The following is a 56,492-nucleotide window of genomic DNA, read 5'->3' as shown; positions in this document are numbered from 1 at the left end:
CAGGCGATGGACGCGCGCACCGCGTTTCAGGTGATGCATATGCTGCGCGGCGCGGTCAGCCGGGGCACGGCGACGGTGCTCAATCCGCTCAATCTGCCGCTGTTCGGCAAGACCGGCACCACCACCGGGCCAAAGGACGTGTGGTTCATCGGCGGCACTCAGCAATATGTCGCGGGTGCCTATGTCGGCTTTGACCAGCCGCGCAATATGGGCGGCTATGCCTATGGCGGCACGATCGCCGCTCCGATCATCAAAAGCCTGATCGAAAAAACCCGCCAGAAGTGGTCTGACCTTCCTCCGGTTGCGCCGCAGGGCGTGCGGATGGTGCGGGTGGATCGCCGCTCGGGCAAGCAGGTCTATGAAGGCTGGCCGACCGATGACCCCAGATCGGCGATCATCTGGGAAGCGTTCAAACCCGATACTGAGCCAGAACGTTTCACCCGGCAGGACGAAATCGCGGCCCGGCGCAACGAGATTCTTCAACTGATCCGCGCTGGCCGAGAAACTGCCGAAAGCATAGTGGTCGATGCGCCCGATGGACGGCCAGCCAATTTTGTCGAGGAACAGGGCGGGATTTACTGAACTGCCTTGGCGCGCGGTGCGTTGAAGGAAATGCACCGCGCGTTGCGCAGCGCCGGGTGCTTTACAATCGCGCCGCCAGCGTTAAGCGGGGCCGACTTTTTGCGTGACCAAAGGATCAACCATGCGGGCCGAGGCCCAAGCCTTTATCAACCGGATCGAAGCGGCGCTGTCATTGGTGCGTCTGTCGCTTGACTGGGAACGTGCGCTGCGGCGGCTCGATGAACTCAACGCGCGGGTGCAAGACCCCGCGCTGTGGGACAATCCCAAGCAGGCGCAGGCGATCAGCCGCGAACAAAAGACGCTTGAAAATGCGGTGAACACCGTCAACGAAATCGCCGCTGAAATGGCTGACGCGATCGAGTTCATCGAAATGGGAGAGGCAGAGGGCGAGGATAGCATCGTCGCTGATGGCCTAGCCACGCTCGAACGGCTCGCCGACCGCGCCGATGCGGATAAGGTGCAGGCGCTGCTTTCGGGTGAGGCGGACGCCAACGACACCTATATCGAAATTCACGCAGGCGCAGGCGGCACCGAAAGCCAGGACTGGGCCGAAATGCTGTTTCGGATGTATGGCCGCTGGGCCGAACGGCGCGGCTACAAGGTCGAAACGGTCGAATATCAGGCGGGCGATCAGGCCGGGATCAAATCGGCCACGCTGCTGATCAAGGGCGAAAATGCCTATGGCTATGCCAAGACCGAAAGCGGCGTCCACCGGCTGGTGCGCATCAGCCCCTATGATAGCAGCGCGCGGCGGCACACCTCGTTCAGTTCGGTTTGGGTCTATCCCGTGATTGACGACTCTTTTGAAATCGAGGTCAATCCGGCAGACCTCAAGATCGATACCTATCGCGCATCGGGTTCGGGCGGGCAGCACGTCAACACCACCGATTCGGCGGTGCGCTTTACCCACATCCCGACCGGGATCGTGGTGGCGTGCCAGAATGATCGCAGCCAGCACAAGAACCGCGAAACCGCGATGAATATGCTCAAGGCACGGCTGTTCGAACGCGAAATGGCGATGCGCGAAGCGGCTGCCAGCGGCGAATATCAGGAAAAAAGCGAAATTGGCTGGGGCCACCAGATCCGGTCATACGTGTTGCAGCCCTATCAGATGGTCAAAGACCTGCGCACCGGGGTCGTTTCTACTGCGCCTGACAGCGTGCTTGATGGCGCAATCGATCTGTTCATTTCAGCCGCGCTCGCCCAGCGGGTGACGGGCGAGACAGTCGAAATCGAGGATGTGGAATAATGATGGCGATGGGGCGTCCGCTTGCGGTGGCCGTGGCGGCTGCGGCCATGCTGCTGCTGTCGGCCTGCGATCAGATCATGCCCGTTGTGGTGGATCAGCCCGAAAGCACGGCCCAATTTCCCAAACCGGATCGCCCGGTAGCGAAGGTAATTTCGAACCAGTTTTCCAACGAAGATGCGCGTGATGAGCGAAATGAAGCGCAGGTCGTGATGGACCTCGCCAATATCCGCGCCGGAATGACAGTGGCGGATATCGGCGCGGGCGAAGGCTACTATACCGTGCGCCTCGCCGAGCGTGTGGGGGCAGACGGACGCGTGTTGGCGCAGGATATCAGCCGCGATGCGCTGGAACGGCTGGGCCGCCGGGTTGAGCGCGAGCGGCTTGAAAACATCTCGATCAAGCTGGGCGAAGCCGCCGATCCGCAGCTGCCTCCTGACAGTTTCGACCGCATCTTCATGGTTCATATGTATCACGAAGTGACCGAGCCCTACGCCTTTTTGTGGCATATGTGGCCTGCGCTTAACGCCGGCGGGCAGATCATTGTTGTGGAAAGCAACAGCCCGATCGGCACGCACGGGATGCCGCACCGGCTGCTGTTCTGCGAATTCGAGGCGGTCGGCTATGTGCTGGTAGAATATGTCGAGCGGCCAGACATCAAAGGATATTTTGCACGGTTTGAACGCGGTAAAGCCCGCACCAGACCAGAGGCGATCCGCGCCTGCAGCGCGGGCTAGCAAAAGCGCCGCCTCAAGCGTTGCGGCGCGCGTATCGGATCACTATGTCACAATAAAGGAATGCGCGTCAGGAACGGCGCGAAGGGGAGTTTTCATTGTTCAAGGGATTGAGCCCGATCGTCTATGGCGGGCGAGAAGTGTGGCCGCTGGTCGAAGGCGGCAAAGGCGTATCGGCAACCAACCATGCGAGTTCAGGCGCGTGGGCGGCGGCGGGCGGAATTGGCACGGTCAGCGCAGTCAACGCCGATAGCTATGATGCAGACGGCAACCCGATTCCGCAGATATATCACGGCGCAACGCGCGGCGAACGCCATCAGGAATTGATCCGTTACGCCGTTGATGGCGCGACCACGCAGGTCAAACAGGCCTATGAAATCGCAGGCGGCAAGGGCGCGATCAACATCAACGTGTTGTGGGAAATGGGCGGGGCGCAGGCCGTGCTCGAAGGCGTGCTGGAAAACACCCGCGGCATGGTGACCGGCGTCACCTGCGGGGCAGGGATGCCTTACAAGCTGGCGGAAATCGCGGCGCGGTTCAATGTGTCCTACCTGCCGATCATCAGTTCGGGCCGGGCGTTCCGCGCGTTGTGGAAACGCAGCTATCACAAGGTGCCTGAACTGATGGCGGCGGTGGTCTATGAAGACCCATGGCTGGCGGGCGGGCATAATGGCCTTTCCAACGCCGAAGACCCGACCATGCCGCAAGACCCCTATCCGCGCGTCAAGGAGCTGCGCGCGATGATGCGCGCCGAGGGTGTGAGCGAGGATGTGGCGATCGTGATGGCGGGCGGGGTGTGGTACCTGCGCGAATGGAACGACTGGATCGACAATCCCGAACTCGGCAAGATCGCATTCCAGTTCGGCACGCGCCCCTTGCTCACCCGCGAAAGTCCGATCCCGCAGATCTGGAAGGATATGCTCCGCACGGTCGAGCCGGGCGATGTGCTGCTGCACAAGTTCTCGCCCACCGGGTTTTATTCGAGCGCGGTCAAGACCCCGTTCCTGTATGAATTGATGCACCGGTCAGAACGCCAGATTGCGTTTTTCAAGCGCGGCGCGGAAGAAGGCACGGTGCAACTCGGCGAAGACGGCAAGGCGCGCAGTTTCTGGGTGCGGCCAGAGGATAAGGCCAAGGCGGAAATCTGGATGCGCGCCGGGCATACCGAGCCGCTCAAGACTCCCGACGGCACCATCGTATTTGTCACGCCCGATGCGCGCGATACCATCCGCGACGATCAGCAGGCCTGCATGGGCTGCCTGTCGCATTGCGGGTTTTCCAGCTGGAAAGACCACGATGATTACACCACCGGGCGCCTCGCCGACCCGCGCAGCTTCTGCATTCAGAAGACCTTGCAAGACATCGCCCACGGCGATCATCCCGACAACAACCTCGCCTTTGCAGGCCACGCGGCCTACCGTTTCAAGACCGATCCGTTCTTCTCCAACGGCTACACGCCGAGCGTTGGCGAGTTGGTCGAGCGGATTTTGACGGGGGATTAGAGGCAGTCGCCGAAAGTCGGCGGTCCATCGCGGGCTAGAAGCTCGTCGATGGACTGCATAACCTTCTCGCGATTGGCGTCACGATAGTATTCGTAGAACCTATAGTCTTCGCCGAGTTCACAAATGCGTTTGTCGGGTGGGGATGCAACGCCTTGATCTGCCTTGAATTGTTCGAGTTGAGCATCACCGCCGGGCAAGTTCCGAACGAGATAATCATCGAAGCGGTCGGTCCATGATTGAAGCTGGGACTGAAACGCCAGGTCGTCCTCGGGGAAGCATGCCTCCCCCTGATTTCGGGCGAAGTGGAGCAGGACGGCAGAGCAAAGCACACCTTCTCCCGGTGGTACGATGCGCTTCGCAGGAGGCGCAACTCCGAGCAGAGCGGTTGCCGATAAGGCGAGAAAAAATCTCCTCACCGCACCAGCGCCGTCAGCACCTGATCGGGCGGCCTGTGCCCGTCGGCCCATATGCGGATGTTGGCGATCACCTTGTGGCCCGAATCCTCGCGGCCTTCCGCAGTGGCGCTGCCGATGTGGGGGAGGGTCATTACGTTGGGGTGCTCGATCAAGCGGTGGTCGACGTTGGGCTCGTCCGGGTAAACATCCAGCCCCGCGCCCGCCAGATGGCCCGATTGCAGCGCCGCGATCAGTGCTTCCTGATCGATCAACTCGCCGCGCGCGGTGTTGATGATGCTGCTGCCCGGCTTCATCAGCGCAATCCGCCGCGCGTCGACAAGGTGGCGCGTGTCGTCGGTCAAAGGGCAGTGCAGCGTGAGAATGTCCGCCTCGGCCATCAGTGCATCGATATCGGCGACGTATCGCGCGCCGAGCATCCGTTCAAGCGCTTCGGGCAGCGGCTTGCGGTTGGTATAGGCGATCTCCAGACCGAAGGCGCGGGCGCGGTGGGCGACCGCTTGGCCGATCCGCCCCATGCCGACGATGCCCAGCACCTTGCCCGCCAGCTTACGCCCCAGCAGGCCCGAAGGTGCCCAACCTGTCCATTCGCCGCGCCGAACGAGGCCGATACCTTCACGTATCCGGCGCGGCACGCCAATGATCCCGGCCATAGTCAAATCGGCGGTGTCATCGGTGAACACACCGGGGGTGTTGGTGACGAGGATGCGTCGCGCGGCGGCGGCGGCCAGATCAATATGTTCCGTCCCCGCGCCGAAATTGGCGATCAGGCCCAGGCGATCACCCGCGCCTGCGATCAGATCGGCGTCGATCCGGTCAGTCACGGTCGGCACCAGCACGTCGCAATCGCGCATCGCGGCGGCAAGCTGTTCGCGGGTCAGCGGCACGTCGCCCTCGTTCAGCGCCACATCAAACAGCTCGCGCATCCGCGCCTCGACTGCGGGCATCAGGTGGCGGGTGACGATCACGCGCGGGCGTTCAAGGGGTAGGTGGGCAATCGGGGTGCGGGTTTCTGGCATAGGTATCGGCTAATACCGCAGGGGCCGCGCGGTCAAGCTGCGATCCGGCATGTGCGGCTTGAACAGGACGGGGCAGTGCGGCTATCGCAGCGGATGATGTGGGGATTCCGTAACTTTATCGCATTTTGTCTTGCCCTCGCGGCAGGGCTGACCGTGTTCACCGCGCCGCTGCGGGCGCAGGATCGGGCGCTGCCCTATTGGGCGTCGCTGCGTTATGACGAGGTGCGGATGCGGGTCGGGCCGAGCGAGGAGTACCCGATCGAGTGGGTATACAAGCGCAAGGGCCTGCCGGTGAAGGTTGTGCGGGTGCGCGAAGGCTGGCGTCTGGTCGAAGATCCCGAAGGCGCGCGCGGCTGGATTGCGCGCAGCCAGCTTGACCCTGCGCGCGGGGTGATGGTGGTGGGGACAGGGCTGGCTGATGTGCGGGCCGAGGCATCGCCCACGTCGGCGCTCAATTGGCGGGCGCAGCCCGGTGTGGTCGCTACCCTGCTGCGCTGCCGTGAAAGCTGGTGCGAAGTCGATATTGCCGGGCGCAAGGGCTGGACGCTGCGCGAACGCCTGTGGGGCGCAGAGGATTTGCCGGGCGACGAATAGGCCGGGCGACCGCCAAGCCGCCCGGCGTTTCGCCTTAGATCAACTCCACCGCAACCGCGGTCGCTTCCCCGCCGCCGATGCACAAGGACGCTACGCCGCGCGTCTTGCCCTGCGCCTTCAATGCGCCAAGCAGGGTGACGATGATCCGCGCACCGCTCGCGCCGATGGGGTGGCCCAATGCCGTGCCGCCGCCGTTGACGTTGATCTTGTCGTGCGGGATGCCAAGATCGCGCATCGCAAACATCGCCACGCAGGCGAAGGCTTCGTTGACTTCAAACAGATCGACATCATCGACGCTCCACCCGGCGCGGTCGAGCACTTTCTGGATCGCGGGGATCGGCGCGGTGGTGAAATCCGCCGGGGCCTGCGCGTGCGCTGCGGTGGCGACGATCCGTGCGACGGGGGTGTAGCCCTTGTCAGCGGCCACACTTGCGCGGGTCAGCACCAATGCGGCGGCACCATCCGAAATAGAACTGGACGTCGCGGCGGTGATCGTCCCGTCCTTGGCGAAGGCGGGGCGCAGTTGCGGGATCTTGTCAGGGCGGCCTTTACTGGGGGATTCGTCGTGTTCCACCACAACATCGCCTGCGCGGGTTTTCACCGTCACCGGCACGACTTCGTCGGCAAACGCGCCGCTGGCAATCGCACGGTTGGCGCGGGCGAGCGATTCGATGGTGTAGGCATCCATCTCGTCGCGGGTCATCTGATAGGCGTTGGCGGTATCCTGAGCAAAAGTGCCCATCGCGCGGCCCGGTTCATAGGCATCTTCCAGCCCATCAAGGAACATGTGGTCATAGGCCGTATCATGCCCCAACCGCGCGCCCGAGCGGTGCTTTTTGAGCAGGTAAGGCGCGTTGGTCATGCTCTCCATCCCGCCGGCAACCACCACGTCGATGGTGCCACTGGCGAGCGCTTCGGCCCCCATGATCACGGTCTGCATTCCGCTGCCGCACACCTTGTTGACGGTGGTGGCCTGAACGGAAAGCGGCAGGCCCGCCTTGATCGCGGCCTGGCGCGCCGGGGCCTGGCCAAGCCCAGCGGGCAGCACGCAGCCGATATAGGCACGGTCGATATCCTCACCCGCCACGCCGGCGCGCTCAACCGCCGCCTTGACCGCCACCGCGCCAAGATCGGTCGCGGCAACATCGGCCAGCGCGCCCTGCATCGCGCCCATCGGGGTGCGGGCGTAAGAAAGGATCACGATCGGGTCGGCGGCGGAAAACTGGGTCATGGCAAAGTCCTTGCGTCACGTAGGGGGTGGTGATCCCCCAATGTAATGCTGCGTCGCAGTATTGGCAATCATAGTCGCGTGGCTGCAACCGCCTTGTCAGCGGGCGGGCTTTGCGCGAAGATGCGTCGCAAATGAAAACGCATCACTGCGAATGGGAGAATGACATGGCCGATGATCGCCGCGAAGAACTCGAAGCCCTGCTGACGCGCCAACGCGCTGCCTTCACCGCTTCGCGCCCGGAACCAATGTCGCAGCGCAAAGACCGCATCCGGCGCGCGATTGCTCTGGTGAAGGATCACGGTGATGATTTCGCCAAGGCGATGAGCGCGGATTTCGGTAACCGTTCCTACGCGCAATCGATGCTGACCGATGTTGCGGCGACCGTGGCTGCGGGCAATGATGCCCTGAAACACATGGACAAGTGGGCCAAGCCCGACAAGCGCAAGGTGCAGTTCCCGCTCGGCCTGCTGGGCGCGCGGGCCGAGGTGCGGTATGAACCCAAGGGCGTGATCGGCATCCTATCCCCGTGGAATTTCCCGCTTCAGCTTGCCTTTGGCCCGTTGATGCAGGTGTTTGCAGCGGGCAATCGTGCGATGATCAAACCGTCCGAATTTACCGAGCGCACCAGCGAGTTGATGGCGCAGTTGACGGCCGAATATTTCGCACCCGAAGAAGTCGCGGTTGTTACCGGTGGGCCGGAAGTCGCCGCCGCGTTTTCCTCGCTGCCGTTCGATCATCTGGTGTTCACCGGGTCGACCGCGACGGGCCGCCGGGTGATGCAGGCCGCCGCCGCGAACCTCGTTCCGGTAACGCTTGAACTCGGCGGAAAATCGCCCGTCATCATGGGCCGCAGCGCCGATTTCGCCAAGGCAGGCGAACGGATTGCGATTGGCAAAATGCTCAACGCCGGGCAAATCTGCCTCGCGCCCGATTACATGATCGTGCCCGAAGACAAGCAGGACGAAGCGGTGGCGGGCGTCGTCGGCGCGGCGAGCGCGATGTATCCGCGCCTGCTCGATAATGATGACTACGCTTCGATCGTGTCCGACCGCCACTTTGAGCGGCTGCAAGGCCTGATCGAAGACGCGCGCGGCAAGGGCGCCGAGGTGATCGAGGTCAATCCCGCTGGCGAGGATTTCACAAACGCCAACCAACGCAAGATGCCGCTCACCATCCTGAAAAACGTCACCGAAGATATGGCGGCGATGCAAGAGGAAATCTTCGGCCCGGTATTGCCGGTGATGACCTACAAGGCGCTCGATCAGGCGGTGGATTACGTCAACGATCATGATCGCCCGCTCGGCCTGTATTATTTCGGTGAGGACAAAGGCGAACAGGAACGTGTGCTGACCCGAACGATTTCAGGCGGGGTGACGACCAATGACGTGATTTTCCACGTTTCGATGGAAGACCTGCCGTTCGGCGGGGTCGGCCCGTCGGGGATGGGGTCTTACCACGCCATCGAAGGCTTCCGCGAATTCAGCCACGCCCGCGCGGTTTATCACCAGCCCAAGATCGACATCGCCAAGCTTGCCGGATTGAAGCCGCCCTATGGCAAGGCGACCGACAAGGCGGCGGCGAACATGATGAAGTAAGGGGCGGGCGCAACAGGTGTTCGATTTCCCGCAACACCAATAAGGGAATTTGTCGGAGTCACAGGCTTGCGCCTGCCGTTCGACGGGCTTAGGGCGGCCATCGGAATTAACAGCTTGGACAACGCCGTGGTCGATCTCAGCCAGTATCTTCCGATACTGTTATTCGTGCTCGTTGCCTTCGGGCTCTCGCTCCTGTTCGTGGTGGCGCCGATGGCGGTGTCTCGGCTGACCGGCACGCACAACCCGGATGCCGAAAAACTCAGCGAGTATGAATGCGGTTTCCCCGCGTTTGAGGACGCACGCAGCCAGTTTGATGTGCGGTTCTACCTCGTGGCGATCAGCTTTATCGTGTTCGATCTTGAAGCCGCATTCCTGTTCCCTTGGGCGGTCAGCCTTGGCGAAACGGGCTGGGTTGGCTGGGGCGGCATGATGGTGTTCCTGTTCATCCTTGCGGTTGGGCTGGCTTATGAATGGAAGAAAGGGGCGTTGGATTGGGAATGAATACGACCATTACTCCTCCCCAAGGACTTCCTGACATTTCGGCGCTCACCACCGCCAAGGGCGGCGAGTTGCGTCAGCCCGATGCGTCCTATTTCACCGCGTTGCAGACAGAGGTGAATGACAAGGGCTTCCTCGTGACTTCGACCGAGGATCTGTTCCAGTGGGCGCGCACCGGCAGCTTGTGGTGGATGACCTTCGGCCTCGCCTGCTGCGCGGTCGAGATGATCCACGTCAATATGCCGCGTTACGACATGGAGCGTTTCGGCGCTGCCCCGCGTGCGTCCCCGCGTCAGTCGGACGTGATGATCGTGGCGGGCACGCTTTGCAATAAGATGGCCCCGGCGCTGCGCAAGGTTTACGACCAGATGTCCGATCCCAAATACGTGATCAGCATGGGCAGCTGCGCCAATGGCGGTGGCTATTATCATTACAGCTATTCGGTGGTGCGCGGCTGTGACCGGATTGTGCCGGTGGATATTTACGTGCCCGGATGCCCGCCGACGGCCGAGGCGCTGCTGTACGGCGTCATGCAGCTCCAGCGCAAAATCCGCCGCGTCGGCACGATTGAGAGGTAAGGGCGATGGCCGTTCTCCACTCCGCCCCGAAATTCGCCTCGAACGAAGGCGTGATTGACGCGATCAGCGAAAGCATCAGCGTGTGGCTGATCGATGCGCAAGAAGCGCATGGCGAGGTATCGTTCCGCGTCCAGCGCGATGGCATCGAACAGGTGCTGCGCAGCTTGCGTGACGATCACCAATATCAGCAGTTGATGGAAATCGCCGGGGTTGATTACCTCGACCGCGCGGAGCGGTTCGAGGTGGTCTATATGCTCCTGAGCCTGACCAAAAACCACCGCGTGATGGTGAAATGTTCGGCTGACGAGGACACCCCGGTTCCGACCGTCACGAGGCTGTGGCCCAACGCGGGCTGGCTGGAACGCGAAGTGTTCGACATGTTCGGCGTCACTTTCGCGGGCAACCCCGATCTGCGCCGCATCCTCACCGATTACGGGTTTGAAGGTCACCCGTTCCGCAAGGACTTCCCACTCACCGGCTACACCGAACTACGCTATTCCGAAGAGGAAAAGCGGGTGGTGTATGAACCGGTCGAACTGGCGCAGGAAATGCGCGAGTTTGATTTCCTCTCCCCATGGGAAGGAGCAGATTACGTGCTGCCCGGAGACGAGAAGGCCCCTGCGGTGCCGCCTGCCGGGGAGGCGAAGAAATGACCATGCAGCGCGAAGAATCGCCGACCACCGATGGCGCGGTCATCAACAATTACACCATCAATTTCGGCCCCCAGCATCCGGCGGCGCATGGCGTGCTGCGGATGGTGATGGAGCTGGATGGTGAGGTGATCGAACGGATCGACCCGCACGTCGGCCTGCTCCACCGCGGCACCGAAAAGCTGATCGAACACAAGACGTATTTGCAGGCGCTGCCCTATTTCGACCGGCTCGATTACGTTTCGCCGCTGTGTCAGGAACATTCCTATGTGCTGGCGATTGAAAAGCTGCTCAATCTCGAAGTGCCGATCAGGGCGCAATATCTGCGGGTGCTGTTTGCGGAATTGACGCGCATTTCCAATCACATGCTCAACATGGGCGCGCACATCCTCGATGTTGGCGCGTTCACGCCGAACCTGTGGATCATGGATCTGCGCGAAGATTGCATGAACTTCTTTGAACGCGCCAGCGGCGCGCGGATGCACTCGGCGTGGTTCCGTCCCGGCGGCGTGCATCAGGACGTGCCGGAAAAGCTGCTGGTCGATATCGGCGACTGGCTCGACAACCGTTTCTTCCAGCTGTTCGAAGACGCGATGAGCCTCGTGATCGACAACCGCATTTTCAAACAGCGCAATGTCGATATTGCGGTTGTGGGCCGCGATGATGCGATTGCGTGGGGCTTTTCCGGCCCGATGATCCGCGCCGCTGGCATCCCGTGGGATCTGCGCAAGAGCCAGCCCTATGACGTCTATGACCGCATGGAATTCGACATTCCGGTGGGCACAAATTCGGACTGCTATGATCGCTTCATGGTGCGCGTGAAGGAAGTTTACGAAAGCGCCAAAATCATCCGCCAGTGCTTGCGCGAGATACCGACTGGCCCGATTGCCAGCAGCGACAGCAAGGTCGTGCCGCCGAAGCGCGGCGAAATGAAGCAGTCGATGGAAGCGCTGATCCACCACTTCAAACTCTACACCGAAGGCTTCCACGTGCCTGCTGGCGAAGTTTACGTGGCGACCGAAAGCCCCAAGGGCGAATTCGGCGTCTATCTCGTCAGCGACGGCACCAACAAGCCCTACCGCTGCAAGATCCGCCCCACGGCCTTCTCGCACCTTCAGGCAATGGACTTCATGTGCAAAGGCCACATGCTGCCCGACGCGACCGCCATCCTGGGCGCGATCGACGTGGTGTTCGGGGAGTGTGACCGGTGATCGAGATGAGCCGCTTCGACTTCGCGCTCCTGTCGCTTGCGATCCTGATCTTGGGGGTCTCGATTGGATTGTTGATAGCGGGCCACAATCAATTCATGTCTGTAATGCTTGGGTCGCTCGTTTTGTCGACGTGGTTCGAACTGCGAGGAAACAAGCGCCGCCGCGAGAACTCAAATGGCTGACCGTACCCCCGCACCCGATACCCCCGAACTGCGCTCCCGTTGGAGCGCGTTCGCATGGACCCCGGAGAACAAGACAACCGCCGATTGGCACATCGCCAAGTATCCCGAGGGGCGTCAGCGCTCGGCGGTGATGCCGCTGCTCGATCTCGCCCAGCGGCAGGTCGGCGCCGAGACCGATACGCAGGGCTGGCTGCCGCTTCCGGTGATCGAATATGTGGCGCAATATCTCGGGATGCCGGTGATCCGCGTGCTCGAGGTCGCCAGCTTCTACTTCATGTATAACCTGAAGCCCGTCGGCAAATTCCACGTGCAGGTGTGCGGTACTACGCCCTGCATGCTGCGCGGGAGCGACGACATCATCGCCGCCTGCAAAAAGCGCGGCATGAAGAAGGGCGAGGTTTCGGCAGATGGGCTGTGGACCCTCACCGAAGTCGAATGCATGGGCAATTGCGCCACCGCGCCGATGGTGCAGATCAACGATGACAATTACGAGGATCTGACGCTGGAACGCCTCGACGCGGTGCTCGATGCGCTCGCAGCGGGTGAGCAACCCAAAGCGGGCACGCAGGAGCCGGGGCGGCATACCTCGGAACCCTCGGGCGGGCCGACTACCTTGCAGGACATGGTCAACGCCAACCACGATTATCGGGGGGAGTGGTGATGCGTTCCGGCCATCCCATTCTCGTCATCCCAGCGAAAGCTGGGACCCAGGGCGACACGCACTGTGCTTTGTTGCCTGAGGCCCCAGCTTTCGCTGGGGTGACGGGAGAGGTTGCAAAGTGACCGAAGCCGTCTCCATACTTGGCGCGCTGATCCTCGCCTTCATCGCCTACAAGGTGCTGATGGGTCTGGTGCGCGTGGGGGTGATCATCCTCATCCTCGCGGTGCTGGCAGGGCTGTGGCAGCAGGGAGTGATCGGATGAATTCGCTCACGCTCGCCTTTGTCGTCCTCGGGCTGACCGGCTTTGCGCTGGGTGCGGTGTTGAGCGCGACCGGCAAGATGGAAATGGGCGTGATCCTGATGGGTCTCGGACTTGCCTTCCAAGTGATTTCGCTGGTGCGGCTGAAACGCGCCAAAACTCAAGGGAAGCAGTGATGCTTGGCGATAAGGATCGCATCTTTACCAACGTTTACGGCTTTCAGGATTGGGGCCTGAAGGCAGCGCAGGCGCGCGGCGATTGGGACGACACCAAGGCGCTGCTCGCACGCGGGCCGGACGCGATCATCGAGGAAATGAAGGCTTCGGGCCTGCGCGGACGCGGAGGGGCGGGTTTTCCCACGGGGCTCAAGTGGTCCTTCATGCCCAAGGAATCGCGCGACGGTCGCCCCAGCTTCCTCGTCATCAACGCCGACGAATCCGAACCGGGTAGCTGCAAGGACCGCGAAATCCTGCGCCACGATCCGCACAAGCTGGTCGAAGGCGCGCTGGTCGCAGGCTTCGCGATGCGGGCGCGGGCGGCCTATATCTACGTGCGGGGTGAGTATATCCGTGAGGCCGAGACGCTCCAGAAGGCGATTCACGAAGCCTATGACGCGGGGCTGATCGGCAAGAACGCCTGCGGTTCGGGCTACGACTTCGACGTGTTCATGCACCGCGGCGCGGGCGCCTATATCTGCGGCGAAGAAACCGCGATGATCGAAAGCCTCGAAGGCAAAAAGGGCCAGCCGCGCCTCAAGCCTCCGTTCCCGGCGGGCGCGGGGCTCTATGGCTGCCCGACAACGGTCAACAACGTCGAAAGCATCGCGGTCGCGCCGACGATCCTGCGGCGCGGGGCCTCGTGGTTCAGCTCCTTCGGGCGCGAGAACAACAAGGGCACCAAATTGTTCCAGATTTCCGGCCACGTGGAAAAGCCCTGCGTCGTCGAGGAAGCGATGAGCATCCCCTTCGAGGAGCTGATCGAAAAGCACTGCGGCGGCATTCGCGGCGGGTGGGACAATCTGCTGGCGGTGATCCCCGGCGGCTCGTCCGTGCCGCTCGTCCCCGCCGCGCAAATCCGCCACGCGCCGATGGACTTTGACGGGCTGAAGGAACTGGGCTCGGGCCTCGGCACGGCAGCGGTGATCGTCATGGACAAGTCCACCGACATCGTCCGCGCGATCAGCCGCCTCAGCTATTTCTACAAGCACGAAAGCTGCGGCCAGTGCACCCCCTGCCGCGAAGGCACAGGCTGGATGTGGCGGATGATGGAACGCCTGCGCACCGGCGATGCTGCGATCGAGGAAATCGACATGCTGCACGAAGTCACCAAGCAGGTCGAAGGCCACACGATCTGCGCGCTGGGCGATGCGGCGGCGTGGCCGATCCAGGGGCTGATCCGGCATTTCCGGCCGGAACTTGAGCGACGGATCAACGAACATAACGCGCAGTTTGCGGAAGCGGCGGAGTGACTGAGCCGCTCATCTATAAAGACCACGAGTTTAAGGTCGGTCCTCGCAAGGGGATCACTGAGCGTCGCGTGCCCTACCGCTACACCGATGGGTTCTTTCGGGTTTATGACCCGAACAGCAACCTGAAGTTCAACATAGATGCAAACGCCACCAAGGTGTCGACGCTTGCGGAAGTCGCGCACTACCTTCGCCAAGGTTACGGATTGCGTATGACAGGTCCGCATACGCCATCGCCTAGCCTCTGCTCCGCCAACAACATCGTGGTAGAAGACTGATGCCTAAAGTCACCGTAGATGGTCAGGAAATCGAAGTCCCCGCGGGCGCGACTGTTTTGCAGGCGTGCGAGTTGGCGGGCAAGGAAATCCCGCGTTTCTGCTATCACGAACGGCTCAGCATCGCGGGCAATTGCCGCATGTGTCTGGTCGAGGTGAAGCCTGGCCCGCCCAAGCCGCAAGCTAGCTGCGCGCTGCCCGCTGCCGAGGGTCAGGAAATCCGCACCGATAGCCCGATGGTCAAGAAGGCCCGCGAAGGGGTGATGGAGTTCCTGCTCATCAACCACCCGCTCGATTGCCCGATCTGTGATCAGGGCGGCGAGTGCGATCTTCAGGATCAGGCGGTCGCCTATGGCCGCGGCGGTTCGCGTTATGCCCGCGAAAACAAGCGCGCCGTGACCGAGAAATACATGGGTCCGCTGATCAAGACGATCATGACCCGCTGCATCCACTGCACCCGCTGCGTGCGCTTTTCCGAGGAAATCGCCGGCGTGGACGAAATCGGCGCGCTGTATCGCGGCGAAGATATGCAGATCACCACCTATCTCGAACAGGCGGCGGCGCATGAGCTGAGCGCCAATGTCATCGACCTGTGTCCGGTCGGCGCGCTGACCTCGCGGCCTTACGCCTTTGAGGCGCGGCCGTGGGAGCTGAAGAAGACACTCAGCATTGATGTGTCGGACGCGGTGGGGGCGAACATCACGCTCCATTCCAAGGGACGCGAAGTCATGCGCGCGCTGCCACGCGTCAATGACGACGTGAACGAGGAGTGGTTGAGCGACAAGGGCCGCTATCAGGTCGACGGGCTGACCAAGCGGCGGCTCGACCGGGTTTGGGTGCGCCGGGATGGCCGGTTACAGCCTGCTGAGTGGAGCGAAGCCTTCGGCATGATCGCGGGCGCTCTGGAAGGCGACAAAGCCAGCATTGCGGCGGTGGCGGGCGATATGCTCGATGCCGAGACGATGTTTGCGGCGAAGGCGCTGGTCAATGCCTGCGGTTCGCAGCTGATCGAAGCGCGCCAGACCGGCATGACTTATGATGTGTCAAATCTCGCGGCGGTGAACTTCAATTCGACCTTCGCGGGCATCGAGACGGCTGATGCGATCCTGATCATCGGCAGCCATGTCCGCTGGGAAGCGGCGCTGCTCAATGTCCGGCTGCGCAAGGCGGTGAAGGCGGGGGCGAAGGTCTTTGTGGTCGGGCCGGAATGGGAAACGACCTATCCGGCGACCTTGCTCGGTAGCGACCTGAAACTGCTCAACCGCGTGCCCAAGGAACTGGGTGACGTCATGAAGGCGGCCAAGCGCCCGGCGGTGATCCTCGGCGCGGCGGCGCTGGCCAAGGGCGCGCTGCCTGCTGCGCTGAAGCTGGTCGACAAGTTCGGGCTGGTGAAAGACGATTGGAACGGGTTCAACGTGCTGCACATTTCGGCGGCGCGGATGGCTTCGCTGATGCTTGATTTCACAGTTCCGGGCGGCATGGGCGACATCGCCGCTGCCGCGCCCAAAGTGCTGCTCAGCCTCGGCGCGGACGAGATGGATTACGGCGCGTTCGCGGGGAGCCTCAAGGTCTATATCGGCCACCACGGCGATAAGGGCGCGCATCACGCCGACATCATCCTGCCCGGTGCATCCTATGCCGAGAAGGACGGGACTTACGTCAACACCGAAGGCCGGGTGCAGTTCGCCGAAAAGGCCGTGTTCGCCCCCGGCGATGCGCGCGAGGACTGGACGATTTTGCGCGCGCTCGCCGATGCGCTAGGCGTCACGGTCGGCTTCGACAGCTTTGCCGAGCTTCAGGCGAAGATGATTGCCGCCGTGCCTGCTCTTGGCGAAGAAGGCCTCGCCGATTACGGCGCGCTGCCCAAGGCGGACAGCGGCGCGAAGTCCGAGGGCGAGATCACCGGCTATCCGGTCAAGGATTTCTACCTCACCAACCCTATCGCCCGCGCGAGCGAAGTGATGCAGCGCTGTTCGGATGAATTGCTGCACGGGGCCGATGTGAAGGAGGCTGCGGAATGAGCCATTTTCTGCCTCCGACCAATTTCGTCATTGCGAGCGAAGCGAAGCAATCCATGGCCCTATCCACGGCGTCGCAGAGCAACGGCCCATGGGTTGCCGCGTCGTCTGCGGCTCCTCGCAATGACGAGGGAGTGAATCGATGACCGCTTTCTTCCAATCCCTCGGCCTCTCCTACGAATGGGCCTGGACCGTCGCGACCTTTGCGGGGATCCTGATCATCTCGCTGCTCGTAATGTTCAGCGTCGCCATGGTGATCTATGTCGACCGCAAGGTGTTGGGCGCGATCATGATGCGGCGTGGGCCGAATGTGGTCGGGCCGTTCGGCTTGCTGCAGAGCTTCGCGGATGGGCTCAAGGTCTTCCTGCAGGAAACCATCATCCCATCAGCCGCTAACAAGGGCATCTTCCTGCTCGCGCCGATTATCACCTTTACCGTCGCGCTGGCGGCGTGGGCGGTGATCCCGTTCGATGCGGGCGTGGTGCTGGCGGATATCAACGTGGGTCTGCTCTACATCCTCGCGATCTCTTCGATGGGGGTTTACGGCGTGGTGATGAGCGGGTGGGCGTCGAACTCCAAATACCCGTTCTTCTCGGCGATGCGCGCTTCGGCGCAGATGATCTCCTACGAAGTCTCGATCGGCTTCGTGCTGGTGTGCGTGGTGCTGTTTGCTGGCACCTTCAACCTGTCGGGCATCGTCAATGCGCAGCAAGGCTTCGGCCTCGGCGTGATCAACGCCTATGCGGTGCATCCGCTGTTGTTCCCGATGTGGGTGGTGTTCTTCATCTCGGCGCTGGCCGAAACCGCACGCGCGCCGTTTGACCTGACCGAGGCGGAGAGCGAGCTGGTTGCGGGCTACCAGACCGAATATTCCTCGATGAGCTTCGCGCTGTTCTGGCTCGGCGAGTATGCCAACATCCTGCTGATGTGCTCGCTAAACACACTGCTGTTCTGGGGCGGATGGCTGCCGCCGATTGACTGGGCGCCGCTCTACATGGTGCCGGGGATCATCTGGTTCCTGCTCAAGACCTTCGTGTTCTTCTTCATGTTCAGCTGGATCTGGGCCACCGTGCCGCGCTACCGTTATGACCAACTGATGCGCCTCGGGTGGAAGGTGTTCCTGCCGATGAGCCTGCTGTTTGTCGCTGCCACTTCCGGTTATCTCATGGCCATTGGGCATTTTTCATGACCACCGTCTCCCACCTCATCAAATCGTTCACCCTCTGGGAATTCCTCAAAGCGCACGCGCTGACCTTGAAGTATTTCTTCAAGCCCAAGGTGACGATCAACTACCCGTTTGAAAAAGCCCCGCTCTCGCCCCGCTTCCGTGGCGAACACGCGCTGCGGCGCTATCCCAATGGCGAGGAACGTTGCATCGCGTGCAAGCTGTGCGAGGCTGTGTGCCCTGCGCAGGCGATCACCATCGACAGCGAACCGCGCGAAGACGGCAGCCGCCGCACCACGCGTTATGACATCGACATGACCAAGTGCATCTATTGCGGTTTCTGTCAGGAAGCCTGCCCGGTCGACGCCATCGTCGAAGGGCCGAATTTCGAATACGCCACCGAAACCCGCGAGGAGCTGTTGTATGACAAGGCCAAATTGCTCAGCAATGGTGACAAGTGGGAACGGGCCATCGCGGCCAACCTTGAAGCCGACGCACCCTACCGCTAGGGCGCGCCGCAGAGAGTTGTAGGATCAATATTTCGTCATCCCGGCACCAATGAATTCGGGGCCGGGATCTAGCTTGGACTAAGGGATCACATTGCCGCTTTCTGGACTTCGGCCTTGGCCGGGGTAACGGACCGGCGGAGACACGACATGATACAGGCCATCGCCTTCTATTTCTTCGCGACCATCGTGGTCGGCGCCGCTGTGATGGTTATCATGGCGAAGAACCCCGTGCATTCGGTGCTGTGGCTGATCCTGACCTTCTTCAACGCCGCCGGGCTTATGGTGATGGTGGGCGCAGAGTTCATCGCGATGCTGCTGGTGATCGTTTACGTCGGCGCGGTCGCGGTATTGTTCCTGTTTGTGGTGATGATGCTCGACATTGATTTTGCCGCGATGCGCGCAGGCTTTATCCGCAATGTCCCGTTGGGGCTGGCGATTGCAGCGGTGCTGCTGGCCGAATTGCTGCTGGCGGTGGGCGCATACAATGCAGGCGGAATATCGCTCGGCGTGCCCGATGGCAGCGCGATGCAGGCGGCTGATGTCAGCAATATCGAGGCGCTCGGCGCGCTGCTTTATGGTCGGTATATCCTGTTGTTCGAAATCGCCGGGATCATCCTGCTGGTGGCGATGATCGGGGCGATTGTGCTGACCCTCCAGCCGCCGAAGCTCGGTGCGCGTGCGCGGCAGGACGTGGGCAAGCAGATCCGCCGCCGTCCCGAAGATGCAACCGTCATGAAGAACCCGGAGATCGGGCAAGGGGTTGAACTATGATGAGTGCAGGTGGGATTGGTATCGAACACTACCTTACCGTGGGCGCGATTTTGTTCGTGCTTGGGGTGTTGGGGATTTTCCTCAACCGCAAGAATGTGATCGTGATCCTGATGGCGATCGAGCTGATCCTGCTCGCCGTGAACATCAATCTGGTCGCCTTCAGCGCGTTTATGCAGGATCTGGTGGGGCAGGTTTTCGCGATGCTGGTGTTGACCGTGGCGGCGGCCGAAGCCGCCATCGGCCTTGCGATCCTGGTGATTTATTTCCGCGGACGCGGCTCAATTGCGGTTGATGATATCAACCGGATGAAGGGGTAAGCGACCAGTGCAGACCCAGATCCTCCTCATCGTGTTTGCGCCGCTGCTGGCGGCTGTGATTGCCGGTCTGGGCAACCGCATGATCGGCAATCTTGCGGCCAAGTCGATCACCACCGGCGCGCTGGTCCTGTCAGCTATCCTGAGCTGGCCGATCTTCCTCGGCTTTATCGCCGGGACTGAAACCGCCGAAGTGGTGCAGGTGTTGAAGTGGGTCGAAAGCGGCTCGCTCTCCTTCGATTGGGCCTTGCGGGTCGATACGCTGACGGCGGTCATGCTGGTCGTGATCAACACGGTTTCGGCAATCGTGCATATCTATTCGTGGGGGTATATGGAGGAAGACCCGGATCAGCCGCGGTTCTTCGCCTACCTTTCGCTGTTCACCTTTGCGATGCTGATGCTGGTGACGGCTGATAATCTGGTGCAGATGTTCTTCGGTTGGGAAGGGGTTGGGCTGGCGTCCTATCTGCTGATCGGGTTCTGGTTCAAAAAGCCCAGCGCCGGGGCCGCCGCGATCAAGGCGTTTGTGGTCAACCGGGTCGGCGATCTGGGCTTCATGCTCGGCATTTTCGGCACCTATCTGGTGTTCCAGACCACTTCGATCCCCGAAATTCTGGCCGAGGCGCCGGCGATGAGCGGATCGACCATCACCTTTGTCGGGATGCGCCTCTATACGATGGACATCCTGTGCATCCTCCTGTTCATCGGCGCGATGGGAAAGAGCGCGCAGTTGGGCCTGCACACTTGGCTGCCCGATGCGATGGAGGGGCCGACGCCGGTTTCCGCGCTGATCCACGCCGCGACAATGGTGACGGCGGGTGTGTTCATGGTCTGCCGTCTGTCGCCAATGTTCGAAACCGCTCCGACCGCGCTGATGGTCGTCACGGTAATCGGTGCTGCCACCTGCTTCTTTGCCGCTACCATCGGCACCACGCAGTGGGACATCAAGCGGGTGATCGCCTATTCAACCTGTTCGCAGCTCGGCTATATGTTCTTTGCTGCCGGGGTGGGCGCATACGGGGCGGCGATGTTCCACCTGTTCACCCACGCTTTCTTCAAGGCGCTGCTGTTCCTTGGCGCGGGCAGTGTGATCCACGCGATGCATCACGAACAGGACATGCGCTATTACGGCGGGCTGAGGAAACGCATTCCGTTCACCTTCTACGCGATGCTGGCGGGCACCTTGGCGATCACCGGGCTGGGCGTTTACCACCTTGGCGTCGGCTTTGCCGGGTTCTGGTCGAAGGACGCCGTGCTCGAAGTAGCCTTTGCGCGCGGTACGCAGATTTCAGTGATGTCGTTCTGGCTGGGCGTTGGTGCTGCCTTGCTGACCAGCTTCTACAGCTGGCGGCTGATGTTCCTGACCTTCTGGGGCAAGCCGCGCTGGATCGAGAGCGAGCATATCCAGCATTCCGTCCACAAGACCCCGGAACAGGCGGGAGAAGATACCACAGGCGGCTATCACCCGCATGAAAGCCCGGTGTCGATGCTGGTGCCGCTCGGCCTGCTGGCTGTTGGCGCGGTTGCGGCAGGGCAGGTGTTTGCGCCGAGCTTCCTCGATAATGCGGCATTCTGGGCCGGGTCGATCTTTTATAACGAGCCGTTAATTCATGCCATGCACGCTGTGCCCTATTGGGTAAAGTATTCGGCGCTGGTCGTGATGCTGCTCGGCTTTGCGGGTGCGTATCTCGCCTATATCGCCAAGCCTGATATCCCGGCCAAGTTCGTCGCGACTTTCGGCGGCTTGCACAACTTCGTCTACCACAAGTGGTATTTTGACGAGTTGTATGATCGGATTTTTGTGAAACCCGCTTTCTGGCTCGGTCGCCAATTCTGGAAGCTCGGCGATATTGGCACGATCGACCGGTTTGGCCCCAATGGCATCGCCTGGGTTGTTGATCGCAGCGCGGTGGCCGCCAAGTCGATCCAGTCGGGCTACCTCTACACCTACGCGTTGATCATGCTGCTCGGGCTGGTCGCCGCTATCACTTACGTTCTGCTGTAGGAGCTCGCTTCGTCATGGAAGGCCTACCCATCCTGTCGTTGATGATGCTCGTGCCGCTGGCGGGCGCGATGGCGTGTCTGTTTGCGGGCGCTGCTGCCGCGCGGTGGATTGCACTGGGGACGACACTCGTCACCTTTGTTCTCGGCGTGGTGCTGTGGTCGAATTTCCAGATCGGGGGCGCGCAATGGCAGTTCACTGAACGGGCTGAACTGTTCGCGGGCTTTACATGGGCGTTGGGGATCGACGGCATTGCGCTGATGTTGATCATGCTCAGCGTGTTCCTGATGCCGATCTGCATTCTGGCGAGCTGGGATGCCGTGCAAAAGCGCGTCGGCGAATACATGGCGGCCTTCCTGTTCATGGAAGTGCTGATGATCGGCACGTTTTCGGCGCAGGATCTGTTCCTGTTCTATATCTTCTTCGAGGCAGGCCTGATCCCGATGTATCTGATCATCGGGGTTTGGGGCGGGGACAACCGCATTTACGCCAGTTACAAGTTCTTCCTCTACACCCTGCTCGGATCGGTGCTGATGCTGATTGCGATGTTCTGGATGGTGGCAGAGGCTGGCACCTCCGACATCCCGACATTGATGCAATACTCCTTCCCGCCAGGCGCGCAGACGTGGCTGTGGTTGGCATTCTTCGCCAGTTTCGCGGTTAAGGTTCCGATGTGGCCGTTCCACACCTGGCTGCCCGATGCCCACGTGCAGGCGCCCACGGCAGGGTCGGTGATCTTGGCGGGCGTGCTGCTCAAGCTGGGCGGTTATGGCTTTGTCCGTTTCAGCCTGCCGATGTTCCCTGAGGCCTCGGCGCAATTTGCGTGGCTGGTGTTTGTCCTGTCGATGATCGCAGTGGTCTACACCTCGCTGGTCGCACTGGTGCAGTCAGACATGAAGAAGCTGATCGCCTATTCATCGGTCGCGCATATGGCGATTGTGACCGTGGGCCTGTTCGCCTTCAACGTGCAGGGGCTGGAAGGCGCGATGATCGTGATGCTGTCGCACGGGCTTGTTTCGGCCGCGCTGTTCCTGTGCGTGGGTGTGATCTACGACCGGCTGCACACGCGTGAGATTGCGCGTTACGGCGGGCTGGCGATCAATATGCCTTATTATGCGCTGTTCTTCCTGCTGTTCACGATGGCGAGCATCGGCCTTCCGGGAACCAGCGGATTTGTGGGAGAGTTCCTCGCCTTGGCGGGCATTTATCAGACGTCCAGCCTTGTGGCGCTGGTGGCGACGACCGGGATCATTCTGGGCGCGGCCTATATGCTCTATCTCTATCGCCGGGTCGCATTTGGCGGGCAGGTGCATGAAGACGCGGCCGCGATGCGCGACATTTCGGCGCGTGAATGGTTGATGATGGCCCCGATTGCCGCTTCCGTGCTGTGGATGGGGGTTTACCCTGAAAGTTTCCTTGCCCCGATGCGCGCTGACATTGCCGTGCTTGATGCGCGGCTTGCGGCAGCGGCTCCGGCTAGCGATGCCGCTTTGACCGCAGGTGCTCCCCGCGCCGAAGCCGCCAATGCGCTTTCGCATAAAAACGGCGCCAATCATTCGAGCGCCGAGGAGGGCGCGCACTGATGGATTTCGCTCACTCCTTCGCGCTGATCGCGCCAGAATTGCTGCTGACCGCGGCGGGCCTCGCGCTGTTGCTGGTTGGTGCTTGGGGTGGTGACAAGTCCGCAAGGCTTGTCGCCATTGCCGCCGCAGCCGCCTTGTTCGGTGCGGGTTTCATGCTGGTGCCGGGGCTGCATTTCGGGGTGGACGGCCCGGCCACGCTGGCGTTTGGCGGGCTAATCAAGGTCGATAGCTTCGCGCTGTTTGCCAAGGCGTTGATCTATCTTGCTGCGATTGGCGCGCTGATGGTCGCGCCAGCGTTTTTCAACAGTGCGGCGGCGGGCACAGAGCGCGGGATGCGCGCCGAATATCCGGTGCTGATGCTATTCGCCGCTGTCGGCATGAGCATCATGGTTTCGGCCAATGATTTCATGACGCTCTACCTCGGGCTCGAACTCAACAGCTTGTCGGCCTATGTGCTGGCCGCAATCCTGCGGCGCGACACGCGTTCGGGCGAGGCGGGGCTGAAGTATTTCGTGCTCGGCGCGCTGGCATCGGGCATCCTGCTTTACGGGATGAGTCTGCTTTACGGCTTCACCGGCGGCACCGCGTTCACCGCCGTGCGCGCGGGTCTGACCGGAGAAATGGGCATTGGCGCGCTGTTCGGTGTGATCTTCGTTCTGTCGGGCCTCGCATTCAAGATTTCGGCGGTGCCGTTCCACATGTGGACGCCCGACGTTTACGAAGGCGCGCCGACCCCCGTCACCGCGTTCTTCGCTACCGCTCCCAAGGTGGCTGCCGTGGCGCTCACCGCGCGGGTGGTGTTTGAAGTGTTCGGCGCGCAAGTCGATGCGTGGCAGCAGATCGTGATGTTCACCGCGCTCGCCTCCATCATCTTCGGCGCGCTTGGGGCGATCGGGCAGGAGAATTTGAAGCGCCTGCTGGCCTATTCGTCGATCAACAATGTCGGATTCATCCTGCTGGGTCTTGCGGTCGCGAACGAGACCGGGGTGAGCGCCATGCTGGTCTATCTGTTCATCTATGTCGCGATGAGCCTTGGCAGTTTTGTTGCTCTGCTGATGCTGCGCGGTGAAGATGGCGCGCTGTTTGAAACCTTCGCCGATATCCGGGGCCTCTCGGTCACGCGACCTGCGATTGCCTGGGCGTTGCTGCTGTTCATGTTCAGCCTCGCGGGCATTCCGCCGCTGCTCGGTTTCTACGGCAAGTTCGTGGTGTTTCAGGCTACTATCGAAGCCGGGTTGGTCGCCTTTGGCGCCATCGCCATTGCGGCGAGCGTGATCGGGGCGTTCTACTACATCAAGTTCGTCAAGGTGATGTTCTTCGATGCACCGGCGGGCGTGGTCACAGGCAAGAGCGGCGCTGCGCACTGGGTGCTGCTAGGGCTGACGGCGGCGATTGTTTCACCGCTAGGCTATCTGCTGACCCCGTCGCTGACCGATCTGGCAGACAAGGCCGCAGCCTCGCTGTTCCTTGCGGTTTGACGGTTTCGCCTGACATTCGACTGGTCGAAGAAACCGGCTCGACCAATGCTGACCTCGTCGCGGCCATCCGCAGCGCAGAAGGATGGCCAGAAGGGCATTGGCTGGTTGCGCACCGCCAGACTGCTGGGCGCGGGCGGCAGGGACGCGAATGGTTTGATGGCACGGGCAATTTCATGGGCTCAACCGTGGTTGCTCTGCGCACAGACGATCCACCTCCGGCCTCGCTCAGCTTCGTTGCAGCCATCAGTGTCTTCCAAGCCTGTCGAATTGTTAAAGACAGCGCCGCTGGGCTGGCGCTCAAGTGGCCCAATGACGTGCTGCTGAACCACGGCAAATTATCGGGCATTCTGCTGGAGATGGTGCGCGGGCAGGTGGTGGTCGGCGTTGGCGTCAACCTTGCTCGCGCGCCGCAATTGCCCGACCGCAAGGTGGTAGCGCTCGCCGACGTCAGCGATCCTGTGCCAATCGCGGTTTTCGCCGAAACGCTGGCCGGGCAGTTTGCCCGCAACCTTGCCTATTGGCGTGATGCTGGCATTGGCCCTACACTCGAAGTATTTCTGGGGCTGTCAATCCACACCCGGGGTTCGTCCGTAACCGTCCACGATAGCGATGGGTCGCAGCTCTCCGGCAACTTCGCGGGGTTGGACGAAAGCGATGGTGCTTTGCGGCTACGCTTGGCGGATGGCAGCGAACGTGTCATTCGCGCCGGGGATATCGTCTGAAATGATGACTGGATTAAGGAGTGCGCCCAATGCTGCTTGCCGCTGATGTCGGGAACACCAACGTCGTTTTTGCGCTGTTCGAGCCTTGCCCGGACGGTTCGCACACCACCCGCGCGCGCTGGCGGATCGCCACCGATCCACGCCGTACGGGCGATGAATATGCGGTGTGGCTGCTGCAATTGCTGGCCATCGAAGGGGTTGCGCGCGACCAGATAACTCAGATTATTGTCGCCTCCGTCGTGCCGCGTGCCGACCATAACCTGACCGTGCTGTGCCAGAAATATTTCGGCATCACTCCGTTATTCGCCGGGCAGGGTAAAGCCGCCTGGCAGTTCGCAATCGACGTCGATCAACCGTCCTCGCTGGGCGCTGACCGTGCGCTCAACATCCTCGCTGCGCATCACAAATATGGCGGTGATCTGATTGTGGTTGATTTCGGCACCGCGACAAAGTTTGAAGCGGTTGATTTCACCGGTGCATACAAGGGCGGATCAATCGCGCCGGGGATCAACCTGTCACTCGATGCACTGGTCGGCAAAACCGCCAAGCTGCCGCGCATCGCCATTCGTGCACCCGACAACCGCAGCGTGATTGGCCGCAACACCGAAGACCAGATGCTGATCGGCGTGTTCTGGGGTTATGTCGCGATGATGGAAGGCATGGTCGCGCGGATGAAAACCGAAATTGGCCGCCCGGCAAAGGTTGTAGCCACCGGCGGGCTCGCCATATTGTTCGATGACGCCACCGACATTTTCGACCACGTCGATGCTGACCTGACGCTGGACGGCCTCGCCATCCTTGCGCGTCAGGCCGAAACCGCTTGAACCTATTTTATCCCTCTCCTGACAGAACCGGAAACACCTTGAAGAAAGATTTTACGCCCGAAGATGAATTGCTGTTCCTTGCGCTCGGCGGTTCCGGCGAAATTGGCATGAACGTCAATCTCTATGGCTGCCAGGGCAAATGGATCATGGTTGATCTGGGCATGACCTTTTCGGGCAACGAATATCCTGGCGTCGAACTGGTATTTGCCGACCTTGATTTCATTGAGGAGCGCCGCAAGGATCTGCTCGCCGTCGTGCTGACCCACGCGCATGAAGATCACATCGGCGCAGTCCCCTATTTCGCGGGCGAGTTGGGCGTGCCGCTTTATGCCACCCCGTTCACCGCCGATCTGGTGGCGCGCAAGCTCGAGGAAGCAGGGCTGCTTGGCAAGGTCAAACTCAATATTATCGAGGAAGATCACGGCGAGATCGACATCGGCCCGTTCAAAATAACCTATCTGCCGCTGGCGCACTCGATTGCCGAAGGCAACGCACTGCTGATCGACACGCCGCATGGGCGCATCTTCCACACTGGCGACTGGAAGCTCGACGAAGAACCGATCATTGGCGAGCCCACCACCGAAGAAGAACTGCGCGCTATCGGTGACGAAGGCGTGCTGGCGCTGGTGTGCGATTCGACCAATGTGTTTAATCCCGAACCCTCCGGCTCCGAAGGCGCAGTGCATCGCGGGTTGATGGAAGAGGTTGCGCGGCACAAGGGCAAGCGCGTCGTCGTCACCACCTTCGCCAGCAACGTCGCGCGGCTGCACACGCTGGGCGAGGTCGCGCGCGAAACGGGGCGGCAGATTTGCGTCGCAGGCCGCTCGCTCGACCGGATTATCGAGGTCGCGCAGGATAATGGCTATCTTGACGATTTCCCCACGCCGGTCAGTTTCGACACCGCAATGGGCCTGCCGCGCGGCGAAGTGCTGATCATCGCCACCGGCGGGCAGGGCGAACCGCGTGCTGCGCTGGGCCGGATGGCGGATAGTAATCATCCGATTGAACTGGCTGCGGGCGACGTGGTGCTATTCTCCTCGCGCCAGATCCCCGGCAATGAAATCCCGATCGCCAAGATTCAGAACCAGCTCGCCTCGCGCGGGATTGTGACCGTGAGCGACCGGCAGGCCTTTATCCATGTCTCGGGCCATCCGGGGCGGCCAGAGCTTGAGGCGCTGTATGATTGGTTGCGGCCAGACGTGCTGGTGCCTGTCCACGGCGAAATCCGCCATATGACTGAGCAGGCGCGGGTCGGCAAAGCCGCCGGGATCCCGGCGCAAGTGGTGCAGAAGAACGGCGATCTTGTGCGCCTAGCCCCCGGCAAGCCGGGCAAGCTGGCCGAAGTGCGTGCGGGGCGTCTGGTGCTCGATGGCGACATTATCGCGCGCGCTAACGGCGAAGCGATCACCATGCGCCGCCGGATCGCGCAAGATGGCGTGCTGGTGGTGGTGCTCGCGCGCGGGCAGGCACCATTGGTGGAGGCAATTGGCCTGCCGTTGGATGAAGACCTGCCAGATTTTCTTGAAGAGGCCGCTGGCGACGTGCTTGCTGCGATCAATCGGCTCAAGGGCAAGGACGCACGCGATTCAGCTGTGATCCACGAAGCAGCCCGGCTCGCCGCCCGCCGTGCGGCGCAGCGTTGGTCGGGTAAGAAACCGCAGGTGCGCGTGGTGATGCCGGGGGTACCTGCCTGATGCAGATCACTTCGATTGCGGCGATCTATTTCCTGTTCTGGGTGATGAGCGCGTTCGTGATGTTGCCGTTCGGCGTGCGCACCGCCGATGAAGCCGGGGAGGCAAAGGTACCTGGACAGGCGGACAGCGCCCCGGTCAATTTCCGCCCCGGCAGGGTGGCGTTGCGGGCAACGATCATCGCGGCGTTGTTCACCGGGCTGTTCGTCGCCAATTACCAATATGGCTGGGTCACTGTTGCCGATATCGACATTATGCCCAAGCCGCCGGGAGCAGCGGCGCGCTAGAGCGGGCTGCGTTAAATCTGACGCAGGTCGCCCGCTCTAGCCTTTGTTGTCGCATCGTAAAAAGCTGAAAACCGGTTCCCACTTTTCAGCACGATGCTCTAGCTGCGCAGGCGCTGGATCGCCTGTGCCAGCGCTACATAGAGCTTGCCCATTTCCGAACCCAGCACCGTCACGCTCAGCGCGTGGCCATCACGGGTCGACAGGATCGAGCGCAGCATCGCCTCGAAATCGTGAATGTAGCGGCTGACATTGGCCTTGAACACATCGTCCGCGTTGTAGAGCGATTCAATCTCACGCGCGGTGCCATTGTCGATCAGGCGCACCGCGCGGCGCGTAAAGATACCGCGGTCGCCCTTCAGATAGGCATCCCATGCGGTGTCAGCCACTTCGGTGGACAGCGCGGTGCTGATATCGATGGCAGCCGAATTGAGGCTGTCGGTGATCAGCGCCATGCGCCGCGCGAAGTCATTATTGATCTGTTCTTCAGCCAGTTCGCGCGCACGCGTCACGCGGTGTTCGAGATTGCCGGTAAGCTCGTTCACCCGCACAAGCTGATCGCGCAGCTGGATGGTTACTTCCCGGCCGACGCCCGAGGCACGGGCTGCTGCTTGCTCCAGCTTGCCGATCATCGTGGCTGCTTCATTTTGTAGCGCGCGTTCGAGCACCTCGACCGCTTCGCCGCCGAGGTTCTGAGCGAGCGCAGCGGTCTTTTCCCGCGCACCGGAATCAAGTGTGGCAAAGGCCTGTGCAATCGCTGTCTCCAGCGTGCCGAGCGCATCGCGCAACCGTTCCTGCGTGTCAGCGGCGAGCGTTCCGCTTTCCTCCGCCAGCCGCGCGAACCCGCCGCGCAGGCCCTGTAGGCGGGCGAGCGCGTCGTCTGACTGTTCGGCGAGGCGTGATCGGAACCCGGCAATCGCTTCATCGGCGGCGTCGATCTCGCTGCGGGTTTGCAGCAGATAGCCAGACAGGTCGTTACCTTGCTCGCTTGAACGCAGCATCAACTGGTTGACCGTGTCAGCGCGCGCCTCAACCTCAGAGAGCGCTTCGCCGACTCCGGTGATCGACTGGGTCAGATCTTCGCGTGTGGTGCGCGCGCCCGACTGGATGATTTCCAGCAGGCGAATGCCGCTTTCGGTGAGTTGCGCCAATTGTGTCTCAGTTGCGGCAAGCGCGGCGCGTTTGTCGGCCAAATGTTCCCCAAGCGTGTCAAGGCCTGTCGTAAGGTTGGCGCGTGCAGCTTCACCGTGCTCGTCAATTTCGCGTATCATCTGCCCCAACTGGTCGATGCGTTCTGCCACTGCTTCGCCATGCGCCAGCAGCTTTTCAGTATCGGCAATCTGCGCTTCACGCCGCAGAGCCAGGGCATCATCAAGTTCGCTAAGCCGCTGTGCCAGCAGTTCGCTTGCTTGCGCTTCGTGAGTTTCGAACGCGGCCTGGCGCTGTTCAAACTGTTCGGCAAGTGCGCGGCTTCGTTCACTCAGCTGGCTGTCGAAAGCCTCAATCTCGGACGTGGTTTGCCGTGCCCGTTTGCCCAGCGCGGCGAGCGCAGTGGCTTCCAGCGCGTCGAGCCGGGCACGGTAGGCTTCGGCATCGGTCTGCAAGGCGACAAATCGCTGGGTGACGAGCGCTTCGATCCGGGTCAGCTGATCCTCGAACCCGGTGAGTGTTTCACCCACCCGCTCACCCAGACTACGCACCTGCGTTTCGCTGGCGGCACCAAAAGTGTTGAGCCTCTCGAACCCGGCCACCAGCCGTTCAAGCTGATCCTGGGCATTGCGCCCTGCGCCGCCGATCTGGTTGGCGACGTCGCGCGCGGAATTGGCGATCACCGGCAGGTCATCGCGCAGCCGGTTCATGTTGCCGAGCGCGGTTTCGCTGGCGCTGCCAATCGCCTCGACCTGCGCGCCGTTGGTGGTGATGAGCGCCTGCAATTCGCCTGCATGGGTGGAAATCCGCTCCGCAGCGATCCGGCCCAGCGATTCCAGATCGCGCGATTGCGCGCCCAGAAATTCCCGCGCGAGGCTGAGTTCGCGGTTGACCACCTTGAGACGTGCTTCGAGCGCGGCGCTTTCCTGGTTCATCTGCGCGGCGCTGGCGGCAAAGCGATTGGCTTCTGCGCGCGATGATCGCATGGCAAGCAACCAGACGATCCCGACCAGAGCAACCGGTACCGACCATTGCACAGCCCAGCCTGCCCACAGATCTGGGGCAGGGTTGGCAAGCAATTTTGCCCAATGCGCCCAGACGAAAAATGCCGACCATGCGAAAATGGTTGCCATTGCCAAAGTCGGTGCCACCCACCCGAACCGGGATGTCGGCAGAGCGGGGTCACTGTCAGCGATCCAGCTTTCTGACAGCTCCAGTTCCGCCGTATCTGGCGATGCCGCGTTATCAGCGACATTGTCCGGCGAAACCGGCTCCGTTGCGCCGTTTTCCCCGCTCTTGCGCCCCAAGGCGCGCATCTGGTGCCGTCCTGCCATATTGCTATCATAACACAGTCGGACTCGTGATAAACCCCGCTTTAACCCAATTTGCCTTATGATCGTGTCATGGCGTTTGATAATGGAGCCCTTGATGCGACCCTTGCGGCGGCGGCCGGCGATGATGCCGTGCTGCTGCGCGAGCTGCGCGCGGCGTTTCTGGAAAGCGCGGCTCGCCAGCTTGACCTGCTCAAACGGGCGCGCTGCGATGGCAACTGGAACGTTGCGGCAATGCGGCTGAAGGGGCTGGCGGCAAGTTTCCATGCCGATGATTTGTTGCAGGCGGCTGAAATTGCACTGCGGGCAGCACCGGGAGAGCCGCTGGCGATCCGCGAGATCGAAGCGGTGCTCGCGCGTTTCTCTCGCACCGCACGTCGCTGATCCCATGATGGTGCTTGAACGATTGCGCTGAACCCGCCAATCCCTCAGTCTTTCCGTGGCTCGATCGGAGATGTGAGGGATGCGCACCGGCCTGATTGCTGCTGTCACACGCACCGCGAACGGCGAATTGCGCGCCGAATTGCCTGTGGCCGGGCGGTCGGTGCTGGCTTGGCAGGTGGCGTTGATGCGCGATCTGGGGGTCGAACGGATACTCTGTCTGTGCGAGGACGTGCGCGGTGAACTTCTGCGTCTGCAACACGAGGTTGAGGCGGGCGGCGGCGCGTTTCATGCGTTGAAAGGCTTTGCCGCGCTTCCGGCGCTGGTTCGGGCCGAGGATGATCTTATCATACTGCGCGATGGGCTGGTGCCCGATCCGCTGCTGGCGCGCTCGCTGGTGGAGGCTGACCTCGGCCTGCGCCGGATGGTCGCCTGCCTGCCTTCCGATCATCCGCTTGCGACCAGCCACCCTCACGACTTTGAGCGTGTTGATGCGGTGCACCATTGGGCCGGACTGCTGGTAATGCGCGGTGCGCCAGTGCAACAATTGGCTGATTTTCCTGCGGATGCCGATGCGGTTTCGGTGCTGCTGCGGCTCGCCCTGCAAGCTGGAACGCCTTGTCACGGCTTAACCGCAAATGCGTTGACGGATGAGGCTTGGTTGCTGGCCGATTGCGCCGATGCGATCACGCGGCACGAACAGGCCATGATTGCAAAAGCAGCGCCAGAATCGGATTGGCGCGCGCCGCTGACGACACTGGCGGCGGTGCTGGTGCGAAAACTTGCGCCGCGCGGCCTGATGCGGGCACCAATGCTTGGCGCAGCCGCAGCATTCGCCTTGCTGATTGGCGGAGCGGTGACGGCGGCGTTGGGGGCGGCAGCGGGCGGCCTTGCGCTGGCGGCGCTTGGCAATTTTGCAGCGCGGCTTTCGGGCGGCTTTGCGACGCTGCGCCAGCATCTGCTGCGTCAGCACACCGCTGGGCGGCGCGGGGCAATTGCGGGGGTTTTGGTGGATGTTTTGACCGCAGTTGCGATATGGTTTGCGCTATCCCCCTGGCCCGAATGGACTGCGCTGGCGGTATCTGGGCCGATGGCCATTGGGCTGGCACGACTTGCGTCAAAAACAACCAATACCGCGCTGGCGGCGGTTGCATCCGACCGGGCGAGCCAGTTGCTGTTGCTCGCCTTGGCGGCGGTTTTCGGTTTGCTGCCCGAGGCGGTCGCAATCATGGCATTGGCGCTGCTTGCCGCTTTGCTACTGCGCAAAGCTGACAATTGAACTAACGCGGCCTTAACTATGCAGGTGTTAGGCCTGCAAGGATGGGCGAAGAAACGATGGACCTTGCCGCCGACCAAGCTGTCGAGGCGATCCTGCGGGATGAACTCGCGCGCGAAGACCGCGCGGCGGCGGCGGTCGTCCCGGTGCTGCGCCATTTGCTCGCCAGTGACGCCCATGCATTGGTGCGCGACGCTATCCTTGCGCGGGTGCGCGGCATGGTGGTGGATTGCGCCGCACAATTGCTGGCCGCGATGGCCGGACGTGATCCCGCCGCTCGTTCGCCATCGCTGGCCGATCCGGCGATGATCGATTTCTGGGCCGATCGCTTGATGCGTGACGAGCCGCTGCTCAGCTTCTGTCATGCGCTTGCCAATGAGGGCCTGCTTGCGGAAAAGTTCCAGTTGCGCCGCGCCATCGACCCGGTGCTCAGCCCGCTATTGCAGGAACTGATCGCGTCCGATGACCCTGCGATTGCCAGTCTGGCGATGAGCGCGCTGGCCGCGCAGTCGCGCTTTATCCAGAGCCAGCGCCGGATGGAGTTGCCCTTGGGCGAACTTCCGGCTGAGCTTTTCCATGCGGTGATCGCGATTGGCCTGCGCCATGCGGCCGATGACACGGCGCGCGCCGCGCTCGAACGGGTGCCGCTGCGTTATGATGAGGCCGCCAGCCGGCTCGGGCTGCTTGCGCGTCTTGTCGCGGCGATGCGGCGCGGGGCGGTGGCGGCAATGGCGATAGACCACGCCGGACTTGCCTTGTTTTCGAGCGCGCTAGCTGCACAAACCCGCCAGCCGAGAGAATCGGTGGTGCTGGCCTGTCACGAAGGGCAGGGCGCTCGGCTAGCCCTGGCATTGAGATCGGCCGGACTTTCCTTGCCTGAGATCGAACGGCAATATCTGCTGGTTGAGCCTGCCGCCCGGATGCCGCGCGCGATTGCCACGCTATCGCCCGAACACGCTGCGACCATGCTGGCGGCAAGCAGAGCGGCATCATGAACACCATCGACCGGCACGACAATCTGCTGGGCACCTGCGGGCTCACCGATGCGCACGACCGCCTGTTGAGCGCTGATGAGCAGCTGGCTGAATTGCAGGAGCGCTGCGGCGGTGATCTGCCGGGAACGCTGGCAATCCCCGAATTGCTGGAACTGGTCCGGCAATCGCGCCGCATGGGGTTGCGCATCGCGCGCAGTTTCAGTGCCTTTGATGGCGATGCCATGATCTCCGGGTTTGCGCGAATTCATCCGCTGACCGAAGCTGATGGCGGCGGGTGCGAGGTGCTGATCGACAATTGGCAGCGCAGCGCACTGGCTCCGCCGAGCAACCGTGAATTTGCCGAAAAGATTGATGCGATTGATCGCGCCACTGCGGAAGTGACCGCGCGGCTCGATGCAAGCCAGCGCGTGCAGGTGCTGAGCGCAATTGCACCGGATGCGGCGGACTTGCAGGCAGCGGCGACAGCGCAGCCCGGGGCGGTTTGGAGCGACTTGGTCAATCTCAGCGCGGTCAGCCACTATCAACCGTTGCACTGGCGCTTGCTCGATGGCGCACACTGCGGCTTTGACGGATCGCAGCGGCATTGGCGTATCCGTTTGATCCCGCTGGGGCCTGATGCCCATAATCCTGTTGGGTTTGAACTGCTGCTGATCGCGGATGAGCCGTTGATCACCGTTCCTTCGGACGAAGGGGATCAAGCAGGCAGCGAGGATAGCGCGCCAACCCGGCTGATCGGCACCGCGCTCACCCCGGTGCTGCGCCAACCGATTGCGCGGATCATCGCCAATGCCGAAACGATCCGCGCGCGCCTCGCCGGGCCGCTGCGCGACGAATACAGCGAATATGCCGGAACCATCGCCAGCGCAGGGCAGCATCTCGCGGCGATGCTTGATGATCTGGCCGATCTTGAGGTTGTGGAAACGCCGGGCTTTGCCACCGCGCGGGAGCCGGTTGATCTGGCCGACGCGGCATCGCGAGCGGCGGGCATCCTCGGCGTGCGCGCGCAAAACCGCGACATTGTGATAGAAGTGGCTGGCACGCGCGGCGAGGCGGTGGCGACTGCCGAATTCCGCCGCGTGCTGCAAATCCTCATCAATCTGATCGGCAATGCGATTGCCTATTCGCCGGTGGGCAGCACGGTGCGGATCACCGCCGGGCCTGCGGGTGAGGGGCGTGTCGGTGTTACCGTGGCGGACGAAGGCCCCGGTGTTACGCCCGAACAGGCAGAGCGCATTTTTGACAAGTTCGAACGGCTTGGCCGCGACAGCGATGGCGGCAAGGACAAGGGATCAGGCCTCGGCCTGTTCATCTCGCGCCGCCTTGCCGAAGCGATGGATGGCAGTCTGACGGTCGAAAGCGCCGCAGGGGGCGGGGCACTGTTCAGGCTTGAACTGCCCGCGCAATAGCCGCCCCGACTGCCGCAGCCTCAGCGCTGATCGAGCGGAATGTAATCGCGCTGGGTTGGCCCGGTGTAGAGCTGACGCGGGCGGCCGATTTTCTGGCCGGGATCGCTGATCATTTCGTTCCACTGTGCGACCCAGCCGACGGTGCGGGCAAGCGCGAATAAGGCGGTAAACATCGTGGTCGGGAACCCGATCGCCGAAAGGATGATGCCCGAATAGAAATCGACGTTCGGGAACAGCTTCTTTTCAATGAAATAGGGATCATTGAGCGCCAGTTCTTCCAGCCGCAGCGCGGTTTCGAACAGCGGATCGGTGACCTTCAGCGCATCGAACACTTCGCGCACGGTCTTTTGCATCACCGTCGCGCGCGGGTCGTAATTTTTGTACACGCGGTGGCCAAAGCCCATCAGGCGGAACGGATCGTTCTTGTCCTTGGCGCGCTCGATATAATGCGGGATCTTGTCGGGCGTGCCGATTTCCTTGAGCATGTTGAGCGCGGCTTCGTTGGCACCGCCATGCGCCGGGCCCCACAGGCAGGCGATGCCAGCTGCGATGCAGGCAAACGGGTTTGCGCCTGACGAACCGGCAAGCCGCACAGTCGAAGTCGAGGCGTTCTGTTCGTGGTCGGCGTGGAGGATGAAAATCCGGTCCATCGCGCGTTCCACCGCCGGGATCACCTCGTATTCCTCGGCCGGTACGCCGAAGGTCATCTTGAGAAAATTGCCGGTGTAAGACAGCTTGTTATCGGGGTAGATAAACGGCTGGCCGATCGAATATTTATACGCCATCGCCGCGATTGTCGGCATTTTGGCAATCAACCGGTGTGAACTGATGGTGCGGTGTTCGGGATCGGAAATGTCAGTGCTGTCGTGATAGAACGCCGACAGCGCGCCGACCACACCGCACATAATCGCCATCGGATGCGCATCGCGCCGGAAACCACGGTAGAACGTCATCAACTGTTCGTTCAACATGGTATGACGGGTGATGGTGTAGGTAAATTTGTCGAGGACTTCCTTGCTCGGCAATTCGCCATTGAGCAGCAGGTAGCTGACTTCCATGAAGTTGGAATCCTCGGCCAGTTGGCCAATCGGATAACCGCGGTGAAGCAGCACGCCTTCGTCACCATCAATATAGGTCAGCGCGCTTTCGCAGCTGGCAGTCGAGGTGAAGCCGGGGTCGAAAGTGAATGCGCCAGTCTGCGCATACAGCTTGCGGATGTCGATCACGTCCGGGCCGGTGCTGCCTTCGAGCACATTATATTCGAGCGATTTTCCGCCCAGCTCGAGTTTCGCCAGCTTGTCTGCCACGATCAGTCTCCTGTTCAAATTTCCTGCCCTTGCCGTCGCTCTTACGCAGCCTGTGCGTCGAGCCGGGCCAGAGCCTCATCCCGTCCCAAAAGGACCAGCACATCGAAAATACCGGGTGAAGTGGTCGTCCCGGTCAGCGCCGCGCGCATTGGCTGCGCCAGCTTGCCAAGGCCCAATTCTTGTTCCTCAGCCAGCGCCTTCGTAGTGGCTTCGAGCGCCGCGCTTGTCCAGTCGTTTTCCGCGCTGAGGCGGTCGTAAATCTTTCGCAGGATTGCGCGGGCATCGCCTTCCAGCAATTTGGCAGCCTTTTCGGTGATTTCCAGCGGCCGGGTGGCGAACAGAAAGCCTGCACCTTCAACGATTTCACCCAGGTTCTTCGCACGTACTTTGAGAACTGGCATGGCGCGGGTCAGCAGGGCTTCGTCGGCATTTTCGCCAATCCGTGCAGCCACTAGCGCTGCCAACCGCGCATCATCGGCTTCGCGCAGGTAATGACCGTTAAGGTTTTCGAGCTTCTTGAGGTCAAATCGCGACGGGCTTTTGCCCACCCCGTCAAGGTCGAACAACGCAACCGCCTCATCCCGCGTGATTTCTTCGCGGTCGCCGTGGCCCCAGCCCAGCCGCAGCAGGTAGTTGAACAGCGCTTCGGGCAGGATACCGAATTCATCGCGGTAGGCCTCAACGCCCAATGCCCCGTGGCGCTTTGACAATTTCGTACCGTCCGACCCATGGATCAGCGGGATGTGGGCATAGACCGGATCGGGCCAATTGCCCTCGATCGCGTTCATCGCGCGGATGATCGGCAGTTGGCGGAAGGCGTTGTTGAAGTGATCGTCGCCGCGGATCACATGGGTTACGCCCATGTCATGATCGTCAACCGGGGCGGCAAGCATATAGGTGGGCGTGCCGTCCGCGCGCAGAATGATGAAGTCGTCGATCTCGGCATTGTTGACCGAAACGCGGCCCTGCACGCGATCATTGATGATGGTTTCGCCTTCGACCGGGGCCTTGATCCGTATGGTAAAGGGCGCGCCTTCAGGCGCTTCGGCGGGATCGCGGTCGCGCCAGCGCCCGTCGTAGCGCAGCGGCTTTTTCTGGGCGCGCTGCTCGTCGCGCATGGTTTCGAGTTCTTGCGGGGTGGCGAAGCACTTGTAAGCATGACCTGCCTCAAGCAGCTTCCACGCGATTTCCGCATGGCGTTCGGCCTGATCGGACTGGAATATCGGCGGCGCATCGTAATCGAGGCCAATCCAATCCAGCCCCTCGATAATCGCATCAATCGCGTCCTGCGTTGACCGTTTGCGATCAGTGTCCTCGATCCGCAGCAAGGTGCGCCCGCCGTGGTGGCGGGCATAGAGCCAGTTGAACAGCGCGGTGCGCGCGCCGCCAATATGCAGATAACCCGTGGGCGATGGTGCGAAGCGGGTAACTACCTCAGCCGCGGTGGCTTTGCCGCCAGTGCTGCTTTCGCTTGCCATGAGCTATCAATTCCTGTTCACTTTGAGCGGCTTGGCGAGAGGGGCCGGTCAGGGGACAAGCCGATGCGCGATGTGCCGATCATTCCTATGGGAGACGATCCAGGCGGCAGCAATGCCGCTGGCGGAGCAATGCTGCGCCCTTGGCAAACCACGGGGCGAATGTCCAGCGTCTGGGGCTGGCAGGGTGGGGTGATCGGACCGCGTCTGGCCGATGCCACCGAGGCGTTTCTTGCCCGCGCCGGGTTTGACCGCGCGCCGTGGCTGACGGTGATTTTCGCCGGAGGGATCGGCACGTGGTTCGTGCTGCCGGAAATGTGGCAATGGTGTGCGGTCATCGCGATCGGCGTGGTAGCGGCGTTGGCGGCGTTCGCCCTTTGGCCGCTGGGCAGTGCCGCCGACGAACATCGCGCGCATCTACGGCTTGCGGTTGTGACTGGCGGCTTGGTGTTCGCTTTTGGAGTCGCGGTGATCTGGGCGCGCTCGGAAATGGTCGGTGCCGAACCGATTGCCCGGCCTGTGGTGGAGCGACTGCACGGCCATGTGCTCGAACGCGAAGACCAACCTGCTGATGGGCGGCTGCGATTGACGCTGGCGGTGCGTGATTTTGGAACTGGCGCCGCGCGCAAGGTCAGGATCAACGTCCCGCTTACGGCGTTTGGTGACGGCGGTGTGCCGCCCGGCCTGGCCGAAGGCGCGATGGTGAGGCTGCGCGCGCGATTGATGCCGCCTGCCAGCCCGATGCTCCCCGGCAGCTATGATTTTGCCCGCGCAGCGTGGTTCAAGGGGCTGGCGGCCACTGGCACGATGGTCGGCCCGCTCGAAATAATCCGCCCAGCGCCAGAGGCAGGCGGGATTGCGAGTGTCCAACGCTGGCTTGCCGCGCACGTCCGGGCGCGGGTGGATGGATCGGCGGGCGCGATTGCGGCGGCCTTTGCCAGCGGCGACCGTGGCAGCATCACCGAGGCCGATGAGGCAGCGATGCGCGATTCGGGCCTCACTCACTTGCTGTCGATCAGCGGATTGCACGTGAGCGCGGTGATCGCTGCGGCCTATTTCGCGGCGCTGCGGCTGTTGGCGCTGTGGCCTGCACTGGTGCTCAGGGTGCGGCTACCGGTGGTGGCTGCCGCTGCGGGGGCGCTTGCCGGGGTCGGATACACGCTGCTTACAGGGTCAGAGGTGCCGACGGTGCGCAGCTGCGTGGCGGCACTGCTGGTGCTCGGCGCGCTGGCGCTGGGGCGTGAGGCATTGTCGCTCAGAATGGTGGCGGTGGCGGGCGGGTTTGTGCTGCTGCTGTGGCCGGAAAGCGCCATCGGGCCGAGCTTTCAGATGAGCTTTTCTGCGGTGATCGCGATCATAGCATTGTCCACCAGCACACCGGCGCGGGCGTTCCTTGCCGCGCGCGAGGAGCCATGGCTGGCGCGGATCGGGCGGCGGGTGGTGATGCTGTTTGTGACCGGGGTGGTGATCGAGCTGGCGCTGATGCCGATCGTGCTGTTTCACTTCCATCGCGCAGGTTTTTATGGCGCGGCGGCGAACATTTTCGCCATTCCGCTGGTAACTTTTATCTCGATGCCCCTGATCGCACTGGGGTTGTTGCTCGATCTGGTGGGGCTTGGCGCGCCCTGCTGGTGGCTGGTGCAGCAATCGCTCGACCTGTTGCTCTGGATCGCCCATTTCACTGCCGATCAGCCCGGAGCGGTCAAGCTGATGCCGCAGCTGGGCGGGGTGACGACGGGGCTGTTTGTGATCGGTGGGTTGTGGCTGGCGCTGTGGACGGGACGGGCGCGGCTTTTGGGGTTTGGCCCGGTGGCGACGGCGAGCATGCTTGCTGCAATGACCCCGATTCCCGATCTGCTGGTGGCGAGCGATGGACAGCAGGTTGGCATCACCATGACTGGCCCTGATGGGCAGCGCCACTTGCTGTCCTTGCGCGACAGCCGTTCGTCATTCGCTCGCGATAATCTGATGCAGCTTTCCGGGATGACGGCCGAGCCGGTGCCGCTGCCCAAGTGGAAGCAGGCACGCTGTTCCTCGGCGTTCTGTACGGTGACGATCAACCGAGGCGGGCGCGACTGGGTGATCCTGTTGGGGCGGGGGCGCACGCAGGTGGAGGAGCGCGCCTTGGCGGCCGCCTGCGCCGAGGTCGATATCGTTATTGCCGAACGGTTCTTGCCGCGATCCTGCCGCCCGCGTTGGCTCAAGGCAGATCGGCGGATGCTGGAGCGCAGCGGCGGGCTTTCGATCTACCTTGCTGAAGAACGCATCGCCAGTGTGGGCGAAAGCCAGGGGCAGCATGGTTGGTGGAAGGGGGCGACGGATCGGCGTCGCGAGGAAGGGCCAAGCCGACCCTAAGCCACCCCAAGGAGGGGGCTAGAGGGGGTCTAGACCGCCCCTAGCGGCCATCTTGGTGTGAAACATTTAACCGCAACACACTGTAACAAATCAATAAACAGGTTGAAGCCGATGTTTCACGCCGGTTTTGAGTTTCCCGGTCAGCGCGGCGCGTGAATCCCGTACCGCTTCGCCACTCAGTGATAGCGCCGCAGCAGCCCTGCAAGCTTGCCTTGCACCTCAACCTCGTCCGCCCGGTAGAACTGCGGATCATAGGCCGCGTTGGCCGGATCGAGCCGCACCTTGCCGCCTTCCTTGTGCAGATATTTGAGCGTCGCTTCCTCGCCGCGCACCAAAGCCACCACGATTTCGCCATCGCGCGCGGTGTTGGTGCGCCGCACCAGCGCATAATCGCCATCGAAAATCCCGGCTTCGACCATCGAATCGCCCGATACTTCGAGCGCGTAATGTTCGCCCGGGCCGAGCAGTGCGGCGGGGACGGGCAGGGTGTTGTGGCCTTCGAATGCTTCGATCGGGGCGCCGGCCGCGATCCGCCCATGCAGCGGCAGTTCGATCACGTCATTCGACGCCTCGGGCGCGGCGCGACCTGCTGCTGCCGGAGCGAGCGACACCACGTTGCCACCGAGCGCCCGCGCCGGGGTGGCATCTTCGGGCTGACGGATCACTTCGAGCGCGCGCGCGCGGTTGGGCAGGCGGCGCAGGAACCCGCGTTCTTCGAGAGCGGAAATCAGCCGGTGCACGCCCGATTTGCTTTTCAGGTCGAGCGCTTCCTTCATTTCTTCGAAACTCGGCGAGATCCCGGTTTCCTCCAGCCGTTGCTGGATAAAGCGGATCAGTTCGTGCTGTTTGGCGGTCAGCATTGATCAAAACTCCCTTGGTCGCATTCACGCCCTGCCGTTGCGGCGGGTCATGCCCATCCCTTGTGTGCGCCAAGAGGCACCGATTGGTGCGTTGCCTGCACGTCCCGTCCATCAATAAGGTGAACGAATAAGGAACAATTAGGCAACCATAAGAACAGAGTCAAGCGCGCCGCACGCCAAATCCGCGCAATTCAGCCATTTTGGAGGTGGTGCGCAATCAAACCGCGGCCTTCCAGTCGCCCGATTTGCCGCCGGTCTTTTCGATCAGGCGCACTTCGCCGATCACCATGCCCTTATCAATCGCTTTGGCCATGTCGTAGATCGTCAGCAGCGCGACGCTGACCGCGACCATCGCTTCCATCTCCACGCCTGTGCGCCCGGTGAGCGCGGCGGTGGCGGTGGCGCGGATGGCGTCTGTTTCGTAGCGGAAATCGACCGTCACCGCCTCCAGCCCGAGCGGGTGGCACAGCGGGATCAGATCGCCAGTGCGTTTGGCCGCCATGATCCCGGCAATGCGCGCGGCGGATAGCACATCGCCTTTGGGCGCGTTGCCCGCGCGGATCGCGGTGAGCGCGTCTGCCGACATGGCGATGCGCCCCGATGCGACAGCGCGGCGGCGCGTTTCCGCCTTGCCGCCAACATCGACCATTCGCGCTGCGCCGCTATCATCGAGGTGGGTAAGTCCGTTCATGCGGACGACTGTGCGCCCAGCAGCGCGGCGGTGGCAAGCGCAATATCATCGGCCCGCATCAGGCTTTCGCCCACCAGAAAGGTGCGCACGCCGCTGCGTTCGAGCCGTGCGAGATCGGCGTGGGTGTTGATCCCGCTTTCACCCACCAGCAACGCGCCTTGCGGTGCCAGCGGGGCAAGCCGTTCAGTGGTCGCAAGGCTGGTGGTGAAGGTTTTGAGGTCACGGTTATTGACCCCGATTAGCAGTGATTTCAGCACGCGCGCGGCGCGCTCCATCTCGGCCTCGTCGTGCACTTCGATCAGCACATCCATGCCGTGTTCGGCGGCAGCGACCTCGATTTCGGCCATCGCGGTATCGTCCAGCGCGGCGACGATGATCAGGATTGCGTCGGCCCCGATCGCGCGCGCTTCAAGGCATTGCCACGGATCGACCATGAAATCCTTGCGCAGCACCGGCAGGGTGCAGGCGGCGCGGGCGGCGATGAGGTAGTCCTCGTGCCCCTGAAAATAGGGCGCATCGGTCAGCACCGAAAGGCAGGCCGCGCCGCCTTGTTCATAGGCAGCGGCGTGATCGGCCGGGCGGAAATCAGCGCGGATCAGGCCTTTGGAGGGGCTGGCTTTCTTGATTTCCGCAATCAGCGCATATCCGGTGTTGGCGCGGGCGCGCAGCGCGGCCTCGAACCCGCGCGGCGCGGTTTGGATGCGGGCTGCGGCGGTCAGCTGCGCGTCGCTGATCGCCAGCTTGCGCGCGGCGACCACTTCGCGTTTGGCAGCGCAGATTTCTTCGAGCTTGTTCATCGAGTCACTTCGCCAGTGCAATCCATTGTTCAAGCAGCGCCTTGGCCCGACCGGAATCGAGCGCCTCGGCCGCCATCGCCACGCGATCCTGCCAGCTTTGGCCGCGCTGCGCGACCAGCAGGGCACCTGTGGCATTAAACAGCACGGCGTCACGGTAAGGGCCGGGCGCGCCCATCAGCAGCGCCTTTAACGCAGCGGCGTTGTGGTGCGCATCATCGCCGCGAATCGCCTCTATCGGCGCGTGGGGGAGCCCTGCCGCGCTGGCATCGACCCGCTCCATCGTGAAGGCGTTGCCGGAAACTACCGCGACTTCGTTCCCGCCCGCAAGGCTGAGTTCGTCGAGCCCTTCATCGCCCGACACGATCAGCGATTGACCGGTGCCAAGCCGTGCCAATGCGCCCGCATAGATCGGGACATAGGCGGGCCGCGCAATCCCGATCAGCTGGCTTTTGACCTTGGCCGGGTTCGACAGCGGGCCCATCAGGTTGAAGATCGTGCGTTTGCCGATTTTCTGCCGGATCGGTTGAATGCGGGCCATCGCCGGGTGGTGGTTTTTTGCGAACAGAAAACAGATGCCGATCTGCGCGAGGGTTTTTTCCGCAGTGCGCCCGGCAGCGTCCATATCGAGGCCGAGCGCTTCCAGCGTGTCCGCTGCGCCAGCCTTTGACGATGCCGCGCGGTTGCCGTGCTTGGCGACCGGCACCCCGCAGGCGGCTACGACCAGGCTGACGGCGGTGGAGACGTTCAATGTGTGGTGCCCGTCGCCCCCGGTGCCGCACACGTCGATGGCGTTGTCCGGCGCGGCAATCGGGATCAACCGCGCCCGCAGCGCCCGCGCGGCCCCGGCGATTTCGTCAGCCGTCTCTCCGCGCGCAGACAGGGCGATCAGGAATGCTTCGATCTCGCCCTCGGACGGAGCGCCATCGAGCAGGGTGCCGAATGCGGCCTCGGCCTCAGCCTCGCTCAGCGGCGTGGTGACATCGGGGAGCTTGGCGGTCATGGGATCAGCCTTTCGGGCATTTGCGGGTTCAGCCCGCACAGCGCCGCGAAATTGGCGAGCAGCGCGTGGCCGTGCTGCGTCGCGATGCTTTCAGGGTGGAACTGCACCGAATGGATCGGCAGTTCGGCATGGCGAAACCCCATCACCGAGGGGTGATCCGCGCCCGGCGTTTCGGCATAGGCATTGGCGATCAGCGCGGGCGGAACATCGACCACCTCAAGGCTGTGATAGCGCGTGGCGATGAAGGGGGAGGGCAGGCCTGTGAACAGCCCGCTGCCGTCATGCGTTACCGGCGATGTCTTGCCATGCATCAACCCGCCGCGCTGCACCCGACCGCCGAAATGCTGGCCAATCGCCTGATGGCCGAGGCAAACCCCCATCAGCGGCTTTCCGGCATCGGCGCAGGCGGCAACCAGATCGAGGCTGATCCCCGCCTCGTTGGGAGTGCAAGGCCCGGGTGAGATCAGGAACCCCGCCGCGTCGCTGCGCAAAGCCTCCGCAGCGGTCAGCGCATCATTGCGCTCCACCCGCACCTTGGCTCCCAACTCCATCAGGTAATGGACGAGGTTGAAGGTAAAGCTGTCGTAATTGTCGATGACGAGGATCGTGCCAGACGGGGTCACTGCGCCGCTCCTTCGCGCTTGCTCACCACAATGATCGGGCCGATGCGCGCCTTGTCCTGCCGTCCGGTGGCGGGGTCCCATAGCGCGGATACCTGCCCATCGAGATAAAGCGCATTGGCCGCCTTCACCTCATCGCGGAAATAGCGCGCCAATTGCCCGAAGCTGATGTCCCCGCGTGAAATCACGAAATGGGCCGCGCCCTTGGCGTCCACGCCCACCCCGTTGCGGATCGCGCGGGAGGGGCCGTTGTCCTGAATATCGGGGTGCAGTTTGCCGTCGATCACCAGCATCGGGCCGGACTGCGTGCCGAATAGCGGGCGATCCCCCACGGTCGCGATAAATGCATCGCGCGCCAGCACCCGCCATGTCCCCCCGGTGCCGAAGAACACGCCGTTGGGCTGCATATAGAAATTGCCCTCACCGTCACCACGATCAATCTCTGACAGGCGCTCCCCATTCTCGACATAATAGCCTACCGGCTTAAGATCATCGCCATACATCCCGCCGTTCATGGCGAAGGCGATTGATGCGGGATCGACCGTGGCGGCAAATGCGCTCAGCGAACCGAGCGGCTGCCCGCCGTTGGCCGCATTTGCCATCGCAATGCGGTGCTTGGTCGGGTCAGCGGTGCAATGGGTCAGCGCCGCGCCCTCAAACGTAACGTCGCGGCAGGCGGAGGGCGCAGCGGCCTGCGATGGAGTGGTTGATGGTGAAGGGGACGACAACACCTCGCCCGATGATCCATCCAGCTGCATTCGCACCACCGGCTCGCCCGCAGGCGCTTCCGAACAGGCCGTAAGAGAGAGTGTGGCGGCAAGCGTCGCAAGCAGGGTAACTGACGTTCTGATCATTGGTTTTCTTTGAGAAAACGCAAAAGCTCGTCCATCCACAGGTTCGGGCGGCTGTGCGTTCCGTGGCCATAGGTCTGCGCGCTCGGCGGGATCAGCACGAACCGCGCGCGCGGCATGGTGGAGGCGAGCGCCGCCGGGTTGCCGAGGCCGGGCGGGTTGATGAAATCATCGGCCGAGTTGATCCACAGCACCGGCGCGGTAATTTCATGCAAGCGCGCCGCCGGGTTGTAATCGCGCGAGGCATCGAACTGATAGATCGTATCGTTGGGATCGACCGGGTTTGCGGCGGCACGGCGCTGCCGCGCGGTGTAAAACTGCTCCGCCGCTGCGCGAGTCGGAAGTTCTGCTTCCATGCGATAGGGATTGCTCCCTGCAAGCAGCAGGACATTGGCCGCGATCGCCTGTCCAACCTTGAGATCGGCCGGATCGGCATAATTGCCGCCATCATAGGCCGGATCGTTCCTGAACCCGTCGATCACCATCTGCCGCATTATGCGGTTGCGCCCGGCAATCTCGACCGCGTTACAGGCGAGCGGGACGTATTTGCCGACGAAATCGGGATACATCGGCCCCCACACGAATGAATGCATACACCCCATCGAAGTGCCGATGATCATGTCGAGGCGGGTGATCCCGAACCCCTCGGTCAGCATCCGGTGTTGCGCGCGGATCATGTCGTCATAATCATAGCGCGGAAAAGCTCCGCGCAGGCCATCGCTGGGCTTGCTGCTTTTGCCGTGGCCCAGATTGCTGGGCGAAATGATGTAGGTGCGCGTGATGTCGAGCGGTTGACCCGGCCTGAACATGGCGTCGCCAAAATGGGGTTGCAGCAGCGATGCCGCGTTTCCGCCGGTGCCGTGCAGCAGCATTACCGCATTTTCGATCTCTCCTGCGGCATTGCGGCGCGGCTCCCCCAAGGTGAGCGCGTGCATGGTGATCGCAGGCAGCGTCTCGCCGGTTGCGAAGGCGAAATCCTTGAGCACGATCTCGTGTTCCTGCGCCTTCGCCAGCCAGTCTTCGGCCTTGGCCGCAGTTAGCGGCAGGCTCAGCGCCAGCGCAAGCAGCAGTGCCGCCGCGTAACGTATGCTCTGCATCATCCCGCTCTCCCTGTTGGTCATTGCCCATACCCCGGCTCGCCAGCCACGCGCACCGCTTCGCGCGCGGCGGCGATCAGCGCGCCTGCCTTGGCGCGGCATTCGGCGAGTTCGTAATCGGGATCGCTATCGGCGACGATGCCCGCACCCGCCTGCACATGCATCACCCCGTCCTTCACCACCGCAGTGCGCAACACGATGCACGAATCAAGGCTGCCATCGGGCGCGAAATATCCGACGCCCCCGGCATAGGCCCCGCGCGTTTCGGGTTCGAGTTCGACAATAATCTCGCACGCGCGGATTTTCGGCGCGCCCGACACGGTGCCCGCCGGAAAGCCCGCAAACAACGCGTCGAGCGCGTCTTTATCGGACGCAAGCTGTCCCACCACATTGCTGACGATGTGCATCACGTGGCTGTAACGTTCGACCGTAAAACTGTCGGTCACTGTCACGCTGCCCGCCGCTGCCACCCGGCCCACATCATTGCGCCCCAGATCGAGCAGCATCAGGTGTTCAGCGCGTTCCTTGGGGTCGGCGAGCAGGCTGGCTTCGTTGGCGACATCCTCATCGCGCGATTGCCCACGCGGGCGCGTCCCTGCAATCGGGCGGATCGTGAGTTCATTGTCCCGCACCCGCACCAGGATTTCCGGGCTGGAACCCACCAGCGCAAAGCCGGGCAGATCGAGGAAATAGAGGAACGGCGAGGGGTTTACCCGCCGCAGCGCGCGATACAGCGCCAGCGGCGGCAGGGGGAAGGGGCAGGTGAACCGTTGCGCCAGCACCACCTGAAAAATGTCGCCCGCCAGAATGTAATCCTTCGCCCGCAGTGCCATCGCCTTGTAATCCTCGGCTGCAATTACCGGGGCCAGATCGGGCAGGGCATCGGGCAGCGCGGCGGTGTCAGCAGCAGGGGCGGGCTGGGCAAGCTGGCTCAAGGTCGCGTCAATCCGCTCGCCCGCGCGCGCCACCGCAGCGGCAGGATCGCTCGCCTGCCAGATCGGGGCAATCGCGAACAGCGCGTTGGTGAGGCCATCGAACACCAGTATCACCGTGGGCCGCACAAACAGCATATCGGGAAGTTCCAGCGGGCTGTCGGCGGCGCGCGGCAGGGTTTCGGCCAGTCCGATGGTTTCATAGCCGAGATAGCCGACCAGACAGGCGAGCGCGGGCGGCAGCCCATCGGGCATCGGATCAATCCGGCAGGCATCCGCCAGCGCGCGCAGTTCGGCCAACGCATCGCCATTACAAGGGCTGAAGGCAGCGCGGTCTATGCGCCAATCGCGGTTGATTTCAGCCGCCGCGCCCTTGGCCCGGAACACCAGATCGGGATCAAGCCCGAGCAGGCTGTAACGCCCGCGCACTTCGCCGCCTTCGACCGATTCGAGCAGGAAATCGCCGCGCCCCGGCACGATCAGCCGCCGTGCTGCGCCGACCGGCGTGTCGCTATCGGCTATGATCCGCCGCCACACGAGCGCCGCACGCCCATCTGCCAGCGCGGCGATGGCGGATTCAGCGTTTTCAGGCAGGCCAGCGGCAGATGGGGTCACGAAACGATCACGCCTGCGCTTACTGTTCGCCAGAGAGCTGCTTGCGCAACGCTTCGATCGCGGGGTCGTTGCGGGTGACGCCCAGTTCAGCGCGCATCGCAGTGGTGGCCTGACGCCGGTATTCGTCGACCAGCGCCGGTGCGAGCTGCTGGCGGGTCTGACCCACCAGTCCGGGCTCGCTTTCAACCGGATCGGTGCTGATCGCGTCGAGGCTGACGACATACCAACCAATGTCACGCGGCGCTTCGAGCACCTTGACCGAACCTTCGGCCATGCTGAACAGCAATACCAGCGGCGCGGGCAGGTTGCCGCGGGTCTGGGCAAGCAATTGGCGGCGCTCCAGATCAATCACCTCGCGTTCAAATCCCGGATTGTTTTCGGCAGCAAGCGCAGCGGCAAGCGCAGTGTCGCCGCGCACCTTGGCGGTGATGCGATCCGCCGCAGCCTTGGCCAGTTTGGCCCCCTGCGCGCGTTTCCATGCCGCAATCGCTGCTTCGCGAACCTGCGCGAGCGGCGGCGCGGCGGCTTCTTCGATGCGCGCGACTTCGAACATCACGAATTGCTGACCGGGGACGATTTCGGCCAGCTGCGGTTCGCTTTCCTCCATCTGGAACGCGGTGCTGAGCACCGGCAACAGCTGCGGCACGATTTGCACATCGGGCTGACCAAAGGCCTGGCCATTGGCGAGCAATGCGGGCGAGGCTTCGACCGTGAGACCGTATGCCGCAGCAACTTCGGCCAGCGCGGTGCCACCATCGATCTCGGCTTCAATTTCGGCGGTCAGATCAGCCACGGCGGCGCTGCGCTTTTCAGCGGTGAGCTGCTCGGTGATCTCTGGCGTGGCCTGTTCCAGACTGCGCGCCGCGCTGCGCTCAATCTGGTCGACGCGGGCGACATACCAACCCAGCGTGCCTTGCGCCGGCTCCACGATCCCGCCCTGCGCGGCTTTGAACGCAGCCTCGGCAAAGGCGAAACTTGTGGCGCTCGCCATCGCCTCACGGTCGCGCAATTCAGCGGTTGAGGCGGTGAACCCGGCTTCGCGCGCTGCGGCTTCCAGCGCGACCCCGCCGCGAATCCGCGCCGCCAGCGCCTTCGCCGCATCCTCGGTCGGCACCACGAAACTGGTCACTGCGCGCCGCTCGCTGGCCTGGTATTTGGCCGCGTCGCGTTTGTAACGCGCGGCGATTTCCGCTGCTGATGGCGTGGCCGAAACTTCGAGCGTGTCGGCACCGAACACCGCAAAGCGCAGGGTGCGCCGTTCGGGGCGGATGAACTGGGTGCGGTTGTCCTGATACCATGCGGACAGCTGCGCATCGCCGGGATTGCCAGCGGGGGCAAAGGCGGCGCTGGGGATCAGCGCAATTTCACCCTTGCGCCGTTCAAGCACCAATGCGGCATATTGGCGTGCAATCTTTTCCGGCAGTTGCGGCGCGGCCAGTGCAGGCTTGAGCATTTGCTGCTCGATCAGGGTGACGGCCAGATCACGGCGGAAGGTCGCGTCATTCATCCCGGCCTGACGCAGCGCGGCCTGATAGGCAGCGGGATCAAATTCTCCGGTCAGCCCGCGAAATGCCCCGATCTGGAGAATTTCGCTGTTCATCAGGTTTTCACCGGCGCGCAGGCCGTACTTCTCGCCATAGGTGCCCACGGTGGTGCGGTCGATCAACTGGCGGAGCACTTCATCAAACCCGCCCTCGGCAACGAATTCGGGCATCGTCAGCGTGGCGTTTTGCTGGCGCACCTGATTCAATGCCGTGTTCGCAGCGATGGCAACATCGGACACCGGAATCGCCTCACCGCCGACCACCGCAACGCGGTCGCCGCCTGCAATGCCGCCAAAAGTCGATCCGGTGATATCCGCCGCAGCGAATGCCAGCGCCATCAGGCCAAGGAACCCAAGAAAAACCGGCAGGCCGATTTTGGACTGGAAGAAACGGCGGAAGAACGAAATCATGGCGTGACAATCCCACCCGAGGCTGGCTGATGGCACGGCCTTACAGCCGCTGCGCTGCACCGCAAGGCTTACGGCACCGGCGCGCCTTATCGTCCCTGCGGCTGCGCGGCAACAGGTGTCAGCGCGTTTTGACTAGCACGGCTTCCTCGGCTAGCGGACGCGGCGTCGGGGCACTAAAGCGGCCATAGAATCGCAGACACCGGCTATTAACCCTCTCATTTTGCAAGGTGCAGGACAAACCGATGACCCGCCGACCCTATATTGTCGGAAACTGGAAGATGCATGGCACCCGTGCGATGCTGTCCGAAGCGCGGGCGATTGACCGTGCTGCCCAGCGCCACATGAAGGTCGAGGTGGCGCTGGCACCGCCTTACACGCTGATTCACCCGATTCACCGTGAGGCTGAACAGATCGCCGTGGGCGCGCAGGATTGCCACCACGCTGATGGCGGTGCTTTCACTGGTGACATTTCCGCCGCGATGGTCGCCGATGCCGGGGCCAAGTTCGTGATCCTTGGCCATAGCGAACGCCGCCAAGGGCATGGCGAAACCGATGCGCGGGTGCGCGCCAAAGCCGAAGCCGCGCTGGCCGCTGGCCTGCGGGTCATCATGTGCTGCGGCGAAAGCGCCAAGGCGCGCGAATCGGGTGAGGCTGTGGAGGTTGTCAAAAAGCAGCTCAAGGCATCGCTTCCGCCGACTGAATCGATGCTAGCCGATGTCGCTGATCGATTGACCGTGGCCTATGAACCGATCTGGGCAATCGGCACCGGCACGGCGGCAACGGTTGAGGATATTGGTGAAATGCACGCTGCAATCCGCGCGCTGCTGGTGGATCTGTTCGGTGATGAACAGGGGCCAGAGGTGCGGATCATCTATGGCGGGTCAGTGAAGCCGGAAAACGCTGCTGAAATCTTCGCCGTCCCCGAAGTTGGCGGTGCATTGATCGGCGGGGCAAGCCTGACCGCCGATAGTTTCATGGGCATCGCGCTCGCTGCGGGTGAGCCGTTCGAAAACTAGCAATCCAGCCTGTGGCCGGCGCGCTTTCTCGCGGACTTGTCGCGGGGGCGCACTCGGCCTACATGGCGGGCACCAGACGCAACCGGGCGCGCGCCGCCCTTCGCACGAGTTTTTTCTATGTCCTTGTTCATCTTCCTCACCGTGGTTCAGGCGATTGTCGCCGCAGCGCTGGTCGGTTCTGTCCTGATGCAGCGCTCCGAAGGGGGCGGGCTGGGCATCGGCGGCAACCCATCGGGCGGGATTGGTGCGCGCGGATCGGCGGATTTCCTGACCCGTGCGACGAAGTGGCTGGCCATCGTGTTTGTGGTGCTGTCGATCGTGCTCGCAGGCTTGGCTGTTCGCGAAAGCAGCGCAGTCAGCGTCACCTCCACGCTCGAACGCGGCGCGGCGGCCCCGGCAGCGCCCGATCTGCTGGCCGATCCGGTTGCGCCAACCCAATCGGCCCCGGCAGAGACGGTTCCGGCTGCTCCCGCCAGCGAAGATCCGCTCGCCGAATAGTGATTGCACTGGCGCGCGCGCGTCCGTTCAGCCCCTGAATCCGACAGCACTGTGGATGGCGCAGCATTTGCTGGCGCAATTCGCTTGCCCCGAATCCCTCTCGCAGCTTAAGGCTCAACTCCCATGGCGCGGTTCATTTTTATCACCGGCGGCGTGGTCTCCTCGCTTGGCAAAGGTCTGATGGCGGCAAGCCTCGCGGCGCTGTTGCAAGCGCGCGGCTATAAAGTCCGCATCCGCAAGTTCGATCCCTATCTCAACGTCGATCCGGGCACGATGAGCCCGTATCAGCACGGTGAGGTCTATGTTACCGATGACGGGGCCGAAACCGATCTCGATCTGGGGCATTACGAACGCTTTACCGGCGTATCCGCGCGGCAGAGCGACAATATCACCTCGGGCCGGGTTTACCGCGACATCATCGCCCGCGAACGGCGCGGCGATTACCTGGGCGCAACGGTGCAGGTGATCCCGCACGTCACCGACGCGATCAAGGAATTCGCGCTGGCCGAACAGGATGGCCTCGATTTCATCCTGTGTGAAATCGGCGGGACGGTGGGCGACATCGAATCGCTGCCCTTCATGGAGGCGATCCGGCAATTGCGGAACGAGCTGGAACCGCTGCAAACGCTCAGCGTCCACGTCACGCTGGTGCCCTATATCAAGGCGGCAGGTGAGCTGAAGACCAAGCCGACCCAGCATTCGGTGCGCGAACTCGCCAGCCTCGGGATCAAGCCTGATCTGCTGCTGTGCCGCGCCGAACACCCGATCCCCGAAACCGAACGCCGCAAGATCGCGCAGTTCTGCAACGTGCGCACCGAAGCGGTGATCCCCGCGTTGGACGCTCCATCAATCTATGCGGTGCCGCAACAATATCACGCCGAAGGGCTCGACCGCGAAGTGCTGCGCGCCTTCGGCATTACCGACGCGCCCGAACCGAATCTGGCGGCGTGGGACGATGTCAACGACCGCTATTTCAACCCAGAAGGCGAAGTTACCATCGCGGTGGTGGGCAAATATGTCGGGCTGCCGGACGCCTATAAAAGCCTCAACGAAGCATTGATCCACGGCGGGCTTGCCAACCGGGTGAAGGTCAACATCAAGTGGATCGACGCCGAAATCTTCGAAGGCGATGACGAATCGCAGATCATCGCCGCGCTCGATCCGATGCACGGCATTCTGGTGCCGGGCGGGTTTGGAACGCGCGGCAGCGAAGGCAAGATTTCAGCGGTGCGCTTCGCGCGTGAACGCGGGGTGCCATTCTTCGGTATCTGTCTGGGAATGCAGATGGCCTGCGTCGAAGGCGCGCGCGCGGCCGGCATCGCCGGGGCGTCCTCAACCGAATTCGGCGCGACTGATGCGCCCGTGGTCGGCATCATCACCGAATGGATGAGCCAGGAAGGCATTCAGCAACGCGAAGAAGGCGGCGATCTGGGCGGAACGATGCGGCTCGGCGCCTATCCGGCCAAGCTGAGCGCCAATAGCCATGTTTCGCGTATCTATGGCGGGGCGGAGCTGATTTCCGAGCGTCACCGTCACCGCTACGAAGTCAACAGCGCCTATATCGAACCGCTCGAGAAGCAGGGGCTGATCTTTGCCGGGATGTCCCCTGATGGCTTGCTGCCCGAAATCGTCGAGCGGCCTGATCATCCTTGGTTCGTCGGCGTGCAGTTTCACCCCGAGTTGAAATCCCGCCCGTTCGATCCGCACCCGCTGTTTGCCGGGTTCATCTCCGCGGCGCTGGAACAATCGCGCCTCGTCTGATTCGTTTTACCGCCGTTTTTCAAACACGCGTGCTTCATGAATATCGGGACGAGGGGGCTGTCGCCGTGGTTTCCGTTGCGTGATTGGCGAGTCGCTGGAATCCGAGAAGATTAACCTTGCGTGTTATTGCCATTCCGCATTAAACGCTTGGCGGGGTTCATGGTTTGACAGGGGCCGCATTGTTATTGCGGCCACATGGCTTTTCGCCGGGTTTAGGCAAAAGTCGTCTGGGGTTGGTTTCTCCTGGTACCTGCCAAATGCTTGGCCGGCATTGTCCGTCTTCTGCGACCCGGACGGATAGCGCCAGCCAGGGCGACGCAAGTCGCTGGGGGCGGATTGAAAAATCCGCCCCCTTTCGATCATCCAAAAATTTGCGAATAATCAGGCGGCGCTGGCAGCCTGATCGTCGTCATCGCTGGATGATGCCACCGCAGACAGCTGGCCCACGCCGCCAACCGCGATCTTGCGCGGTTTCATCGCGTCTGGCACTTCGCGCACCAGATCGATGGTCAGCAGGCCATCGGCCAGATCGGCGCGTTCCACCCGCACGAAATCGGCCAATTCGAACCGGCGCTCAAAGCCGCGATTGGCGATTCCGACATGGATCAGTTCAGCGCCGTCATCCTCCATCTCGTTGCGCTTTTTACCCTGCACGACCAGCAGGTTCTGCTGCGCGGTGATATCAATATCCTGCGTGCGGAAACCCGCCACGGCGAGCGTGATGCGGTAATTATCTTCGCCTCGGCGCGAGATGTTGAACGGCGGATAATTGTCACCCGCGTTCAAGCGCGCCTGGTTTTCGAGCAGGTCGAACAGCCGGTCAAAACCAACCGTGCTGCGGCGATAGGGGGTAAAATCAAAATGTGACATAATCTGCAAATCCTCTTGTTTGAGCAATCTGGTTCGACAGCGGGCCTGCCTCATGCAGCGCCCACTTTTGCTGCCACAACGTTCCCCAAGGCTGGCGGAACGCTGCGACAGTCTCTATTTGGTTTTTCGCACCATGGTTTCAAGAGGATCACAATGGCTCAGCCGCAAATCGACATCTACACCAAATTCGCCTGCCCTTACTGCGTGCGTGCGAAGCATTTGCTCAAGCAGAAGGGCGCGGCCTTCAAGGAATATGACATCACGCTGGGCGGGGCCAAGCGCGCCGAAATGCTGGCGCGCGCGCCCAATGCGCGGACAGTGCCGCAGATTTTCATCGGCGACACCCATGTGGGCGGATCGGATGATCTGGCGGCATTGGAGCGGGCTGGGCGGCTTGACGCGCTGCTGGCGGGCTGATGCCACGTATTGCGGTTCTCCAGATGTGTTCGGGTATCGACCCCGCTGCCAATCTGGCTGAAATCGAAAATGCTGCACGCAGGGCAGCGGATGAAGGTGCCTTGGTGCTGTTCACCCCGGAAATGTCGTTGCTACTCGATCGCAACCGCGAACGCGCGCGGGGTTGGATCGCATCAGACGCTCCATCGGAGGCCTGCGAGCACCTGTCATGCATCGCCGCCAAGCTGCATATCGATATCGCCATTGGTTCGATGCCGGTCATGGCGGTCAGCGGCAAATGGGCCAATCGCGCGCATTATTTCTATCCCGATCTCGGCCCGCCGGTCATCTATGACAAGATCCATATGTTCGACGTCGAACTGGCGACCGGCGAGGCGTGGCGCGAAAGCGCGGCCTATGAACCGGGCAGCGCGGTGGTGACGGTTGAAGATACGCCGGTCGGACGGCTTGGCTTGGCGGTCTGTTACGATATGCGCTTTCCCGCCTTGTTTGAAGCGCTCGGCAATCGGCATTGTGATTGCATCGCGGTGCCGGCCGCTTTCACCGTGCCGACCGGGCATGCGCATTGGCACGTCTTGCTGCGCGCCCGCGCTATCGAGGCGAGCGCCTTCGTGATTGCCGCGGCGCAGGTTGGCCGCCACGAGGATGGGCGCGCCACCTATGGCCACAGTCTGGTGATCGACCCGTGGGGCGAAGTGCTGCTCGACATGGGCGGCGATGCACCAGGGCTGGGGTTCTGCGACATTGATCTGGAGCGGGTGGCCGAAGTGCGCGCGCAGGTGCCCGCGCTTGCCAACCGCCGCAAAATCCCCAAAGCGTAACGGCGATGATTGTTTTCGACCTTTCCTGCGCAGACGGCCACCGTTTCGAAGGGTGGTTCGGCTCGTCCACCGATTTCGAGGAACAGTGCGCGCGCGGACTGCTGACCTGCCCGGCGTGCGGGTCGGCGGCGGTGAGCAAGGCACCGATGGCCCCTGCGGTTCCGGCCAAGGGCAATGCGCGGCCTGCTCGCGTAGCGGACGGCCCCACGCAGCAACTCGCCAACACACCGCTTTCGCCCAAGGTGCAAAAAGCCATCGCTGCGCTGGCCAAGGCGCAGGCCGAGGCGTTGAAGAACAGCACATGGGTGGGCGACAAATTCGCCGATGAAACCCGCAAGATGCATTACGGCGAACGCGACGAAGCGCCGATCCACGGACAGGCCAGCCTTGCCGAAGCAAGGGCGCTGATCGATGAAGGCGTGCCGGTTGCCCCGCTGCCATTTCCGGTCGCCCCGCCAGAAAAGTTGAATTGAAAGGAAAGGTGTCCCTGCTATTGGAGGCAACGGGACCCCGTAGCTCAGCCGGATAGAGCACCAGATTCCTAATCTGGGGGCCGCGCGTTCGAATCGCGCCGGGGTCACCATTTCTCGCCGCACCCTGCCCGATGCGGCGAGCGCCGTGGTCAGGCCAGAAAACCGGCCTTGCGTGCCATCGCGATCACGCCATCGGCCAGTTCAGCCGGGCGGTCTTCCTGGCTGAAATGGCCGCAGGTCTTGAGCATGGCATGGGGTTGCCCGGCCGCGCCCTTGATCCGTTCGGCCAGCATCGGCCCGGCTGCACCCAGCACCGGATCATCTTCACCGAACAGCGTCAGGAACGGCTTGTCGAACGCGGCAAGGCCCGCCCATGCTGCCTTGTTTTCAGCGACGCCGGGCTTGTCATCTTCAACCGGCACCAATTGCGGAAATGCGCGCGCGCCGGCCTTGGATGCCTCATCGGGGAAGGGGGCGTCATAGGCGGCGATTTCTGCGGGCGTCCGCGCGGTTGCCGTCGCCTGATCGAGCACTTTGCCGACATCGAAATCGGGCGAATTGAGCACAAATTCGCGCCATGCCAGAAATCCCGGTGATGCCTTGCCACCGCCTGCGGGCAGGAAGGTGTTGCTGGCGACCACAAAGGCAAAACGATCAGGCTGCTCGCCCAACATCCGCAGTCCCAGCAATCCACCCCAATCCTGACAGAACAATCCCGCGACGCCCGGCACCACCGCATCGCGCCATTGCTTCAACCAGGCGAGGTGGCGGGCATAGGTGTAGAATGCGACATCATCGGGCTTGTCGCTTTTGCCAAAGCCGATCAGGTCGGGCGCGAGGCAGCGAAACCCGGCGTCGACCAGCAGCGGGATCATCTTGCGATAGAGAAAGCTCCAGCTCGGTTCGCCGTGAAACAACAGCACTGGGGGCGCATCCTTTGGCCCTTCATCAAGATAATGCATCCGGCCTGAAAACCCTTCGCCAAGGTCAATGGTCAGCCAGTTTTCGGCAAAGGGGTAATCGGGCAGGGCGGCGAAACGCTCTGGATCGTGCGCGATGATCTGCATGTTGGCTTTCTCCTGTGATACATCACCCCCAACACCCATTGCGTATCAGATCGAAACGGGATTACCAGCACGCGCAGCCATCCCGCGACGGGCGCAATCAGGAGAGCAGACCGATAATGCCGCACGACACCCAAGACCTCGCCGAAATCCGTCGCGCCGTACGCGGTCTGTGCGAAGGGTTTCCCGGTGAATACTGGCGCGCGAAAGATGCGGTGCGCGCATATCCGGCGGAGTTCGTGGATGCTCTGACGCAGGCTGGCTTTCTTGCGGCGCTGATCCCGGCGGATCACGGCGGCAGCGGGTTAAGTCTTGAGGCGGCGTGCGTGATCATGGAGGAAATCCAGGCAAGCGGGTGCAACGGATCATCCGCCCATGCGCAAATGTATATCATGAACACGCTGCTGCGTTACGGCAGCGAGAG

Annotated in this window: 56 protein-coding genes, 1 tRNA gene and 1 pseudogene (1 of these 58 running past the window's edge); 41 read left to right on the top strand and 17 right to left on the bottom strand. The window is 62.4% G+C overall.

Annotated elements, in window-relative coordinates:
- From ACSSV3_RS08240 to ACSSV3_RS08225, 4 genes are all read left to right on the top strand, one after another.
- Window positions 1-582 carry the 3' end of a penicillin-binding protein 1A gene (locus tag ACSSV3_RS08240; RefSeq protein WP_354324432.1) on the top strand. Its footprint begins 1,947 nt before the window's first position, so only the last 582 of its 2,529 coding nucleotides appear in the window; its start codon lies off the left edge, out of view; it ends in the stop codon at window positions 580-582.
- A 121-nt stretch (window positions 583-703) separates the two neighbouring features.
- Window positions 704-1,831: a peptide chain release factor 2 gene (prfB, locus tag ACSSV3_RS08235; protein ID WP_354324433.1), complete on the top strand. Its 1,128-nt coding sequence runs from the start codon at window positions 704-706 to the stop codon at window positions 1,829-1,831.
- A 2-nt stretch (window positions 1,832-1,833) separates the two neighbouring features.
- The gene (locus tag ACSSV3_RS08230) at window positions 1,834-2,565 is read left to right on the top strand and encodes a class I SAM-dependent methyltransferase (RefSeq protein ID WP_354324526.1); all 732 of its coding nucleotides are present in this window, start codon (window positions 1,834-1,836) and stop codon (window positions 2,563-2,565) included.
- 95 nt (window positions 2,566-2,660) lie between these two features.
- Entirely contained in the window at window positions 2,661-4,064 is a 1,404-nt protein-coding gene (locus ACSSV3_RS08225) for an NAD(P)H-dependent flavin oxidoreductase (protein WP_354324434.1), read from the top strand.
- Here ACSSV3_RS08225 and ACSSV3_RS08220 read toward each other — a convergent pair.
- Entirely contained in the window at window positions 4,061-4,393 is a 333-nt protein-coding gene (locus ACSSV3_RS08220) for a hypothetical protein (RefSeq protein WP_454184785.1), read from the bottom strand. The two genes, ACSSV3_RS08225 and ACSSV3_RS08220, sit on opposite strands and share 4 nt — an antisense overlap.
- Window positions 4,394-4,476: 83 nt before the next feature.
- On the bottom strand, window positions 4,477-5,496 hold the full coding sequence (locus tag ACSSV3_RS08215; RefSeq protein WP_354324438.1) for a 2-hydroxyacid dehydrogenase: 1,020 nt from the start codon (window positions 5,494-5,496) through the stop codon (window positions 4,477-4,479).
- A 93-nt stretch (window positions 5,497-5,589) separates the two neighbouring features.
- Here ACSSV3_RS08215 and ACSSV3_RS08210 point away from each other — a divergent pair, with 93 nt between their 5' ends.
- Window positions 5,590-6,090 carry an SH3 domain-containing protein gene (locus tag ACSSV3_RS08210; RefSeq protein ID WP_354324440.1) on the top strand — a complete coding sequence of 167 codons (501 nt, stop codon included), beginning with the start codon at window positions 5,590-5,592 and terminating at the stop codon, window positions 6,088-6,090.
- Window positions 6,091-6,124: 34 nt separating this feature from the next.
- On the opposite strand, the gene ACSSV3_RS08205 is transcribed toward ACSSV3_RS08210, so the two are convergent.
- Complete coding sequence (locus ACSSV3_RS08205; RefSeq protein ID WP_354324441.1) at window positions 6,125-7,321, bottom strand: acetyl-CoA C-acyltransferase; 1,197 nt, start codon at window positions 7,319-7,321, stop codon at window positions 6,125-6,127.
- Between the two features lie 164 nt (window positions 7,322-7,485).
- Here ACSSV3_RS08205 and ACSSV3_RS08200 point away from each other — a divergent pair, with 164 nt between their 5' ends.
- The 23 genes and pseudogenes from ACSSV3_RS08200 to ACSSV3_RS08090 all read left to right on the top strand — a co-directional run bounded on the left by ACSSV3_RS08200 (window position 7,486) and on the right by ACSSV3_RS08090 (window position 28,059).
- Window positions 7,486-8,916, top strand: a complete 1,431-nt coding sequence (locus tag ACSSV3_RS08200) for a coniferyl aldehyde dehydrogenase (RefSeq protein WP_354324528.1) — start codon at window positions 7,486-7,488, stop codon at window positions 8,914-8,916.
- 126 nt (window positions 8,917-9,042) lie between these two features.
- Window positions 9,043-9,417 carry an NADH-quinone oxidoreductase subunit A gene (locus tag ACSSV3_RS08195; RefSeq protein ID WP_354324530.1) on the top strand — a complete coding sequence of 125 codons (375 nt, stop codon included), beginning with the start codon at window positions 9,043-9,045 and terminating at the stop codon, window positions 9,415-9,417.
- Window positions 9,414-9,992 (top strand): NuoB/complex I 20 kDa subunit family protein, encoded by a 579-nt coding sequence (locus tag ACSSV3_RS08190; protein WP_354324442.1) that lies wholly within the window; start codon window positions 9,414-9,416, stop codon window positions 9,990-9,992. The genes ACSSV3_RS08195 and ACSSV3_RS08190 overlap by 4 nt, the downstream gene beginning before the upstream one ends.
- A gap of 5 nt (window positions 9,993-9,997) precedes the next feature.
- Window positions 9,998-10,639, top strand: a pseudogene (locus tag ACSSV3_RS08185) (NADH-quinone oxidoreductase subunit C); the annotation flags it as partial.
- A 2-nt stretch (window positions 10,640-10,641) separates the two neighbouring features.
- Window positions 10,642-11,853 (top strand): NADH-quinone oxidoreductase subunit D, encoded by a 1,212-nt coding sequence (locus ACSSV3_RS08180; RefSeq protein ID WP_354324443.1) that lies wholly within the window; start codon window positions 10,642-10,644, stop codon window positions 11,851-11,853.
- Complete coding sequence (locus tag ACSSV3_RS08175; protein ID WP_354324444.1) at window positions 11,850-12,035, top strand: hypothetical protein; 186 nt, start codon at window positions 11,850-11,852, stop codon at window positions 12,033-12,035. Before ACSSV3_RS08180 ends, ACSSV3_RS08175 begins: the two co-directional genes overlap by 4 nt.
- Complete coding sequence (gene nuoE, locus ACSSV3_RS08170) at window positions 12,028-12,696, top strand: NADH-quinone oxidoreductase subunit NuoE (protein ID WP_354324445.1); 669 nt, start codon at window positions 12,028-12,030, stop codon at window positions 12,694-12,696. Before ACSSV3_RS08175 ends, nuoE begins: the two co-directional genes overlap by 8 nt.
- 118 nt (window positions 12,697-12,814) lie before the next feature.
- Window positions 12,815-12,958 carry a hypothetical protein gene (locus tag ACSSV3_RS08165; protein WP_354324446.1) on the top strand — a complete coding sequence of 48 codons (144 nt, stop codon included), beginning with the start codon at window positions 12,815-12,817 and terminating at the stop codon, window positions 12,956-12,958.
- Window positions 12,955-13,131 (top strand): hypothetical protein, encoded by a 177-nt coding sequence (locus tag ACSSV3_RS08160; protein ID WP_354324447.1) that lies wholly within the window; start codon window positions 12,955-12,957, stop codon window positions 13,129-13,131. Before ACSSV3_RS08165 ends, ACSSV3_RS08160 begins: the two co-directional genes overlap by 4 nt.
- Window positions 13,131-14,423 carry an NADH-quinone oxidoreductase subunit NuoF gene (gene nuoF / locus ACSSV3_RS08155; protein WP_354324448.1) on the top strand — a complete coding sequence of 431 codons (1,293 nt, stop codon included), beginning with the start codon at window positions 13,131-13,133 and terminating at the stop codon, window positions 14,421-14,423. Before ACSSV3_RS08160 ends, nuoF begins: the two co-directional genes overlap by 1 nt.
- Window positions 14,420-14,698: a hypothetical protein gene (locus ACSSV3_RS08150; RefSeq protein ID WP_354324449.1), complete on the top strand. Its 279-nt coding sequence runs from the start codon at window positions 14,420-14,422 to the stop codon at window positions 14,696-14,698. Before nuoF ends, ACSSV3_RS08150 begins: the two co-directional genes overlap by 4 nt.
- Complete coding sequence (nuoG, locus tag ACSSV3_RS08145) at window positions 14,698-16,716, top strand: NADH-quinone oxidoreductase subunit NuoG (protein WP_354324450.1); 2,019 nt, start codon at window positions 14,698-14,700, stop codon at window positions 16,714-16,716. The genes ACSSV3_RS08150 and nuoG overlap by 1 nt, the downstream gene beginning before the upstream one ends.
- A 139-nt stretch (window positions 16,717-16,855) precedes the next feature.
- A complete protein-coding gene (gene nuoH, locus ACSSV3_RS08140) occupies window positions 16,856-17,902 on the top strand; it encodes an NADH-quinone oxidoreductase subunit NuoH (RefSeq protein ID WP_354324451.1) in 1,047 nt (348 codons plus the stop codon).
- Entirely contained in the window at window positions 17,899-18,387 is a 489-nt protein-coding gene (gene nuoI / locus ACSSV3_RS08135; RefSeq protein ID WP_354324452.1) for an NADH-quinone oxidoreductase subunit NuoI, read from the top strand. Before nuoH ends, nuoI begins: the two co-directional genes overlap by 4 nt.
- Window positions 18,388-18,534: 147 nt before the next feature.
- A complete protein-coding gene (locus tag ACSSV3_RS08130; RefSeq protein WP_354324453.1) occupies window positions 18,535-19,158 on the top strand; it encodes an NADH-quinone oxidoreductase subunit J in 624 nt (207 codons plus the stop codon).
- Entirely contained in the window at window positions 19,158-19,475 is a 318-nt protein-coding gene (gene nuoK, locus ACSSV3_RS08125) for an NADH-quinone oxidoreductase subunit NuoK (protein WP_354324532.1), read from the top strand. Before ACSSV3_RS08130 ends, nuoK begins: the two co-directional genes overlap by 1 nt.
- A gap of 7 nt (window positions 19,476-19,482) precedes the next feature.
- Window positions 19,483-21,477, top strand: coding sequence for an NADH-quinone oxidoreductase subunit L (gene nuoL, locus ACSSV3_RS08120; RefSeq protein ID WP_354324454.1), 1,995 nt, complete (start codon window positions 19,483-19,485; stop codon window positions 21,475-21,477).
- A gap of 14 nt (window positions 21,478-21,491) precedes the next feature.
- Entirely contained in the window at window positions 21,492-23,057 is a 1,566-nt protein-coding gene (locus ACSSV3_RS08115) for an NADH-quinone oxidoreductase subunit M (RefSeq protein ID WP_354324455.1), read from the top strand.
- Window positions 23,057-24,535: an NADH-quinone oxidoreductase subunit NuoN gene (nuoN, locus tag ACSSV3_RS08110; RefSeq protein ID WP_354324456.1), complete on the top strand. Its 1,479-nt coding sequence runs from the start codon at window positions 23,057-23,059 to the stop codon at window positions 24,533-24,535. The genes ACSSV3_RS08115 and nuoN overlap by 1 nt, the downstream gene beginning before the upstream one ends.
- The gene (locus ACSSV3_RS08105; protein WP_354324457.1) at window positions 24,532-25,257 is read left to right on the top strand and encodes a biotin--[acetyl-CoA-carboxylase] ligase; all 726 of its coding nucleotides are present in this window, start codon (window positions 24,532-24,534) and stop codon (window positions 25,255-25,257) included. The genes nuoN and ACSSV3_RS08105 overlap by 4 nt, the downstream gene beginning before the upstream one ends.
- Before the next feature lie 29 nt (window positions 25,258-25,286).
- Window positions 25,287-26,081, top strand: a complete 795-nt coding sequence (locus ACSSV3_RS08100) for a type III pantothenate kinase (RefSeq protein ID WP_354324458.1) — start codon at window positions 25,287-25,289, stop codon at window positions 26,079-26,081.
- 38 nt (window positions 26,082-26,119) lie between these two features.
- Window positions 26,120-27,775 carry a ribonuclease J gene (locus ACSSV3_RS08095; RefSeq protein ID WP_354324459.1) on the top strand — a complete coding sequence of 552 codons (1,656 nt, stop codon included), beginning with the start codon at window positions 26,120-26,122 and terminating at the stop codon, window positions 27,773-27,775.
- Window positions 27,775-28,059 carry a DUF1467 family protein gene (locus tag ACSSV3_RS08090; RefSeq protein WP_354324460.1) on the top strand — a complete coding sequence of 95 codons (285 nt, stop codon included), beginning with the start codon at window positions 27,775-27,777 and terminating at the stop codon, window positions 28,057-28,059. The genes ACSSV3_RS08095 and ACSSV3_RS08090 overlap by 1 nt, the downstream gene beginning before the upstream one ends.
- Window positions 28,060-28,157: 98 nt before the next feature.
- Here ACSSV3_RS08090 and ACSSV3_RS08085 read toward each other — a convergent pair whose 3' ends face one another.
- Window positions 28,158-30,539: a coiled-coil domain-containing protein gene (locus ACSSV3_RS08085; RefSeq protein WP_354324461.1), complete on the bottom strand. Its 2,382-nt coding sequence runs from the start codon at window positions 30,537-30,539 to the stop codon at window positions 28,158-28,160.
- 69 nt (window positions 30,540-30,608) lie between these two features.
- On the opposite strand from ACSSV3_RS08085, the gene ACSSV3_RS08080 reads away from it, so the two are divergent.
- The 4 genes from ACSSV3_RS08080 (at window position 30,609) to ACSSV3_RS08065 (ending at window position 34,594) form a co-directional block, all read left to right on the top strand.
- Window positions 30,609-30,920 carry an Hpt domain-containing protein gene (locus ACSSV3_RS08080; protein WP_354324462.1) on the top strand — a complete coding sequence of 104 codons (312 nt, stop codon included), beginning with the start codon at window positions 30,609-30,611 and terminating at the stop codon, window positions 30,918-30,920.
- A gap of 79 nt (window positions 30,921-30,999) precedes the next feature.
- Window positions 31,000-32,196 (top strand): hypothetical protein, encoded by a 1,197-nt coding sequence (locus ACSSV3_RS08075; RefSeq protein ID WP_354324464.1) that lies wholly within the window; start codon window positions 31,000-31,002, stop codon window positions 32,194-32,196.
- 41 nt (window positions 32,197-32,237) lie between these two features.
- A complete protein-coding gene (locus ACSSV3_RS08070) occupies window positions 32,238-33,188 on the top strand; it encodes a hypothetical protein (protein ID WP_354324466.1) in 951 nt (316 codons plus the stop codon).
- Window positions 33,185-34,594 (top strand): sensor histidine kinase, encoded by a 1,410-nt coding sequence (locus ACSSV3_RS08065; protein ID WP_354324468.1) that lies wholly within the window; start codon window positions 33,185-33,187, stop codon window positions 34,592-34,594. Before ACSSV3_RS08070 ends, ACSSV3_RS08065 begins: the two co-directional genes overlap by 4 nt.
- A 20-nt stretch (window positions 34,595-34,614) precedes the next feature.
- On the opposite strand, the gene ACSSV3_RS08060 is transcribed toward ACSSV3_RS08065, so the two are convergent.
- Both ACSSV3_RS08060 and gltX read right to left on the bottom strand, forming a co-directional pair.
- Complete coding sequence (locus ACSSV3_RS08060; RefSeq protein WP_354324469.1) at window positions 34,615-35,901, bottom strand: citrate synthase; 1,287 nt, start codon at window positions 35,899-35,901, stop codon at window positions 34,615-34,617.
- 41 nt (window positions 35,902-35,942) lie between these two features.
- Complete coding sequence (gene gltX / locus ACSSV3_RS08055; protein WP_354324471.1) at window positions 35,943-37,379, bottom strand: glutamate--tRNA ligase; 1,437 nt, start codon at window positions 37,377-37,379, stop codon at window positions 35,943-35,945.
- A 63-nt stretch (window positions 37,380-37,442) separates the two neighbouring features.
- On the opposite strand from gltX, the gene ACSSV3_RS08050 reads away from it, so the two are divergent.
- Entirely contained in the window at window positions 37,443-39,731 is a 2,289-nt protein-coding gene (locus tag ACSSV3_RS08050; RefSeq protein ID WP_354324472.1) for a ComEC/Rec2 family competence protein, read from the top strand.
- A 176-nt stretch (window positions 39,732-39,907) separates the two neighbouring features.
- On the opposite strand, the gene lexA is transcribed toward ACSSV3_RS08050, so the two are convergent.
- The 9 genes from lexA to ACSSV3_RS08005 form a co-directional block, all read right to left on the bottom strand.
- Entirely contained in the window at window positions 39,908-40,591 is a 684-nt protein-coding gene (gene lexA, locus ACSSV3_RS08045; protein ID WP_354324473.1) for a transcriptional repressor LexA, read from the bottom strand.
- Window positions 40,592-40,808: 217 nt separating this feature from the next.
- Entirely contained in the window at window positions 40,809-41,282 is a 474-nt protein-coding gene (gene moaC, locus ACSSV3_RS08040; protein ID WP_354324475.1) for a cyclic pyranopterin monophosphate synthase MoaC, read from the bottom strand.
- Complete coding sequence (gene trpC, locus ACSSV3_RS08035; RefSeq protein WP_354324477.1) at window positions 41,279-42,079, bottom strand: indole-3-glycerol phosphate synthase TrpC; 801 nt, start codon at window positions 42,077-42,079, stop codon at window positions 41,279-41,281. The genes moaC and trpC overlap by 4 nt, the downstream gene beginning before the upstream one ends.
- Before the next feature lie 4 nt (window positions 42,080-42,083).
- On the bottom strand, window positions 42,084-43,079 hold the full coding sequence (trpD, locus tag ACSSV3_RS08030) for an anthranilate phosphoribosyltransferase (RefSeq protein WP_354324479.1): 996 nt from the start codon (window positions 43,077-43,079) through the stop codon (window positions 42,084-42,086).
- Complete coding sequence (locus ACSSV3_RS08025; RefSeq protein WP_354324481.1) at window positions 43,076-43,702, bottom strand: anthranilate synthase component II; 627 nt, start codon at window positions 43,700-43,702, stop codon at window positions 43,076-43,078. Before ACSSV3_RS08025 ends, trpD begins: the two co-directional genes overlap by 4 nt.
- Entirely contained in the window at window positions 43,699-44,553 is an 855-nt protein-coding gene (locus tag ACSSV3_RS08020; protein WP_354324483.1) for a phosphodiester glycosidase family protein, read from the bottom strand. The genes ACSSV3_RS08025 and ACSSV3_RS08020 overlap by 4 nt, the downstream gene beginning before the upstream one ends.
- Window positions 44,550-45,671, bottom strand: coding sequence for an alpha/beta fold hydrolase (locus tag ACSSV3_RS08015; protein ID WP_454184784.1), 1,122 nt, complete (start codon window positions 45,669-45,671; stop codon window positions 44,550-44,552). The genes ACSSV3_RS08020 and ACSSV3_RS08015 overlap by 4 nt, the downstream gene beginning before the upstream one ends.
- Window positions 45,668-47,194: an anthranilate synthase component I family protein gene (locus ACSSV3_RS08010; protein ID WP_454184783.1), complete on the bottom strand. Its 1,527-nt coding sequence runs from the start codon at window positions 47,192-47,194 to the stop codon at window positions 45,668-45,670. The genes ACSSV3_RS08015 and ACSSV3_RS08010 overlap by 4 nt, the downstream gene beginning before the upstream one ends.
- Before the next feature lie 19 nt (window positions 47,195-47,213).
- The gene (locus tag ACSSV3_RS08005) at window positions 47,214-49,148 is read right to left on the bottom strand and encodes a peptidylprolyl isomerase (protein ID WP_354324486.1); all 1,935 of its coding nucleotides are present in this window, start codon (window positions 49,146-49,148) and stop codon (window positions 47,214-47,216) included.
- A gap of 242 nt (window positions 49,149-49,390) precedes the next feature.
- Here ACSSV3_RS08005 and tpiA point away from each other — a divergent pair, with 242 nt between their 5' ends.
- The 3 genes from tpiA to ACSSV3_RS07990 all read left to right on the top strand — a co-directional run bounded on the left by tpiA (window position 49,391) and on the right by ACSSV3_RS07990 (window position 52,423).
- Complete coding sequence (tpiA, locus tag ACSSV3_RS08000) at window positions 49,391-50,164, top strand: triose-phosphate isomerase (protein WP_354324487.1); 774 nt, start codon at window positions 49,391-49,393, stop codon at window positions 50,162-50,164.
- Between the two features lie 117 nt (window positions 50,165-50,281).
- Entirely contained in the window at window positions 50,282-50,662 is a 381-nt protein-coding gene (gene secG / locus ACSSV3_RS07995; RefSeq protein ID WP_354324489.1) for a preprotein translocase subunit SecG, read from the top strand.
- Window positions 50,663-50,785: 123 nt separating this feature from the next.
- A complete protein-coding gene (locus tag ACSSV3_RS07990) occupies window positions 50,786-52,423 on the top strand; it encodes a CTP synthase (RefSeq protein WP_354324491.1) in 1,638 nt (545 codons plus the stop codon).
- Between the two features lie 381 nt (window positions 52,424-52,804).
- On the opposite strand, the gene ACSSV3_RS07985 is transcribed toward ACSSV3_RS07990, so the two are convergent.
- Window positions 52,805-53,293 (bottom strand): Hsp20 family protein, encoded by a 489-nt coding sequence (locus ACSSV3_RS07985; RefSeq protein WP_354324493.1) that lies wholly within the window; start codon window positions 53,291-53,293, stop codon window positions 52,805-52,807.
- A gap of 153 nt (window positions 53,294-53,446) precedes the next feature.
- Between ACSSV3_RS07985 and grxC the strand changes: the two genes are divergently transcribed.
- From grxC to ACSSV3_RS07965, 4 genes are all read left to right on the top strand, one after another.
- A complete protein-coding gene (grxC, locus tag ACSSV3_RS07980; RefSeq protein WP_354324495.1) occupies window positions 53,447-53,710 on the top strand; it encodes a glutaredoxin 3 in 264 nt (87 codons plus the stop codon).
- Window positions 53,710-54,531: a carbon-nitrogen hydrolase family protein gene (locus ACSSV3_RS07975; RefSeq protein WP_354324496.1), complete on the top strand. Its 822-nt coding sequence runs from the start codon at window positions 53,710-53,712 to the stop codon at window positions 54,529-54,531. Before grxC ends, ACSSV3_RS07975 begins: the two co-directional genes overlap by 1 nt.
- Window positions 54,532-54,536: 5 nt before the next feature.
- Window positions 54,537-55,004, top strand: a complete 468-nt coding sequence (locus ACSSV3_RS07970; protein ID WP_354324498.1) for a DUF1178 family protein — start codon at window positions 54,537-54,539, stop codon at window positions 55,002-55,004.
- Window positions 55,005-55,037: 33 nt separating this feature from the next.
- Window positions 55,038-55,114: transfer RNA gene (locus ACSSV3_RS07965), tRNA-Arg, on the top strand.
- Between the two features lie 39 nt (window positions 55,115-55,153).
- On the opposite strand, the gene ACSSV3_RS07960 is transcribed toward ACSSV3_RS07965, so the two are convergent.
- Window positions 55,154-56,071 (bottom strand): haloalkane dehalogenase, encoded by a 918-nt coding sequence (locus tag ACSSV3_RS07960; RefSeq protein ID WP_354324499.1) that lies wholly within the window; start codon window positions 56,069-56,071, stop codon window positions 55,154-55,156.
- Window positions 56,072-56,187: 116 nt separating this feature from the next.
- Here ACSSV3_RS07960 and ACSSV3_RS07955 point away from each other — a divergent pair.
- The coding region (locus ACSSV3_RS07955) for an acyl-CoA dehydrogenase family protein (RefSeq protein ID WP_354324501.1) at window positions 56,188-56,492 on the top strand (305 nt) is incomplete at its 3' end.

The sequence above is a fragment of the Porphyrobacter sp. MBR-49 genome (assembly GCF_053628655.1).
Note: the sequence above shows the minus strand (reverse complement) of the source record. Positions and strands in the feature narration are given on the sequence as shown.

Bases quoted from the DNA above. Each gene is read 5' to 3' on its own strand.
- ACSSV3_RS08210 (WP_354324440.1), top strand. From the start codon at position 5,590: ATGATGTGGGGATTCCGTAACTTTATCGCATTTTGTCTTGCCCTCGCG.
- trpC (WP_354324477.1), bottom strand. From the start codon at position 42,079: ATGAACAAGCTCGAAGAAATCTGCGCTGCCAAACGCGAAGTGGTCGCC.
- nuoF (WP_354324448.1), top strand. From the start codon at position 13,131: ATGCTTGGCGATAAGGATCGCATCTTTACCAACGTTTACGGCTTTCAG.
- ACSSV3_RS08215 (WP_354324438.1), bottom strand. From the start codon at position 5,496: ATGCCAGAAACCCGCACCCCGATTGCCCACCTACCCCTTGAACGCCCG.
- ACSSV3_RS08130 (WP_354324453.1), top strand. From the start codon at position 18,535: ATGATACAGGCCATCGCCTTCTATTTCTTCGCGACCATCGTGGTCGGC.
- secG (WP_354324489.1), top strand. From the start codon at position 50,282: ATGTCCTTGTTCATCTTCCTCACCGTGGTTCAGGCGATTGTCGCCGCA.
- ACSSV3_RS08050 (WP_354324472.1), top strand. From the start codon at position 37,443: ATGCGCGATGTGCCGATCATTCCTATGGGAGACGATCCAGGCGGCAGC.
- lexA (WP_354324473.1), bottom strand. From the start codon at position 40,591: ATGCTGACCGCCAAACAGCACGAACTGATCCGCTTTATCCAGCAACGG.
- ACSSV3_RS08100 (WP_354324458.1), top strand. From the start codon at position 25,287: ATGCTGCTTGCCGCTGATGTCGGGAACACCAACGTCGTTTTTGCGCTG.
- ACSSV3_RS08085 (WP_354324461.1), bottom strand. From the start codon at position 30,539: ATGGCAGGACGGCACCAGATGCGCGCCTTGGGGCGCAAGAGCGGGGAA.
- nuoE (WP_354324445.1), top strand. From the start codon at position 12,028: ATGGCTGACCGTACCCCCGCACCCGATACCCCCGAACTGCGCTCCCGT.
- ACSSV3_RS07990 (WP_354324491.1), top strand. From the start codon at position 50,786: ATGGCGCGGTTCATTTTTATCACCGGCGGCGTGGTCTCCTCGCTTGGC.
- nuoN (WP_354324456.1), top strand. From the start codon at position 23,057: ATGGATTTCGCTCACTCCTTCGCGCTGATCGCGCCAGAATTGCTGCTG.
- nuoH (WP_354324451.1), top strand. From the start codon at position 16,856: ATGACCGCTTTCTTCCAATCCCTCGGCCTCTCCTACGAATGGGCCTGG.
- ACSSV3_RS08180 (WP_354324443.1), top strand. From the start codon at position 10,642: ATGACCATGCAGCGCGAAGAATCGCCGACCACCGATGGCGCGGTCATC.
- ACSSV3_RS08080 (WP_354324462.1), top strand. From the start codon at position 30,609: ATGGCGTTTGATAATGGAGCCCTTGATGCGACCCTTGCGGCGGCGGCC.
- ACSSV3_RS07985 (WP_354324493.1), bottom strand. From the start codon at position 53,293: ATGTCACATTTTGATTTTACCCCCTATCGCCGCAGCACGGTTGGTTTT.
- ACSSV3_RS08070 (WP_354324466.1), top strand. From the start codon at position 32,238: ATGGGCGAAGAAACGATGGACCTTGCCGCCGACCAAGCTGTCGAGGCG.
- moaC (WP_354324475.1), bottom strand. From the start codon at position 41,282: ATGAACGGACTTACCCACCTCGATGATAGCGGCGCAGCGCGAATGGTC.
- ACSSV3_RS08190 (WP_354324442.1), top strand. From the start codon at position 9,414: ATGAATACGACCATTACTCCTCCCCAAGGACTTCCTGACATTTCGGCG.
- ACSSV3_RS08205 (WP_354324441.1), bottom strand. From the start codon at position 7,321: ATGACCCAGTTTTCCGCCGCCGACCCGATCGTGATCCTTTCTTACGCC.
- ACSSV3_RS08020 (WP_354324483.1), bottom strand. From the start codon at position 44,553: ATGATCAGAACGTCAGTTACCCTGCTTGCGACGCTTGCCGCCACACTC.
- ACSSV3_RS08005 (WP_354324486.1), bottom strand. From the start codon at position 49,148: ATGATTTCGTTCTTCCGCCGTTTCTTCCAGTCCAAAATCGGCCTGCCG.
- ACSSV3_RS08115 (WP_354324455.1), top strand. From the start codon at position 21,492: ATGGAAGGCCTACCCATCCTGTCGTTGATGATGCTCGTGCCGCTGGCG.
- nuoK (WP_354324532.1), top strand. From the start codon at position 19,158: ATGAGTGCAGGTGGGATTGGTATCGAACACTACCTTACCGTGGGCGCG.
- trpD (WP_354324479.1), bottom strand. From the start codon at position 43,079: ATGACCGCCAAGCTCCCCGATGTCACCACGCCGCTGAGCGAGGCTGAG.
- nuoI (WP_354324452.1), top strand. From the start codon at position 17,899: ATGACCACCGTCTCCCACCTCATCAAATCGTTCACCCTCTGGGAATTC.
- tpiA (WP_354324487.1), top strand. From the start codon at position 49,391: ATGACCCGCCGACCCTATATTGTCGGAAACTGGAAGATGCATGGCACC.
- ACSSV3_RS07960 (WP_354324499.1), bottom strand. From the start codon at position 56,071: ATGCAGATCATCGCGCACGATCCAGAGCGTTTCGCCGCCCTGCCCGAT.
- grxC (WP_354324495.1), top strand. From the start codon at position 53,447: ATGGCTCAGCCGCAAATCGACATCTACACCAAATTCGCCTGCCCTTAC.
- prfB (WP_354324433.1), top strand. From the start codon at position 704: ATGCGGGCCGAGGCCCAAGCCTTTATCAACCGGATCGAAGCGGCGCTG.
- nuoG (WP_354324450.1), top strand. From the start codon at position 14,698: ATGCCTAAAGTCACCGTAGATGGTCAGGAAATCGAAGTCCCCGCGGGC.
- ACSSV3_RS08065 (WP_354324468.1), top strand. From the start codon at position 33,185: ATGAACACCATCGACCGGCACGACAATCTGCTGGGCACCTGCGGGCTC.
- ACSSV3_RS08075 (WP_354324464.1), top strand. From the start codon at position 31,000: ATGCGCACCGGCCTGATTGCTGCTGTCACACGCACCGCGAACGGCGAA.
- ACSSV3_RS07970 (WP_354324498.1), top strand. From the start codon at position 54,537: ATGATTGTTTTCGACCTTTCCTGCGCAGACGGCCACCGTTTCGAAGGG.
- ACSSV3_RS08200 (WP_354324528.1), top strand. From the start codon at position 7,486: ATGGCCGATGATCGCCGCGAAGAACTCGAAGCCCTGCTGACGCGCCAA.
- ACSSV3_RS08230 (WP_354324526.1), top strand. From the start codon at position 1,834: ATGGCGATGGGGCGTCCGCTTGCGGTGGCCGTGGCGGCTGCGGCCATG.
- gltX (WP_354324471.1), bottom strand. From the start codon at position 37,379: ATGGCAAGCGAAAGCAGCACTGGCGGCAAAGCCACCGCGGCTGAGGTA.
- ACSSV3_RS08160 (WP_354324447.1), top strand. From the start codon at position 12,955: ATGAATTCGCTCACGCTCGCCTTTGTCGTCCTCGGGCTGACCGGCTTT.
- ACSSV3_RS08090 (WP_354324460.1), top strand. From the start codon at position 27,775: ATGCAGATCACTTCGATTGCGGCGATCTATTTCCTGTTCTGGGTGATG.
- ACSSV3_RS07975 (WP_354324496.1), top strand. From the start codon at position 53,710: ATGCCACGTATTGCGGTTCTCCAGATGTGTTCGGGTATCGACCCCGCT.
- ACSSV3_RS08015 (WP_454184784.1), bottom strand. From the start codon at position 45,671: ATGACCAACAGGGAGAGCGGGATGATGCAGAGCATACGTTACGCGGCG.